36 protein-coding genes and 1 tRNA gene (1 of these 37 only partly in view) are annotated in these 50909 nt (G+C 59.3%); 17 read left to right on the top strand and 20 right to left on the bottom strand.

Translation table 11 applies throughout. The annotated features are described in order from the left end of the window. Positions 1-655: 655 nt before the first annotated feature. Together F4X41_05410 and F4X41_05405 are read right to left on the bottom strand one after the other, a co-directional pair. Complete coding sequence (locus tag F4X41_05410) at positions 656-1303, bottom strand: hypothetical protein (GenBank protein MYB16456.1); 648 nt, start codon at positions 1301-1303, stop codon at positions 656-658. 2059 nt (positions 1304-3362) lie between these two features. Next, complete coding sequence (locus F4X41_05405) at positions 3363-3656, bottom strand: hypothetical protein (protein MYB16455.1); 294 nt, start codon at positions 3654-3656, stop codon at positions 3363-3365. A 986-nt stretch (positions 3657-4642) separates the two neighbouring features. Here F4X41_05405 and F4X41_05400 point away from each other — a divergent pair. Further along, positions 4643-5500: an NAD(P)-dependent oxidoreductase gene (locus F4X41_05400; GenBank protein MYB16454.1), complete on the top strand. Its 858-nt coding sequence runs from the start codon at positions 4643-4645 to the stop codon at positions 5498-5500. Positions 5501-5643: 143 nt separating this feature from the next. On the opposite strand, the gene F4X41_05395 is transcribed toward F4X41_05400, so the two are convergent. The 5 genes from F4X41_05395 to F4X41_05375 form a co-directional block, all read right to left on the bottom strand. After that, positions 5644-6375: a PIG-L family deacetylase gene (locus tag F4X41_05395; GenBank protein ID MYB16453.1), complete on the bottom strand. Its 732-nt coding sequence runs from the start codon at positions 6373-6375 to the stop codon at positions 5644-5646. A gap of 12 nt (positions 6376-6387) precedes the next feature. Then, positions 6388-7638: a galactonate dehydratase gene (gene dgoD, locus F4X41_05390; protein MYB16452.1), complete on the bottom strand. Its 1251-nt coding sequence runs from the start codon at positions 7636-7638 to the stop codon at positions 6388-6390. Between the two features lie 432 nt (positions 7639-8070). After that, complete coding sequence (locus F4X41_05385; GenBank protein ID MYB16451.1) at positions 8071-11187, bottom strand: hypothetical protein; 3117 nt, start codon at positions 11185-11187, stop codon at positions 8071-8073. 14 nt (positions 11188-11201) lie between these two features. After that, positions 11202-13040, bottom strand: coding sequence for a hypothetical protein (locus F4X41_05380; GenBank protein MYB16450.1), 1839 nt, complete (start codon positions 13038-13040; stop codon positions 11202-11204). Next, positions 13033-13827, bottom strand: a complete 795-nt coding sequence (locus tag F4X41_05375; protein MYB16449.1) for a hypothetical protein — start codon at positions 13825-13827, stop codon at positions 13033-13035. The genes F4X41_05380 and F4X41_05375 overlap by 8 nt, the downstream gene beginning before the upstream one ends. An 891-nt stretch (positions 13828-14718) precedes the next feature. On the opposite strand from F4X41_05375, the gene F4X41_05370 reads away from it, so the two are divergent. Then, on the top strand, positions 14719-14976 hold the full coding sequence (locus F4X41_05370; protein MYB16448.1) for a hypothetical protein: 258 nt from the start codon (positions 14719-14721) through the stop codon (positions 14974-14976). A 267-nt stretch (positions 14977-15243) separates the two neighbouring features. Here the strand turns inward: F4X41_05370 and F4X41_05365 are convergent, their stop codons facing one another. Then, entirely contained in the window at positions 15244-16107 is an 864-nt protein-coding gene (locus F4X41_05365) for a hypothetical protein (GenBank protein MYB16447.1), read from the bottom strand. 145 nt (positions 16108-16252) lie between these two features. Beyond that, the gene (locus F4X41_05360) at positions 16253-17719 is read right to left on the bottom strand and encodes a hypothetical protein (protein ID MYB16446.1); all 1467 of its coding nucleotides are present in this window, start codon (positions 17717-17719) and stop codon (positions 16253-16255) included. A 1057-nt stretch (positions 17720-18776) separates the two neighbouring features. On the opposite strand from F4X41_05360, the gene F4X41_05355 reads away from it, so the two are divergent. From F4X41_05355 to F4X41_05340, 4 genes are all read left to right on the top strand, one after another. Then, positions 18777-18977, top strand: coding sequence for a hypothetical protein (locus F4X41_05355; protein MYB16445.1), 201 nt, complete (start codon positions 18777-18779; stop codon positions 18975-18977). 50 nt (positions 18978-19027) lie between these two features. After that, entirely contained in the window at positions 19028-20419 is a 1392-nt protein-coding gene (locus F4X41_05350) for a hypothetical protein (GenBank protein ID MYB16444.1), read from the top strand. A gap of 415 nt (positions 20420-20834) precedes the next feature. Further along, a complete protein-coding gene (locus F4X41_05345) occupies positions 20835-22523 on the top strand; it encodes a thiamine pyrophosphate-binding protein (GenBank protein ID MYB16443.1) in 1689 nt (562 codons plus the stop codon). A 189-nt stretch (positions 22524-22712) separates the two neighbouring features. Next, positions 22713-24710: a hypothetical protein gene (locus F4X41_05340; protein MYB16442.1), complete on the top strand. Its 1998-nt coding sequence runs from the start codon at positions 22713-22715 to the stop codon at positions 24708-24710. 542 nt (positions 24711-25252) lie between these two features. Here the strand turns inward: F4X41_05340 and F4X41_05335 are convergent. Continuing rightward, entirely contained in the window at positions 25253-25480 is a 228-nt protein-coding gene (locus tag F4X41_05335; protein MYB16441.1) for a hypothetical protein, read from the bottom strand. 302 nt (positions 25481-25782) lie between these two features. On the opposite strand from F4X41_05335, the gene F4X41_05330 reads away from it, so the two are divergent. Continuing rightward, the gene (locus F4X41_05330) at positions 25783-26475 is read left to right on the top strand and encodes a thioredoxin family protein (GenBank protein MYB16440.1); all 693 of its coding nucleotides are present in this window, start codon (positions 25783-25785) and stop codon (positions 26473-26475) included. Between the two features lie 277 nt (positions 26476-26752). Next, a complete protein-coding gene (locus F4X41_05325; protein ID MYB16439.1) occupies positions 26753-29182 on the top strand; it encodes a hypothetical protein in 2430 nt (809 codons plus the stop codon). Positions 29183-29387: 205 nt separating this feature from the next. Here the strand turns inward: F4X41_05325 and F4X41_05320 are convergent, their stop codons facing one another. From F4X41_05320 to F4X41_05280, 9 genes are all read right to left on the bottom strand, one after another. Then, a complete protein-coding gene (locus F4X41_05320) occupies positions 29388-30362 on the bottom strand; it encodes a hypothetical protein (GenBank protein MYB16438.1) in 975 nt (324 codons plus the stop codon). Positions 30363-30409: 47 nt separating this feature from the next. Continuing rightward, positions 30410-31429, bottom strand: a complete 1020-nt coding sequence (locus F4X41_05315) for a hypothetical protein (protein MYB16437.1) — start codon at positions 31427-31429, stop codon at positions 30410-30412. A 203-nt stretch (positions 31430-31632) separates the two neighbouring features. Next, the gene (locus F4X41_05310) at positions 31633-35493 is read right to left on the bottom strand and encodes an RNA-directed DNA polymerase (protein MYB16436.1); all 3861 of its coding nucleotides are present in this window, start codon (positions 35491-35493) and stop codon (positions 31633-31635) included. Positions 35494-35547: 54 nt separating this feature from the next. Next, the gene (gene glmU / locus F4X41_05305) at positions 35548-36939 is read right to left on the bottom strand and encodes a UDP-N-acetylglucosamine diphosphorylase/glucosamine-1-phosphate N-acetyltransferase (protein MYB16435.1); all 1392 of its coding nucleotides are present in this window, start codon (positions 36937-36939) and stop codon (positions 35548-35550) included. Between the two features lie 113 nt (positions 36940-37052). Further along, a complete protein-coding gene (ispE, locus tag F4X41_05300; protein MYB16434.1) occupies positions 37053-38042 on the bottom strand; it encodes a 4-(cytidine 5'-diphospho)-2-C-methyl-D-erythritol kinase in 990 nt (329 codons plus the stop codon). Then, positions 37913-38404: an rRNA maturation RNase YbeY gene (gene ybeY, locus F4X41_05295; GenBank protein MYB16433.1), complete on the bottom strand. Its 492-nt coding sequence runs from the start codon at positions 38402-38404 to the stop codon at positions 37913-37915. The genes ispE and ybeY overlap by 130 nt, the downstream gene beginning before the upstream one ends. Further along, a tRNA-Gln gene (locus tag F4X41_05290) sits at positions 38362-38436 on the bottom strand. The genes ybeY and F4X41_05290 overlap by 43 nt, the downstream gene beginning before the upstream one ends. Before the next feature lie 150 nt (positions 38437-38586). Further along, positions 38587-40299: a hypothetical protein gene (locus F4X41_05285; protein MYB16432.1), complete on the bottom strand. Its 1713-nt coding sequence runs from the start codon at positions 40297-40299 to the stop codon at positions 38587-38589. Positions 40300-40490: 191 nt separating this feature from the next. Further along, a complete protein-coding gene (locus tag F4X41_05280) occupies positions 40491-40712 on the bottom strand; it encodes a 30S ribosomal protein S21 (GenBank protein ID MYB16431.1) in 222 nt (73 codons plus the stop codon). A 362-nt stretch (positions 40713-41074) separates the two neighbouring features. On the opposite strand from F4X41_05280, the gene F4X41_05275 reads away from it, so the two are divergent. From F4X41_05275 to serS, 9 genes are all read left to right on the top strand, one after another. Next, positions 41075-41899 carry an undecaprenyl/decaprenyl-phosphate alpha-N-acetylglucosaminyl 1-phosphate transferase gene (locus tag F4X41_05275; protein ID MYB16430.1) on the top strand — a complete coding sequence of 275 codons (825 nt, stop codon included), beginning with the start codon at positions 41075-41077 and terminating at the stop codon, positions 41897-41899. Between the two features lie 264 nt (positions 41900-42163). Next, on the top strand, positions 42164-42445 hold the full coding sequence (gene rpmE, locus F4X41_05270) for a 50S ribosomal protein L31 (protein MYB16429.1): 282 nt from the start codon (positions 42164-42166) through the stop codon (positions 42443-42445). A gap of 103 nt (positions 42446-42548) precedes the next feature. Beyond that, complete coding sequence (locus F4X41_05265; GenBank protein MYB16428.1) at positions 42549-43505, top strand: DUF1385 domain-containing protein; 957 nt, start codon at positions 42549-42551, stop codon at positions 43503-43505. A gap of 11 nt (positions 43506-43516) precedes the next feature. Next, positions 43517-44578, top strand: a complete 1062-nt coding sequence (gene prfA / locus F4X41_05260) for a peptide chain release factor 1 (protein ID MYB16427.1) — start codon at positions 43517-43519, stop codon at positions 44576-44578. Continuing rightward, positions 44551-45444 (top strand): peptide chain release factor N(5)-glutamine methyltransferase, encoded by an 894-nt coding sequence (gene prmC, locus F4X41_05255; GenBank protein ID MYB16426.1) that lies wholly within the window; start codon positions 44551-44553, stop codon positions 45442-45444. The genes prfA and prmC overlap by 28 nt, the downstream gene beginning before the upstream one ends. A 175-nt stretch (positions 45445-45619) precedes the next feature. Continuing rightward, a complete protein-coding gene (gene guaB, locus F4X41_05250; GenBank protein ID MYB16425.1) occupies positions 45620-47107 on the top strand; it encodes an IMP dehydrogenase in 1488 nt (495 codons plus the stop codon). Between the two features lie 238 nt (positions 47108-47345). Then, positions 47346-47807, top strand: a complete 462-nt coding sequence (locus F4X41_05245; GenBank protein MYB16424.1) for a transcription elongation factor GreA — start codon at positions 47346-47348, stop codon at positions 47805-47807. A 34-nt stretch (positions 47808-47841) separates the two neighbouring features. Further along, positions 47842-49296: a lysine--tRNA ligase gene (gene lysS / locus F4X41_05240; GenBank protein MYB16423.1), complete on the top strand. Its 1455-nt coding sequence runs from the start codon at positions 47842-47844 to the stop codon at positions 49294-49296. 3 nt (positions 49297-49299) lie between these two features. After that, positions 49300-50577 carry a serine--tRNA ligase gene (serS, locus tag F4X41_05235; protein MYB16422.1) on the top strand — a complete coding sequence of 426 codons (1278 nt, stop codon included), beginning with the start codon at positions 49300-49302 and terminating at the stop codon, positions 50575-50577. Here the strand turns inward: serS and F4X41_05230 are convergent. Further along, positions 50574-50909, bottom strand: the 3' portion of a protein-coding gene (locus F4X41_05230) for a hypothetical protein (protein MYB16421.1). The gene runs 750 nt beyond the window's last position; the window shows 336 of its 1086 coding nt (coding positions 751-1086); its start codon lies off the right edge, out of view; the stop codon is at positions 50574-50576. The genes serS and F4X41_05230 overlap by 4 nt on opposite strands.

The raw sequence follows: 50909 nt of genomic DNA, 5'->3' as shown, positions 1-50909 counted from the left end.
ACATGGGTGGGCTAAAGGTGTTGGCGAAGTGGACTATAGGTGGTGATCATTGACAATCTGGAAATTCCCCAGAAGATTGCCTATTCAAGTCTTAGTGCATCCGAGAAGGTTGGATTGGAAACTACGACCTGCAACTTATCGGGGTCGAGGAGATTCACGTCGGCAGTCAGGGGAAGAATTGCAACTCGTCGCGATGATGAGGAATCCGCTGCCCGACCGCCAAATCCATTGTGATCGGCGCCATGGAACGCTTCGGCGAAATCGCGGTACGGGCAACTGTTCGCTTCGGCAGCCGCATCCCGCACTGATTCGTGGCCCACATCGTTGAGTCTGAATCAACGGTTCACGTCGACCAGCACCGCTCCTACGGTCGCATGCCGGGATTTCGGCCCCAGGCGGCGGACCAAAGTCGTCAAGTACTAGGAAGTCTTAGCACCAGTGAAAGGCCTGAAATCGTTCAGTATCCAGCGAAAACGCAGCTACTATGAGGGCCTTCGACTACATAGGCAAAAGGTACCAAAGTCGATACCCTACTGAATCCGCGGCTGGACGGCGAATTGGGCAAGGGATTCGGATGCGATTGCAGACCCGGAAGAATTGGACCCGAAAGTTGACTAAACGGAATCTGACCAGCAGAGGACAGATTCCGGAGGTCCTAGGCTGAGTCCATCAACCAGTCGTTAAAGCGGTTCAAAAAGGGGTTGCGCATATTTCGGAGCAAAGCTTGGAGCGCGATTGTTTCAATCCTTGCCCGAATCCAGATCAGAACGCCCACCACAACCAAGTAGGCAGTCAGTGACAAAAATGCCAGCGATGCAACATTGCTCCAGTGCAGCAGCGGAGTTTCTACTCCAGTAATGGCCAGCAGGACATTGATAAACAACATACAAGTAGCCGCCACTAGTGCGACTTCGTGGATGGGCAAAGCCCATGCAGTTATGTTTCCTGCCCATGATCTTGGAGGCTGGGTGGTGCTCAAAGGCCTTCCGCTGACTGACTCCAGCCGGCGCGAAATGCTGGAGACCATTTTCCACAGTGACCAAATGAATGGGGCGTGAGCAACGCGACCGACCGGGTAGCCAATCCAATACCCGATCGCAACTGAGATTCCAAACGCGATAGCTGCGCCCTCGGGGTGGTCCGATGTCAAGTAATACACCACCGCGCAAAAAACCCCGATTACTGTAGCCAAGCCCATGTGGCGCAATCCCAAGGGAGGGTTGGGCGTGATTCGCTGGGGTTCGTTCATTGATTCGGCCGCTCCCTGTCTCGAATTTTTTGATTTTCCCACCTGGTCAAACACATGTTGGTAAAGGATTCTTCGAAGATTGCCCACACCTCAGTCAATATGAGCATCAAGCTTACGGCAACTGCGGCCGTCAAGACGACGATTCCCAATAGGGGGTCAACATATTGCCAACCGTCAATGTCGCTCAACGCCCAATCTGCCAACTCTCGATAACCCCTGCCCATCACCATTGCCGACGCGGCGCTCAGGAAGCTAATGATCAACCTGGCAAGGCTTAGGCCGGATTCGGACCGCCTATTTATGCTGGTCCCGGATTCCCGATCAGGCAAGGCGGGGTTGTACTATTCCGACCAGACAAGCTGTTCGATTGCTGGGTTCAAGGCTCCAACCGCTGACTAGTCTGCTGGTATTCCCGGATTCGAGGTTTGTTCGGCCCCAGGGTACCGATTCCCAATTCGATGACGAATTGTGCAAGGGTTTCGTCCAGAGCCGTTTGGTAACTTGCTCCTCAGATCGACGCGAGGTCGATCAAATGCGAGTCGATTAACCCTCCCAAAAGCGTGCATGAGTATACGGATTAGTCTCCGCTCAACCAGTAGGTTCTGATAATTGTTGGACGCGAACATCCACCCGACGAGATTCGAAGGCGCGCTTGAGACTCGTAGCGACTCATCTGGATTTGGCAAGCCGTTGACTGTGCGCCAAAGTCAGAATCCTTGGGGCACCCGAAAACGTTCATACTCTGGGTTGGCGCGTCATACGCGACGGTCAGATCCTGGCGCTCATGGCACATCAAGATTTGCCGAATCATGCTGTACCTTTTCGGTGCAACGTTCTTGGCCGCAGTCTGTTAGATCTACTCGGTGAACGGAGTTGCAGAAGGCCGCTTACCGGTGCCAAATTGAATAGCGTCCGCAATCCAGACAACTCTGCCCGCCTTGTATTTGGGCTACGTGCGGAGCAGGACAGCTTGTTTCGGCGTCAAATCCAACCGGATGATTCCCGTGCAAGTGCGAACAACCCCCGCATTCGGTGTCGCGGCCGCGCCGCGGCATGTCCTACTAACGAGCCCGCATACGACGGTTGAATGGAGATGGTTTTTTGCGGGGCAAGGTCGAGGCCCGCGGTGCCACAAAACCAGATGGCTTGCTGCAAGTGATCGAATCCTGAATCAACGCCGCCAAAAGGGAGGAGTAAACGGGGTCGGAATCGTCAATTGCGGTCGCACGCAGCGGGGTCTGGGAGTCGGGCGCGGCGGTCCAAGCTTGATACCGGTACCTTGAAAAAAGGATCCAAAATAGTCCGGCCTGCCGTACCCAGACCCCACTCGCCAAGATTCAAGGAGGTGATGTACTGGCAATACCGTAAGCAATTAATGGACTGTTGAGCAACGACCCTCCGGATCAGACGGCCCGGCAGGGTTCGGATGCGATAAAGAATATTTGCTTTGGCGAGGTCCAATGGACATCGAGGTCGCATCTGTACGCGAGGTAAAAAACTCAAACGAATGAGACTCGCCGTGATTGGAATCGGCCAGCGTCTCGTAAGTCAGAGCGGGGCGCAGCACTGCGGCGCGTCCTAATCCGCATACGCGGGTTCGGTGACTGGCCTTTGCGAGACGGAATACCCCGCCATGGGCCCGCACTGCCGCAACCTCGACCGCAGGCAACTCCATCGGGATCTCCCGCCCCGTCCCCTCCCTATGCCGGTGCGCCGAGCGATCGCGTCGAAATCCTTGCTAGCACCAAGCGAGCTGCGGTCTGCCGGGACGCGACCTCCCTCCGTCCGGAATATTGCGCCAGCATGGCCGCCGGACACGTTGCGTTTCGACGTGGTTAGATTCGACCCGTGCTTTGGACATTCGCCGGAGTGCCGGCCAACGAGGTCGTCGGTGTGCCGAACCGCGCTCAATATACCGGCCGAGAGGTGGGCATTGGCGGCGCCAGCCTGGAGGCTTAGGCAACTTTGCGATCAACGCTCAGGACGTGTTTGCCAACGCGGTATTTGGCGAGCCGCAACAAGTCTTCAAGTAGCGGATCGAACGCGGGCATGGCCCTGCAGATAAAAACGGGCTGGACCTTTTAGCGGCAGGGCAAGTGATCCGAGCGAACGGTCAATCCTCTTGCCAGTAACCGCTCTCCCGCCCTACCCTAATCGATTCCATGTCCTTGCGTGCTTTGTCAGCCACATCCCTCAAAGCTGGCCAATCTGGATCACCGCTGACCAGTGCAATCAGCAGTTCGCAAACATCAGCCAAGCGGGCATCGCTCAGGATCGGTTCGCCCATTGCTTGTCCCACTGGCTCGCGGTAGCTCTCGGCCAGCGCCTTCAGATCGCGTTGTAGTCGCGGCCAGTTGCCGACGAAGTTGATTTCAACTTTTCGTTGCTGTGACATTGCAATTTCCATTTTCCGAATTCAGAATCTTGGTCGAATCAAGTACCTGCGATGTGAGTATCGCGGATTTCCGCGCCGCAGATTTACAACAGCAGATTCGATTGACGATGGCGACGGCTGAAGCTAGGCCCACACTTGACTTTGTTGCTCTATTGGCCCGGCGTTGGTTTTTGGCCAACGATCTTTCTGGAGTTGCCAGGGGCTGTAAACGTCGCGGTCTCGATAGTCAAGAGCCAAGTCTGTATGTTCGTGGCGATCGCCAGGATCTTTGAATGCGGCGATCAAGGCGTTCGCTTACTTGACGCGGATTAGGAACGGTACCGGCACTAGGTGATGCGCCCAGATTTGATAGGTAGCTAGTGGCCCGTCTGAAGCTCGTTTCCAGCCGGCACCGTACCGGGTCACCGAAACTGCCGAGTTCGAGCTCGTGGTTCTCAATTGCAACCCTGCAAATCTGGTCTACTCGGATGGATCGGCGTCGCCGACGCCTGGGCGCGCAACTCAATAAGGCCGGGGTGCAACGGTAATCACAAGTCCGGGAGGCGGGATCGAGGGGGAGCGAGCACATCAGATTGAACACTGACACCTGAGTTGCGCGGACCATAAAATCGCCGCTTGCCAAATCTCCTATCCTGTCGGCGACGATGAAATCATTGATTGGACGTAGTGCGTTGGGCTCCAGAGTACAGGCGAGATTCCGTCGCTTCACACTGATTGCGGAAACAGCGCAGTTGGGAAATGTCCGCGTGAATTCTCTTCGAGTCTGTACCCATTTATCGCGTCCAAACCCTCAAAATTGAAAATCCATCGATGACCCAAGATCATGGTGCTGCCCTTTTGGCCAACCTACCCGAGCACGGATTTGAAAGCCGCGACTTCATCCGCCGCAAGTAGATTGATCTCGACACTGTGGTCGCCGAGGACCTCAGTCTTGAGGAGGGCGTAAGAATTCCGATTCCTCGACTGGGCAGAGACCGGAAAGAACCGCTTCCAATCCGATCGTTGAGCACGCGATGAGACTCCTCATCACCGGCGGTGGCGGTCGCCTCGGACGCTGGGTCGTTGAGGAGTTGCGGAGCGACCACGAGGTCCTCGTCGCGGGCCTCGAAGAGACGCCGCCGGGTGCAGTGTGGCCGGGCGTGCGCTACGAGCAGGCCGACCTCGCGGACGTCAATGCGGTAGCGCGTGTGGCGGAGGGCGCCGAGGCGATCGTGCACCTCGCTGCGTTCCCCTCGCCAATCGGGCGCGAGCCGGAGGACATCTTCGCCAACAACATGGTCACCACTTTCAACATCGTGGAGGCGGCTATCCGCCAGGGTGCGCGGAAGGTTATCTACAGCAGCAGCGGATCGGCGCTCGGCTTCGCCTTCCGGTTCCGCGAAATGGTCCCGGACTACATGCCGATGGACGAGGAGCACCCGCTGCGCCCACAGGATGCCTACGGCCTTTCCAAGTGGCTCGGCGAAGAGATCCTCGAGGCGGCGACTCGTCGGACGGGCATTCGCACCATCGTGTTACGGCCGACAAACGTCGTTGTCCCCGAAGACTACGCCGAGCGCGTGCCGAGGATGCTCGAGAACGCCGGCAGCATGCCCACCTACGTCGACGCGCGCGACTTCGCGCGTGCCGTACGGGCCGCCCTCGACGATACGGAGATCGAGCACGACCGCTTCTTCATCACCGCCGACGACACGATGAGCCGGGAGCCGCTAGCCGTCGCTTTCCCGCGCCGATTCCCTGGCAGTGAAGCTGTTTGCGCCGGCCTGACGGGCACCGAAGGTCCGATCAGCAGCGCTAAAGCGAAGCGGTTCCTCGGCTACTGCCCACAACACAGCTGGCGTACCGAGCTGACGTAGGCGGTCCGGCTACCCGTACGTCCAAAGCTCTCAACCTGACGATCGAAAGCGTCCCAAACAAGGTCCTAATCGTGTTCAAGCTCGGCAAGGCCGGAGACGGCTGATCCGAGCTGCACCTTGAGGTGCGGCCGCAGTCAACTTTCTTAGACGAAGTAGTCGCCTGCGTATGGTTGGAAACGCCGGAAAGACTCGGCGTGTTTGCAGCCTGCTAGCCCCCCGATGCCGGAAGCTTCGACGCCGCGCGCCTCTGTGTGAGGCGGCCAACGATCGTGCAGGCCCGGCTGCGACACCTGGAAGCACCGCAACGCCTCGTGCTTTTGCTCGATCACCGAACTGATGTCGATGTAGGTGTCCGGCACGTAGCCGAGGACCGGCTGGCTAAGGATGTCAGGCTCGAAGTGGAAGATCTTCGCGCGCGGAAGCGCCTCGCGGGCCATCGTCGCCTGCGACCGGGCCAGTCCGGTAGCGTGGATCACAGTCTCGGCGACGGTCTGGTGATCGCGGTTAGTCGGCTCATTGGTCCAGTGCGTAAGGATGATCTCGGGCTGGAAGTCGCGGATCTGATCGACGTAAAGCTGCATCCGCTCCTGATCGATAACCAGCGGGTTGTCGTCAAGGTCGAGAAACTCGATCTCCACTCCCAGCGTGCGCGCGGCCGCTTCGGCCTCGGAGCGCCGGATCGCCTTTACGGACTCGACGGTCGCGCCCGGCTCTTTCCAGCGAGGCGCGGACTCGCCGCGCTCCCCGAAGGTGGCGCTCACAACCTTCACGCGAGCGCCGGCCTGGAGATAACGGATCGCCGTGCCGCCGGCGCGGAAGCAGTAGTCGGCGGCGTGCGCGCCGAAGATCAGCACGCTTGCATCGGGACCAAGCATGGAACTGCCCTCCTACCAGTCGCCGACGCTGCCGTCGGCGAGCACCGGGTGACTCGTGTCGCGGCCCCGGAACGGGAATCGTTCTGCGATCGACTCGTCGAACTGGATGCCGATGCCCGGCGCCTGCGGCAGATCGACGTAACCATCCTTGAGGACTAGCGGCTCAACCAACATCTCGTCCCACAGTTCATCGCCGCCGATTGGGATCATGCTCTCCTGGATGATGAAGTTTGGCGTGCAGGCGGCGATGTGCAGGCTTGCCAGCGTCACGCCCGGCCCTCGAGGGTTATGCGGGGCGATGCCCATGAAGTACGTTTCCGCCGCCGCCGCGATGCGGCGCGTCTCGGAAATGCCGCCCGCGTGGCCGACGTCCGGCTGTAGCACTGCGACGGCCTGCGACTCGATCGTTTTGCGGAAGTCCCAGCGGCTGTACAACCGCTCGCCCGTGGCGAGCGGCACATTCGTTGCCGCCGCAACCAGCAGCAACGCGTCGACATTACGAGGTGGCACCGGTTCCTCAAAGAAGAGCAAGTCCAGCTCTTCGAGGGCGTTAGCCATCGCGATCGCCACGGTAGGCGTCTGCTTGCCGTGCGCGTCGACCATGATCTTCATGTCGTCGCCCACGGCCTCACGGATGGCGGCAACGTTCTCGTAGGTTTCCCGCACCTTCTTGCGGTCGCTGATCCACTCCGCCGTCCCCGGAATCCCGGTCTTGAAGGCGCGGTAGCCTTCCTCGATTCGCTGGTGCGTGCGGTCGACAATCTCGTCGCGGCTGGCGCCGCCCGGGTGGGTGTAGAGCAGGATGCGATCGCGGACCGCGCCGCCCATGAGGCGCCAGACCGGCAATCCGAGCCGCTTCCCGGCGATGTCCCACAGCGCCTGGTCGATAGCGCTCTGGGCGGTCATCAGGATCACGCCGCCACGCTGGAAGCTGTTGCGGTAGAGCACCTGCCAATGGCGCTCGATCAGGGTGTCGTCCTGTCCGATCAGGTACTCGGCAAAGTCCTCGACGGCGCCGGCGACGGCCCGCGTCTTGTGCGGGAGGGAGCCTTCGCCGAACCCCTCGAGTCCGTCATCCGTGCGGATCCGCACGATCAGCATGTTGCCGACGCCGCCGGTACCCTGTTCGAAATTGACCATGAATGGCCGCACTTCGACTATTCGCGACATCGCCCCTCCCTGCTTCAATTCCCGACTGTGTCGAGCCCGGTGCTGTGTTCGATTTCGCGACAGTCTACGGGGCTGCCTGGCCCGCGAGACCATAGCGCACCGTCAAATCGGCGCTCATGAATCTGGATGTGCCGGCCGACCGCATTCACAGAGAAAGTTACGGCGGCGCCACCGAATCCGACGACAGCGCGCGGGGATTCGCAGCCGGATCTGCATAACTGTCAACGGGCGACGCGGGGAATTCACGTTACCTCCCGGAAAGCCTGTGCTGGAAGCGGCCCGAATCAATGAGCCGGACCCGCCCTATTCCTGCCTGTCCGGAGCGGGCCTTGCGTGGCTGATTTGACCGCCGGCACGGTGCATGTGAAGGCGCGCATGGCGCTGGAGGATTCCGGGATCGCCGCCGGCCAGATCCAAAGTATTGCGACGTCGGCGGAGCTAGGCGTGAGGTTCGGCTGAAACTGGTTGAGTCTTGCTCGGGGTTTGTCTTCTGGCAGGTCCCCGGTCGAAGGCTACATGTTCACGTCAATCAGGCGGACTCAAGTCAATGGCAAGTTCTTTAAGCAATCCCGATTGGTTTCGAATTGGGACTTCACGAAGAAAGAACTCTACCAGGTCCTGTTGCCGCGGCTGGCCAAACACCATCCGATAGATTGCCAGTGAACGGCGCAAATCCTCCATCCGGCTCTCGTCGCGCGACAGAGGGAGGACAGGTGCGTACCGCCTGATTCGGGCGCCACCGGCTTCAAATACCCAATGCGGCCTCAACCCCCCATCGGAGCCAAACTCCTCGTCGGCCAATCGATATGCAGATTCCCACGGGTTGCACGGCCGCCCGGCGAGGCACTTTGCAGATGCGTGGGCCAAAGCGCGTTCGCCGACGACGCTGGAGATGTTCTTTCTAATGGCGTGTCCGTGGTACCTATGCACCCTGCCTTCGCGCTGTTCAAGGTCGACCGGATTGGGCGGTAGATTCCAGTGCATGATCGAGTGGCAATACCAGTGGAAATCAAGACCTTCCTGGCCGATCGAAGTCGAGCTGAGAACAAATGGCCAGAAAGGCGAATTGAATGCCGCCCGAATCGAATCAGGGTGTTCGCTGGCATCTAGGAATTGCGCGTCGGCGCCGAACCTGCGGGCTATGTGCTGGCGCATGTTTCGTGATTCGTGCCGGACGCCACCGCGGTTTCTCGCCCAATGGTGAGTCGCGAGCCCGCGAACGGGAAGATGAGCAGTCTTGCCCAGCGCCTCGACCAATTGATCAGGCCCCAAGTCGAATCCGGCCCCTTCGCGAAGTACGAAAAAGTATTCGTCGAGAACATCGGTCAAACCGCCTTCGATGGCGTATGAAAGCGCTCTGCGCCAATATGGTCGACTTCCGCCCGCAATCTTGGGCTTGTACGCCGACTGCAGCAATCCTTCCGAGGTGGGCGTGCGGAACAGCGCTCTAAAGGCCCAGCCGGCGACCATCGCCGAGCGCTTGAGCGAATGATCGGAAAGGTGGCGGCCAGTAATGCGTGAAAGGGAACGCAGCGCGCAATTGGCCGGCGACCCGACCGCCATCGCCGCCAGCACGTCGAGCAAATCGGCGGGCGGTGGGCCCATGGCGCTGGGGTTCGCTACGCAATCCCGAATGCGAGCGACCAGCCGCGGCCAAGCCGACGACATCCGTTCACCGCTTCCGGCCGGAGGCCCCTCGATCCATTCCAAGTCCGAACCGCTCAAGGAGTCGAGCAGAAAGGGGGCAACCGCATACCAGAGGGTCGCTTGGCGGGTGCCATCGCCGGATACGCGGGCGGTGACGGCATCGACCTTTGACCGCAACCTTTTTGCAGTCGCGCGCAGCAGTTCCGGACCATTGCGGGCGCGATGCCTCAGTGAATCGCCAGCTTCGGCAAGGGTGTGTGACGGTGCCACTAGGGTCATTAGCGAATATGCGGTTGCCTTGATTGCCAAACGGTCGCTCTTGAATGCTTCGGCTTCTTTGGGGCTGCGGATATAGCGGCGTTCGGCATCGTAGCTGGTCAAAACGGAGATAGCCCGCGGCGCCATCTTCCAGGACGAAAAGACAAGCAACTTTGACGCCTTGCGGGCGCGCTCGAAATCTCGCCCGAGTCGATAGCTGCAAAGTGACGGGGGAAGCCAAAGGGCGCGCTGCAAGCCACTTTCTTGCATCAAATCAAATAGCGCGCGCATGCGGCCGTTGCCTGGTTGCAAATTTCGCCGGGACCTAATCCGACTGCGGGGGATCTGCAGGTCGGCGCCGGCTCGGACTAGGGCTGCAGTCGGACCGCTGGGATTACTGTCGACTCGAGCTCGAACTTTTTGTGCTAAGCGGTACTGATCCATGAATGTGAGCAGGTACGGCGAAGACTTCCAGTACTCCATGACCGCCGGGGCATTTACGGCCCGGGCCAGATCGCGCGCACTCAGAAACGATTTGATGTCGCCCGGGCTTAGAGTGGCCGCCGCCGGCACGACCTCCAACATCGGATCGCTCCCGCCACCGCCGCCGCGACGCTCAGTCCGCGTCATCACTTTCCGCAGGCGCGTTTCTATTCGACTGCGGAGATTCCGCAATTCACCGGTGGAGTTCTCGCCGTCGGGGCTGACCGCGCGCGGCAGCATCATCCGGAACTGCCGAAGCTGGTCTTCCAGCGGAATTTCTTCCCTCTTTGAACCTTCCAGAAACTTGACGGTTCCGAGGAAATCGTGGTAGTGGTTCTCGCCAGGCTCGCCGGTAATCGTGTACATCTTGTAAGGGGTTGCCGACAGCAACAGCGTTCGGGTACGCGTGTGCGGATCCTCGTACTCAAAGAGACGAGCAGCAAGTTCGCCGCTTGCGGTCCCCTCGTCGAGTAAATGGCGGAACCGCTGGAACTCGTCGAGGATCACCAAATCCGGCTCCAAAGCGTCCAAGCAGGCGTGAGCTAAGCGGAGTCGCAATTCGGCAATCAATGCACGGCGCGCCATAACTGCATCGGTGCCAGGATCCAGTGTCAACTGATTGCGGACATCGAGAAATCGGCGGTACAGTTTTCCTTCGCGGCCGCCAACTGATCCGGCGAAGCGGTCGAAAAGCCCGGGTTCGAAGTCCCGGCGTTCGATCCAGCGGTTGTACTCGTGAAATCGTTCGGCCGAGGCCAGGGAACCACGAAAGACGTCACCCGCTCCGGGCTCGATTCCGCCCCAGACTCGTTCCAGCATCCGGTAAAGGATCACTCGTTCCTCGACCACGCCCTCCGGACTTGCGCTACCGAATGAAGTAGCCGGCGTGAAGGCGATCAGATTCACGCGGGCGTCTAGCGATTTGAGGCTGTGTGGCAGCAGAGTGATGCGCCGTGCCAAAGCCCTGGTTTCAACGCCGAGGAGATTCTTGATTCGGTCGATATTTTGGCGTGCGATCGCCTGGTTGGCGCAGATGTAAATAACGTCAATGCGGGGAGTACCCTGCGCTTGAAGGTGGTCAATCGCCATCGCGGTCACGGCGCTGGCGACTAGGGTCTTTCCCAAACCGACCTCGTCCGCGATTAGGAAACGGTCGCTTCCGTCGCCGGACGAATAGAGTCGGTTGAAAGCGTGCTCGGCCGATCGCAACTGAAACGGCTTTAACCGGGCCAGTGCCGCCGATCGATACCCCATGGAATCGCTAATACTCAAGCGAGCTGCTTACGTACCGTCATTACCGATTCCCAGGCATCGGCAAAATCATCGCCCACGAGGCCGGCTCCGAATTCAGTGGAACGCAATTCGCGTAGCAGTCGATCCACGTGATCCAGGCGTTCGGGTCGATCGGCCAGCGTTTCCAGCGCCCCCTCCAACAAGCCCGAAAACGCCGTCCCCCACACCTGGGCCGGGTGTTCTGCCCCGCCCCTGATGCCGGTGAAATCACCGTAGTTGACCTCGCCATCCGGCGTTAGCAACAACCACAGTAGCTGCATGAGACGTTGACGGTTCTCGAGAGTGCCCGCTATCAGGCGCTGCAGTCGATCCGCGGGCATTCCGGCTACGGGGATCGGTCGCGCGAACCTGCGGAACTTGTCCCCGCCACCACAATCAGCGCTTACCTCGACCGAGAGGAATCCCGAGACATCTTCCAGCCGCAGGTCTTCAAATTTGACGCCGTCTTCAAGGTAATCGGCCCGATTCGGGTGCAGCGTCGCCGGACGACATTTGACCCACTTGATCCAGCGGTCGAATTTGAGCGGGCATTGGACTTGGATCCGCAACGTGAAAGCACCGTCTTCCGTTCCTTCGACGCTGGCACTCAGGTCGGCCCGGGCGACGATTTCGGCGGCTTCATCTAAGGCTCGTTCCAAGGAGTTATCGCCATCGGTTTCGGGAATTGGCCCGTCTGGCACAAAGGTGGTAATCAGATCGCGGAAATTGGCAAACCCGCTGTCTACTGGCCGCTTCGCGAGCAGGGCGTCCATCCCGAACCGCGCCTTCTTGCCCGAAAGCTCGACCATGAACTCGACGTTGCGCGGCGGGTTGCCGGTCGCGGCCCTGGTTGAATTTGCCGAACCTATGCACACACGCGCGTCCCACCCATCGTCGATCACGTAGACCTTGGCGTGCAGCCCTGTCAGCGGCGGAAGGGCAATGTCGAGGTCCTCAGGCTCCGGATCGAGGCTTGATCGGAACTCGTATACCTCGTCGATCCCCTGCAACAGATTTGGCTCAATCCGCAGCAACTCTTCGCGCCGGCTGATCAGCACGGTCCGCGGCCGCCGTCGGGCCAGGCGATTCAGGAACCAGCCGTCGACGAAAGGCGAAATAACGAGCAAAGGTCGATTTTCGAGGCCCGGGAAAATCGGATTTGCGGTACCCAAACCGAATGCGAGGAACCGGCACAGTTCCAGACCCGGCGGTGCCTGGAACGAGACCCGGGGCAATTCGGCGGCGAAGAGGTCGATCGATTGACGGTGGAAGTCGGGGACCGGCCCAACGGCCAGATCCGTTAGCGCGGCGGCGAATTCAGTCAGCGGCTGATTGAGGCGAACGCCGCCGTTTGCGGCCTTGGTGATTTCGCCGTCAAGGATTAGCGACGCGTCCCAGGATCGGTCAAACGTCAGATTGCGGGACGTGCAAACGAGACGATAACGAACCGGCCCGTCCTTGGCCACGTATCGCAACAACCAAACTTTGGGATGGAATGTGGCGCCGCTGCCATCGGCGGGCGGAAATGCGCTAATCACCGAATTCTCGAGAAACGCCAACGCGGTCTGGCCAGGCCGCGGCGTCGAGACGTAGCCGCCATGGCAGAAGACTGCGATTCTTTCGGCGTGGCGGCGGGCGCATTCCAGCAGCGCCAGAGGATCGGTTGCCATCAAGCCCTCTTGGTCCTCGGCGCGGTCAAACGTAAAGGCCAGCGGGACCGCCAACAGCGTGGTTAGGTCGAGCGTGAAAGTAGTCGCGACCGCGCGGTCGAATTCGTAGCTTTGAGGTGGGGCCAAGCTATCCATTAGCAGGCGGCGGTTGTCGGGTTCAAGCATGCCCGTTCGCGCTCGGTGAGAGGATGTCCACGATGATCCGCTTCGCCGAACCCCAACGAAAGTCCATCCGGCCCCAAGCCGAGTAGCCGCGCTTGCGGCGCCGCGCATCGGCGTAGGTGAGCCGGGCACGACCGCCCTTTAGCGACAGTTCGCGTTCTCGCAACAGGACGCGGGCCCGCCCACGGTCAAGTGATTCAAATCTCAGGGAGTCGGTGGCGACTTTTAGCCACTGTTCGACAAAGTCAAAGGTCCTGCGACGCAACCTCGGATTTGCGTTTCGTAATCGGAACCAAGTGCCATCACGATCCCAGGCGCAAATGTCTTCGCGGGCCCGCTCCATGGATTCGGACCAGTCGCCAAGCCGTTGCTCGAAGTCCGCGAGTTCTTTTTCATCATCATTAGCTTGGGCCAGCATCAAGTTGTAGAAGATCGCGGCGCCCTGGTGGGCGAGGCTTATGCGAGAGCCATCTTGGAGAAGTTGGCGAGTTGTTTCCGAAGCGGACAAAGCCGCCGGGCATTCCCACGCGAACCGGGCGTCATCGATCGACTGAACGTCGCCGAATTCGAGAACGTGCGCTAGAAGCGAGTCCCGATTTGATCGTCCAATCTGTTCCCGCAAAAAATCGCACTCCTCCGGCGGCATGACAAAGGTCGCTCGCTCTGGGAAATCTCGTGGCGGCAAGGGCAGTTCCGCCCAACGCCGCTGTGCCGGGCCAGCTTCAATCCCCTCTTCGGATTCAGCTAGCGATTCAAGATGCGAATCGATTGATCTTTGGCGGGTCGGCAACACCGGCTCAGTCCAGCCGGGATCGCGGCGTATTCCCCATTTGCCCAAGCCCCTCCAGTAAATCGATGCTGGCCAGCGCTTGAGCTCCGATCCGGCCACGCGCCCGATGACTCCGGTCCCGGGCCCTTCGGAAGCCAGCAATTCCCTGCAGAGTTGAAATTGCAGGTCGCGCTCGCGGCGTTGGCGATCTTTGGATCGCCCTCGCTCGGCCATTTGCAGAATCCAAGGAACGAACAAGAAGTACCGGGCGCGAGTCTGGAGCGTGGTGGTGCCGGGGAAAAATGCGTCGGCGAGGGCATCACGAATTGTGCCGATTCCAAGATCGTCTAGCGTTGAGGGCTGATCGAGCGCCGACGCAAGGGCAAGCGCCAATTCGCGCTCACGCGGACTGGAATCTATCCAGCTGATAGTCGAATTCAAGGCGTGCGATGTAACCCGATTAGCAAATTAAATCTGGACAAAGCGGCCGTTTGCCTGGCACGACCGTTACTTCGAATGCGGTTTGAGCGGTTGCCTGTCAATTACCGCGTCAATCAATTCGCGGTGTTCGTAACCGAGCGACCGCCTGAAAACAGGGGCCAAGAGCAATCGCTTGCCGGATCGATGGACTTTGCTTGCGCGGGTATTTCGCGTTTTCGACCGACCATTGCAGCGCGGTCGTTAATCCGGGTCCGAATTTCCGTCTTGTGCTTCGATTGGCGGGCGGAGAAGAATTGTGGCTGGGTTTGGCTGGCCGCAACCCCCCCCTGTCCTTTGACCGCTCGAACGCAACCCGGAGAGTGTCGCCGATTCAACGAGCCGGTTGAAGGAAGCCGACGCCACAAATCTCAGGTTGTCCATTGTGCGCCCTGAGTTGGTTTGCGAGGATGTTCAGCGTTCCGATTCGGCTTGATGGCCCGAACCGATCCGGTCGATGGCTGGGATTGCGACCGCGGCGATATCGAAAAGTTTGTCGATGAAGAATTCAGTAACCGGTCCGCCACCTTCCTTGATTTCCTCATGCAGATTTCGAACGAGCGGCGCCCAGTGCCTGTACCGCGGAATGTATTCGTACTGCGGCCAAATCCAAGGGGGATCCTTCACAATCCCCAGCCCGAGACCATTTTACTTAAGGTCTTGCCCGAACCGGTCACAAATCTCCTGTTCTGAAGCGGACATTTCTGGATATGGCTGCGGCGCGCGAACGCCCCAAATCCAATTGTTCGGCCCTTTATCCTGCGACTGAATTCCGATTTCGTACGGTGGCCGGTCCTTGAAGCTGACAAACAGGAAGTTTGAGCTTGGCTTTGTGCCCCCGTATTCGTACCTGACCTTTAAGCGATCGGCGCAATCTGAAAACTCATTACCCAAGAGAACTTTGACTTTCTCGCGCAGATGGCGCAAGAAACCCTCGCATGTCTCGTCCAGAATCGTCGGCTAGGCCTCATGCACTGCGTAGGCGGCCTGCAACAGATTCGGGTTCTCTAGCAGATACTGGCGTATTACGAGCGTTTCAGCGTCGGTATTCAAGTTCGGCGCTCCAAATTGCTGACGGCAGAATTCCTGGGCCTGTCGCAGAAACCACTTCAACCGCTGCGCGTTGGTGGCCCGGCGGCAGGATCGAAACCAGTCCTCTAGCGAATAGTCGCCGCCGAAGTATGGCACCACCCGGAATCTCCCCTCCCATTTGGCTCGCTTTTCTGTCGGGAAGCCCCATTCGGAAGGTTCTCTCGGCGTGGGCGGAACCCACACTAGCAGGAATCCGTCCTCGTAACCCTGCTGATTGAGAAAACTCAAATAGCTCGGGATCTGGCACGGTTGGTCGCCGGCGTATGGTTTGTTCTCGAATGCGAGGCAGAAGCGACCGGACGCGGTCGGGATTTCAACGCTCACGTCGATGCGCCGACCGTCCGAAGTTGGTCGTTCAGTCGTCACCCGGACCGGATTCGCGTCGGTAGCTGCGATGTTGCTGGCTAAATGGCGCGTTTCCGGCATGGCCTCGAGCATTTTCACCAGCAGGGTATGGCCTTGGCCGTGTTCAGCGGACGGGTCTAGAAGTTCGGCGATTATTTGCGAAAGGCCAAGTTCGTCGGTGCGCACATATTTGAACACGTTGAATCGGCGGGCCGATTCCCGGTCGAGGTGCCGCTCAACCCTTTTGGACTCTTCCAGTAGCGGCGTAAGCTCTGCGAAAAATCTGACCTGATCGCTGCGCCGTGCTTCCTCAAACGTCTGAACATGCTGCAGAAGGCCCGCAAATCCAAAATGTTCCTTTTCGCCTGATCGCATCGCCAAACTCATCAATTCGCCGCGTCCGCAGTGCTGGTTCTGTCTCCCGACCCAAGCTCCGCAAGAATCACCGATTCACCACCGTCGAGCGATACCGATATGAATGGCCGACTTGAATCAAAACACTGCTCAATCCTGGAATTGACTTTCCTGGACATCAATTCCCATCCGGAGAATCATCTCCAGCGCGATCGGTCTGGTCCCACCAGCCAGCAGCGTCGGCAGTCTCCCGAATGGCCGCAGCCACGACCGAACCGCCATCCTGAGCAGCAGCCCAGGTCGAATCGGTCAGATTTCGGACCACCTCGCGCGACACGTCCAATTGACCCAGAACGGCCGCTTGCTCCTCTTCGGAAAGCGAATCCCAGATTCGTTTACTCGTAGTCAGAACGTACACGGACCCTCCGACAGCCACGATCGGAATCAGGATCGGTGCGCTTAGCGAAAGGACTCCCGCGCTAGTTGCGCCGGTAGCCGCGGCTGTCAGCACACACCCGGCTAATCCGGTGGCGGCGACTGATTTGGCGGCGTCCAGGGCCGCTTCCTCAGTCGTTTTTGCGCCGTCCAAAACGTCGCGCCGTTGCTCGGCCGCCGCCGCCGGCAGTTCCATTACCGCGCCAATCACGCATCCTTGAGCAGTGTGGACCAAAATTCCCGGTCCGGCCACTTTTATCGCCGCGCCGGCGTTGTGGGCATTGGCCCGGAGCAATTCGACCGTGCTGATGTTTCTCGCGCCACGGGCAAGGTTCCATTTGGATTTTTCCCAAATCAGATTGCGCGAGGCAGCCGCAAGGGCTGGGTTGTTGCTGACCGATTTAATGTGACTGACGTGGCGGGATCTGGAGAATTTGATCATGGCGTCCTCGCCGGCGGCCCGAACACCATGCGGCATTTTCTCGGCCAACGCCAGCCCCGTCACCGCTCCTGACTGGGCTCGCTGATTCACGTACGCTGCGCGTAATCCTATTTCTGCGGGCACCGCGTTCAACTTGGCGACCGACTGCTGCACCAGCTGAATCAGCGGAGCCGGCAACGCCGACGTCACCTTTTCCCACCATCCGATATCTGCCGGTTGATCCTGGTGTAAACCTTCGAGTGCGAGTTGGTCGTCGAGGATCTGCGCTTCAATCTCGGCTTTTCTCTCGCGCACCGCTTCGGCGCGTCGGAGTTCGGCTTCAATCCGTTCGGCTTCAGCCCAGGATGCGGATTCCGCATCGGCGAGGGCCTCCCAATCTGATCGAGCTGCCGGCCAGATTGCCACCACCTGCTCCCACCGGTCGCCGGCGGAAGGAAGGTCGCACGCCGCCAGCAAGTTGCGGGTTGAGCCGCTTGGTCGCTCGCCGCGATAGTCGGCGGCGATTTCAGCTATTCGCGCTTGCTCGCAGGCGGCGTTGACGATTTCCCGGCGGGCGTCCTGCCTGTACTGCTCCTCGGCGATGGCGGCGCGGTTCTGGGCGGCTCGACGGGCGATTTCTCTTAGGATTCGTTCATGCCGCTCCTCCGCGGCCTGGTGACGGCGGATGTCGGCGGCCCGTTCGGCTTCTTCCGCGCGCAACTGCTCCTGATCGAAAAACTCAGCGCGTTGCCGCGCCGCCTCCTCGGCACCCTGTGACTGGGTCGGCACTTTTCGAGCAACTAAAACTGGTTCAGCAGGCGGGGAAGTCAAAACGCCGGATTGAGGAATAGGCGCCGAAACCGGATTCGGTACAGGATCGGCTTCTGCACATGCCCCCAATAGCAGACCGACCGCAACGATCGCGCAGAACTGCAACACGCGCCAACGCACATCGGGCGCGCTCGCCACACCGTTGAGAGTCAACAATTCGAACACCGCTTTCTGGTGGGTGATTGCTCAGCCGCCGGTAATTGAGGCCGGTACGAGCACCCACGCTGGTCCTGCCGCAAGCACTGCAAAAACGCAAGCTTGCTTGGCACCGGTGATGGATTTGAATTCCGTGACGACTGGATACAAACAGTCTGTTTGGATGTTTGAAATAGACATGGTCGGCCTAGGTACAAGGCTTGGGCGCGGGCCTCCACGCTTAAGGAAAGGGTGGACACGATCTGGTTCCAAATCCGGTTGCGCGGCCCGCTTACTCCGCAATCGATCGCGCGGACGAGTTATCGGGGTGGTAATCCGGACTCCGGTAGTACCGGCAAAGAGCCCCGCCATTATGGCAGCGGCCACATGCCCGTATAGCGCAGGTATTATTTTGATTGCGACCGTTTCCAAGGTGAACGTCGGCGGACCCAAATTGAACCGAGTCGCGCCATCGGCCGGCAGGACCGTCCACCTGTCAGTTGCCCTTTCGTGGAGCAGTGACCAAAGCTCAACCAAGCAGGTGGAGGCGAACGGTTTTGGCCAGTCCCTGCGCCTGCAAATCGAGGATCCGGGATCCCGCGGATTTAATTCGCGGCGTTTCCCGGAGCATTGCCATCGCAACTTGGACCGGCTGTATTGGGACCCATTCGATCCAGGCAGGTATTGAGCGGAAAGAAACCCGGTGACTGCGGATTTGACGGAGCTGATTCGGAACGCCCCCTGGAGAGAAGCGGTCACTTATCGAGACACGTGGCCCCACGAATACGTGTTAACCGAACAGGACGCCCAGCAGGAGCTTTTGTCGGCCGTTTGTGGGCGGTTTCGCGCAGGGGAAGGAGTAACGTGCCGCTTTTTCAGCATGCAGAACACGTACTTGTTCATCGGTGACCACAAGTACTGGTTGATGACTCACTGGGACAGGATCGAGGCGGGGACTAACTACGTGCTAAACCGCGCAAAGCTATATCGAGACCGCAGGGACTTCGTGATCCAATCAGGCGACTCCGGCCGGGCCGACGCTTATCCGTGCAAGCCGGCGATCATGGATTCAAACGAATGATTCGAACGTGCGGCAATCGATCAATTGATTCCCGCAGGGTGCGCGACTGAATCTTGGAATCTATCCAGGTTGGCGCGACCGGAGTCTATTCATTGTTGGATTTCGTTGGCGAATCAATTGAGGCTCGGCGACGCAATCGAGTTAACTTGCTCTCCGAATTGACTCCCCGCCTCCACGCTGCCCGCAGAGTCGAGCTTGAGCTGGACCGACACCTGGCACGCAGGTTCAATGTTTTCAAATACCTGCGCACCGATGAGCTGGGCCTGTCGAGGATCATCGCCGACCTCTTGGATCCGACTGCCGATCACGGGCAGGGAAAACTCTTTCTGCGGGCAATGCTAGATGCCATTCCAGAGACGCGCTATCTATCCGAAGCCATTCAGGAATCGCCCAACGATTCGATCAGTGTAGTTATCGAACGCCAAATCGAAAGGTCCCGACGAATCGACATCAGTGTGGACATCCCGACAGATGATGGGCCGTACTGCCTCGCATTCGAAAACAAACCGTATGCCGGGGACCAACGGAATCAGATCGCCGACTATTTGGAGTATTTATTCAAGACCTACAAAAACCGATTCCTGCTCGTCTACGTGCCGCCGGACTTCCGCGAGCCCGACGAATTCAGCATTCGGGCGGCAGATCTTGATCGTTGGCGCTGCAACTTTCGGGTGATGCCTTATGCAAACGGCGGCGTTTCGCTCGAATCCTGGCTGGCGTCCTGCCGAAAACTATGCGAACCTGATCGGCTGAATCTATTCCTGCAGCAATTCCAGACTTTGTGCCAAATGAAATTCGGAGAAGCAACCATGTCTAGTGATGCGGAAACTCGCGAGATACGCACTTACCTGCGGCAAAACCCCAACCAATTGCAATCCGCCCTCGCAATTCATGACGCCTGGCAAGTCATCCGGGCAGAAATTTGCGAACAGTTCTTGGAGCTCTTGCGCGACAAACTCCGAGCGTGCATGGAGCGGAAAGGCTCGAAATTCAATAGAGGCCTGCGGGTGCAATGCGTCTATGGCGGAGACAAGAGAGGGGCCAATTCCCTTTGGGTTGCACGAGATGATTGGCCGCCGTTTGAAGTGAAACTGCAGAGCGGGGGCTTTGGCCCGCGTTCCTGGTATTGGGGGGTTTGCTGCAAGCCGTCTGCGGGTCAAATGACCGAAGAACAGTTACAAATCCGCAAAGACTTAAAGGCTGCGCTCGTCGACACCGGAATCCCTACCACTAGGAGCGATGACGGTGAGTGGCCGAGTTACGAATGGCTAAGTAAGCATGCGAATTGGCTCCAACTGGCTCCGGAATTATTTGCCGAGATCGAGAGCGGGGGAGGCGAAGTGACGGATCACTTTGTGGAAGGCCTGCATGACATCGCTACCTGCGCAATTCCCGTGTTGGACCAGTTCGCAAGTGCCGCCATCGAACACTGGAACGAGTGAATTCGACACCGCTTAGCTTCCCATGGTCGGATTTGGCCAATTGAAACTCGCGTGAATGGCCCGCGAAACTGCAGCCGTCCCGGTCAATCACTGTCCGGAACTGGGCGTCTAGGCGATGGTGAGACTTAATCCACGGCAAATGCCAGCGATTCGATATCGGCGGTACTGATACAAGTTCCGAATGCCCGAATCTGCCGCAGACGCTCAATTACGGCGAGCGCCGGACGCTTGTCGACCTGATTGGAAAACGGACAATTCGACAATTGATCGACAATTCGCAGAAAACTACGCCCTCGCTTGGTTTGCAGTTCTGGGCGATCCGAAAAAACCGAGCCACTTACGCCAAATCAACTGGCCGAGTTCTCCACAATAAGTGCGAAATGGGTTCGAGTAGCTAATTCCATTTTTCAGAGCAATGGTCAATTTAAGCGGTGGTGAAGCCCTCGCCAAGTCCCTCTCCAGAGAGGGTGTTGAGGTCGTCTTCGGGATTCCGGGAATCCAGACGTACGGCATCGTTGCCGGCTTGCGCGACGAGCCCGGGATTCGGATGATTGCGCCTCGCCACGAGCAGGCCGCCACCTACATGGCCGACGGCTACGCCCGGGCCTCCGGCGATCCGGGTGTCGCGCTGGTGGTGCCCGGCGTAGGGCTGTTTAACGCCGCCCCCGGCCTGGCCACCGCGTACGCCCGCTCCTCACCCGTCCTGCTGATCGCTGGCCAGATACCCCGCGCGGCGATCGGCAAGGGGATTGGGGCGGTACACGAGGTCGTTGACCAGGCCGATACGGTGCGCACGGTGACCAAGTGGCGGGGATCAGCGATGCGGCCGCGCGATGTTCCTTCAACCGTCAATGAAGCCTTCAGGCAATTGCGCAGCGGCCGACCGCGCCCTGTGCTGATCGAGGTCCCTCCCGAGGCGGGAGTCGAGCGCGAGGATGTCGAGTTGTGCGACCCGACGCCGATCACCCCGCTCGTGCCAGGCTCTATGCAGCTGCGGTTAGCCGCCCGGATCATCGCCGAATCACGGCTGCCCGTTATTTACGCCGGTGGTGGGGTCGCCCGCTCAAATGCCGAGGATGCGCTCGTCAATTTGGCCGAGGCGACAAATATCCCGGTCATCACCTCGAGTGGCGGCAAGGGATGCATGCCGGACAGTCACCCGCTTTGCTATGGCTCCTGCTTTAGTCCGCGCGGCGAGCGGATGGAGATGAACCAGCTTCACGGGGTAATGGAATCCTCTGACGTCGTGATCGGCATAGGTGCGCGCTTCTCGCTGGGCAATCCTGCCGGCAACGAGTCCACGCTGATAAACATCAATGTCGACGAGAACGAATTGATGCGGATCCAGTCCAATACGATCCCGCTGCACGGCGACGCCGGGGCGACCATCGAAGCGATTCTGCCCCACCTTAAGGAAAACCGGGCGGGCGATAGGCCATCGCCGGCCGAAGCGGTTGCGGCGGCGCGCAATCTGATCGCCTACTACGACATCCGCTTGAAGGAACCGCAATACGCGGTCCTGGAGGCGATCCAGGACAGCATCCCGGATGATTCGTTCATCGTCTGGGACGTCACCCAGTTCGGTTACTACGCCCGCACCCACTACAAGACGGATTACCCCAAGACCTACATCGACTCCGGCTACCAGTTCAACGTCGGTTACTCGTACCCGACCGCCCTGGGCGTGAAGGTGGCAAAACCGGACCGCCCCGTGATCTGCATGGTCGGCGACGGCGGATTTCTGCACAACGCCTCTGAACTCGCCACCGCCGTCCAGCACGAGATCAACGTGATCGCCGTTGTCTTTCGGAACGACTCCTTCGGGAACGTGGCCCGCGACCTGGACACTGGATTTGGCGGTACCTACGCGACCGATCTGCACAATCCGGACTTCGTCAAGTTCGCCGAGTCGTTCGAGGCAATCGGCCTGCGGGCCAAGGATCCGATGGAACTTTCAACGCTGCTCCCTGAAGCCCTGGAACGCAATGCACCGGTGGTCATAGAAGTACCGATCGGGGACATGCCGATCCCTCCGGCACCACAGTTCGCGCCCTTCTACCATCTGCCCTGGACCCATCCGCAGGAGGGGCTAATCGGTTCCTGATTGGGCATCAGGCTCTGCTTAGTGGCGAACCGGCGTGGCTGATGCCCTTTGGATTGCCAAATACCCGGTCAAGTACGAGTCCGCCGGAAAACTCGCTAGACGCCGTGCTGGGCCGGCGCCGCGGAAGCGTCAGGGTCGCAGCCAGAACATTGCAGGAGCCGGTATTCGTACCGGATTGCCTGCAAACACATGCATGGTCGATGTTTCGCCGTGCAGAAATGCTCGATCGAGTTCGCCGCCGAACAGACTCGACTCTATAGTTATTCGACGCCGCACCTTAGAGGACAATTGATGGACTTCGCATTTGACGGACACCGAATCCCGCGGGCGGCCGCGCAAGGCATAAAGCGCTCGGTGGCCATTGCAGCCATCCTCCTGGTCACATTCGCAGTCGGAGTCGCCACGGTGGCTGCACAGCAGGCCCCGACGGCCCGAGCCGTGCCGCAGGTCGCACCGGGATCTGAGCCCGGTGAAGTCAACGTCAACTGGAGCCCGGTTAAGGATGCCGGTTACTACCGAATCGGCTGGGTCTCGAAGGCCGATTTCGAGTCCGCCGTCGCGGCCGACGAAGACTGGCTGGCCGCGTTCACGTCGGTTAGCTTGGCCAACAACGGGCAGACTTCGCACACCGTCACGGGTTTGGCGCCCGGCGAATCCTACTGGTTCGTCGTTGGCAGCAGCGCCCAGCGTTACGGCAATCCCCGATGGTCTCCCTGGTCCGTCCTCTTAACCCTCCCTGGGGGCCCGGCGGCCTGCGTCGGCGATCGCGAAGCGCTTACCGCGCTCTATGAATCGACCGATGGCCCCAACTGGCGCAACAGCGTCAATTGGCTCAGCGATGAAGCCCCTCTGGACGAGTGGTTCGGAGTCTCCACCGATGGCGACGGCTGCGTGCTGGTGCTTTACCTGAACAGCAACGACCTGGAAGGGACGATTCCCGCCCGGCTGGCCGCCCTACCCCGGTTGCGCGCCCTGCACCTGGGCAACAACGACCTGAACGGTCAGATCCCCCCGGAACTGGCCGGGCTTAGCGACTTGCGCGTTCTCTCGCTCGTGAACAACGAACTCAACGGCGGAATACCGGGCCAGCTGGGAGGCATGGCCAGGCTCAGCGTCCTCGACCTCGACGGCAATGAGCTGAGCGGTGAGATTCCGCTCGAGTTGACCGAACTTGACGAACTGCGCGTGCTGTCTTTGAACCGCAACGAGTTGAGCGGTGAAATACCCGCCGAGCTCGGGGTCATGACCAATCTCACCAACCTGGAACTGTGGCAGAACGAGTTCACCGGCACGATTCCGACCGGACTTGGCAGCCTCGTCAACCTCAGAACCCTCGACGTCGACGAAAACGAGCTGACCGGGACGATTCCGGCCGAGCTCGGCGATCTCACCCAACTGCGGTTCCTCTGGCTAAGGCAAAACCAGTTCACGGGCCAGATTCCGGAGGAACTCAACGACCTCTCAAACCTGGTCGTCCTGGGGCTGGACGGGAACCGCCTGAGTGGCGAAATCCCGGCGGCCTTCGGCAGTTTTGCCCGCCTGGAGCGGCTTTATCTCTACGACAACGACCTGACCGGTGAGATACCGGCGGAACTGGGAGACCTTTCCGAATTGGAGCTCCTCTACCTCCACGGCAACCGCCTGACCGGTGAGATACCGGCGGAACTGGGCAACCTGGGCAATCTGGAGAGGCTCTATCTCAACCGGAATCGCCTGACCGGCTCCATTCCGACGACTTTGGGGAACCTTGCCAACCTCGAATACCTGATCCTTGACCAGAACATGCTCAGCGGCACGATCCCCGCCGAGTTGGGCGACCTGACCGAGCTGATCTACCTGAGCGTGAACCGCAACCAGCTTTCTGGGGAGATTCCCTCGGTACTGGGCGGACTCGGCAAACTCGAGCAATTGCGCCTAGACAACAACGCCTTCAGCGGGCCGATCCCGTCCGCGCTGACCGATCTGACCCGGCTGGAGCAACTGCACCTGGACGGCAACCAGCTCAGCGGCTCGATCCCTGCCGGACTGGCCGAGCTGCCCGATCTGGCGGTGCTCTACCTCTCCGACAATGAGTTCACCGGATGCATTCCGGCCGCGCTGCTGGACGTGGCGGACCACGACTTGGACGAGCTGGACCTGGAGGCCTGTACGGAGGGTGACGGAAACGGCGGCGCACCCGCTCCGTAGATTCACGGGGCCCGGGGATGCTGTCCGCGTCACCACCAGCCCCCTGAAAGCCCTGCGCTGAGCGGTAGGCTTTCCGGGCCCGGTGAGGGCGGGGACACACACGCACGCCGGGCCAGTGCCAGAGGACTTGCAGCCTCTCGATCGCACCTACGGCAGGTAGGCGGGAGGCCTCGCTGCTGGCCGGATTCTGTGTGTATTGGTTCGACGTCTGCGCCGTTGACCAGTTCCTGCTCCCGACCGTGCGGGAGATCGCAATCATCGCTGCTGGCGACCGGTCTTTACTTGACTGCCCGATCAGTAACCCTGAACGGTTGCAGGTCGCAGTGGCGCCGCTTGTAATTCGGCCGCTGGTCGCCGGATCGGGAATAGTGTTCCTTGCGGCCGGGAGCGGGACCCTGCGCGGGTCATTCGGTCACCCGGCTTCAATCTCGCACCGCAGACGTGGCGCCGCAGGCGCGAACCGCGGCTCTAAAACACCAGGCGGGAATTCCCGGCAGCCATCGGTTTCTTGAGTCGAACGTTGGTTGCGGCCGAAGGGGGCATTACAGGTACAACCTTGCCCCTTGGCAGTCGAATCTGGAGCTTCGTTCCTGCCGGAGGATTACGGCGCAAGCAGGCAGTAGGTCGGCCGGATCGACCTGGCTGGCCTCGAAGCCGAAAACCTTGCTGATGTCAGCGGGGTCAAGTTCCGCCAGTGCTTTTTCGAAGTTCGCGTCGATCCAGCGTTCCCAGTGACCTCCGGCCGGCGCCGCGGCGGTTGATCCGGGCATTCCGGATCACTCTATTTGATAGCCTTGCCACAGCCTGCGGTGCGCCTTCGTGCCGCACCCCGACCCACACGTACTTGTGGACAAAACCCATGGTTCGCAGATTGCCACTGGTTCTTGCTTGCCTGGCTTGCGTTTTACTTTTTGCCTGCAACGGCACCGAATCGGATGTGGCGCCGCTGCAGTCAGCCTCGCCCGTAGCGGTGCTCCCCGCACCTGCGCCGCCCGAAGCACCCGCGTCGGAAGAGGCTCCCTCAACTCTGCCGACGCCTGTGCAGACCGCGCCGCCGCTAACTGCCACCCCGTTGGTTGCCGGCGCTGGACCCGCGGCAGATCCGGTCACGCCAACTCCTACCCCTACACCGACGCCGACTCCGTCACCGACTCCGATCGCCGAACCCACGCCCTCTCCCACGCCAACTCCTACCCCAACTCCCAATCCGACTCCTTCACCGACTCCTTCACCGACTCCAACCCCCGCACCCACGCCTCCGCCGACGCCTTCTCCTACTCCAACACCGACGCCGACTCCGTCACCGACCCCAACACCCACGCCTTCTCCCACGCCAACTCCTACCCCGACGCCCACGCCGGAAATCGTGCAGCCCGAGACGTTAGACGGGATTCCGGTCCCGGATCCCTACGATCCCAGGAATCGCGATAGCATCATTGCCCGGTACGAGGCCGATAAGGCCCGCTTTCAGGCAGTGCTGGCGACGAGCTCCCCGGTGGTCTGGGTATCCGACGCAATCTGGTGCCCGAAATGCGGTGCGGTGAGGCCGGTGGTGCGCGACCTGATGGCCGAATACGCCGGCAGGGTGCACTTCCTCGTCATGGATTACGACGACCGCGAGCTGGCGTCCTACCGCCGCGAATTCCGGGCCGCAACCCACCCTTCGCTGGCCGCGGTGCGCAACGGGGTGTCAATCCGTTCGCACCAGGGAATCGCCAACCGCTCCCAGATCGTGGCCTTGATCGAAGCCGCCATTGCAGCCTGATTAATCGGCGGCATTCTGGGCAAGGCTGGCAGATCGGGCCAGCAAAACGATCGGCAATGTCGACCCTGAGGATGCAGTCAGGGCTCGCCTGGCGCGGATTGACGATTCACGAATCTTCTAAAAAGCTAATCGCGATTTATTGCCCGCTTGCGGACCCAATTAGTCTTGGTCGCGCCGGGGTCTCCACCGGCAATACTTACGAAACTGACCAAAAAGTGTCCGAGGCCGGCCTGGCCGCTCGGAGTCGCCGACCGGCAGAATCCTGCGGCAGGAACAATTGCGAATCTACCCGGATATAACGCGCCGACCGCGCCAGGGCCTTTTAGCGCTCACGCTGGCGCTACTGCTGGCCGCCGCGGCGTGCGATGAACCCGAGCGGTTGCCGGACGGCGACGTTCGTCAAATCCCGGCCGATCCGGCCCCGACGATTGCGGTGGCCCCGGCTCCGGCTCCACCCAGGCCTTCGCCAACTGCCCGGGCGCCGGCGGCACCGCTGCAGCCCACCCCGGCGCCAGCAGATTTTCAGATCGGTCCCCTGATAGCAAGTTCGCTGGGCGGCAGCAGCAAGTTCGAGGAATTTAGCATCAGTGCCCGTATAACCAATGCGGGCGGCTCCGGCGGCGAATTTCCGGTCCGGGTTACCGCATCGCAGGACGGCGCCGAACCGGAAACGATCCTGACCATCGACCGGGCCGATCCCGGTCAGGAATTTGACGCCGAAGTCGGTTACCAGCTGGCTCCGCGAAATCACGTCGTGGAGTTTGCGGTCGGCGAGGCTCGGCGCTTCCTGGAAGTGGAAGTTGCCAGCGCGAACGTGGCGATAAAGCTACTGCCCTACCGGGTGGTCGGGGAAGAGGCGGTCGAAGTCCGCCTGGAGGCGACCAACAGTGGGCAGATCCCGGCTTCCGACATCCGGGTCTCCGGGTTCTGGGGCCCGGCCCCGCGCAGATACGATGGGATCAATTTTTTCTCCGCTTTCATTGCGGAGCTGGCCCCGGCGGAACGCAAGCTGGTCACCATCCCCATGCGCATGCCGGCCGGCAGGTTCCGCTTCGAGATCGCGGCCAGCCACCGCGGCCCCGAAGGCGATCCCGATGACAATTTGATCGACAGTTGGCAGCAGGTTCGCTTCGATTCAGTCCAGGTCCGGCTGCGGCACCTGCGGCCGCCGGAGGTTCTCGTCGCGGACACGAATCCGGCGGTCAATTTCACGTTCGTGGTGATAAACGACGGGAACGAACCGTTCGAAACGGTGCTCGTCGGACTGGTCCGAAAGGCCCTGCTAGACCGACTTGGCGGCGACGCCGAGGCGGTCCAGATCCTGCCGCAATGCGACGATGGTTCCACGAACGCATGCTGGTGGGATGTGGGTGCTTTGTCGCTGCCGGCCGGAGGGAGGCATGTCGCCGCAAAGCAGATTCAGTTCAACGATGAACCGGAACCGCTGGTGGGGTTCGTTGCGATACCCGACGAGATTGCCCCCACTTCAGTCGCCGATCTGCTGCAGATTGACCAGATCCCTCCCATGCAAACCGACACCGGTGCGGATGCGGAGTCTGGGGCCGGCGCTGGGCAAGGTTCGGATCCGACCGCGGGACCGCTGTCCCGCCCGCTGGAGCCGCTGGGTCTGGACGACTTCTACGCGAAGGTCCACGTGGACGGTGGAATCGTTGTGGCAAGTTCTGCCAACGTGCCTGATCGGGCCCTGATTAGAGCCGGATTGGTGGCCAACGAGATGCTGGCCTTTAACGCCGACGTCCGGCGCGCCCTTGGAGACTCCTTCATTGCTGTCATCGGCGATGAAGAGAACCTGACCGACGTGCCTGAATACCGGCACCTGCGCGACGACCCGAACCAGAACTGGGATCAGCGGGCGCGCGGTCTCGGTGGCAGCGATTTCTACAAGTTGACCAGCACGTCGGAAGAAAACGTGCTCTGCTATCCCGGCGACGGTTACGAGGGGCAGGACCTGCTGGTTCACGAGTTTGCCCACACCGTTTGGGGTCTCGGAATCCTGCGCCTGCCGGACGGACCAGTGTTCGCGGAGCGGCTCAGTTCCGCCTACCAGAACGCGATGAGCACCGGACTGTGGCGGCGCACCTACGCGGCCACCAACGAGGACGAGTACTGGGCGACGGGAGTGCAGGCCTGGTTCAACGTCCAACTGCCTCCCCGCGGCGACACCAACGAAATCAACACGCGCAGCGAACTTGTCCGCTACGACTCCCGGCTGGCCCGGTTGGTTGGAGACGTGTTTGGTCCCACGCGACTTGAATCTTCATGCGCCAAATTGGTTGGCGAAAACAACTATCACCTGATTGAAGGCGGTTTCTCGAGCGCCGCCGGGGAACGCATTCGGGGTCTTGGTGTGAATAGCTATTTGCCGGATGGGCGTCCGGTGGAGCTGGGTGGGGCGGTCACCAGCACCGCCGGCGAATACTGGGCCAGATTGCCAGAAGGCGAATACGTGTTTGCAATCAGGGATTACGAGGCGCCGGGTGCTTGCTGGATCGGCTTTCACGGGGCGAATGGTTGGTCGCAAAGCCTTGCAGAGACCGAACCGCTGAACATTCCGGTACGGGAGGGGCAGCTGATCGACATCGTCATTCCCGATACGCGGGACAACCTCTGCGGCCGCGTGAGCTTCCTAGGCACAAAGGGTCAACTTGCGCGATTGTCGATCCTGAACCGGACGCGCGCGTTCTGATCGGGCGATTGCCGAGCTGTCGATACTCCGGGCGGCGGCAAGTTCCCGTTTGACGCAGTCAAAATCGACAGACAGCCCCGATTGGCTCCTTGCCCGCCTGCCACTGGCGCGATGTGGGTGGCCATCCCAAACGCAACGACGCGAGGTGTGCCCGGCCTAGAGCGGTCTCTGCGAATCGAGGCTGGAATCCGCATCACACAGGGGTTCAGTCGTCAGGTTCTCGCCCTGGGACAATCTCAGCCATTGCCGCTTCTAATTCTGGTTGAAGGATGCTGTGGACCAACTTCAGATTGGAGAACATCCACTCCCGCGTAGCGTCCGGGCTCTTGATTAACTCCGCATATGCGGTCGATTCCTTCGATATGCCGAGCCAGTAAATGTCGACCGCCTCATTCAGTTCTGGCCAATCAAGCACATCTGCTTTACCAGCCGCGAGAAGACCCTCGCGGGCACGTTCCAGTTTGGAATGCAGAGCTTGACTATTCTCCCCTGCAATGCGCAGAGCGACCTTGTCGCGGCCGTTCGCATCTAGCGCGGTCGCGTACATGGCTCCATCGGAATCGTAACCGCTGCTGAATGACCGGTAACGACCCCGAAACCCGCCCCTCCCCATCGGTTCGATTCCGGCTGCTGAACGGAGCCGCGCAACGAGCGGGCGGTAGAAGTAAGCGTAACCGGTCGACTGATTTTGGAGTCGTTCACGCTCCCCTTCTCCGCCAGAGCCAGTCGGAACGACCACCGGTTGGAATCTGTAACCCTTGACGTTCTTGATCTGCCAACCCTGGATCTCAACGCCATAGAACTGAATGCCGTCGCCTCGGTTGAGCCACTCAAGGAGCTGGCGGTGCCTCCGCCCTATGCATCCCGCAATCCAAATCACGATGTCGGCTTCGCTGGCGGTGGAGTATCCGAGCATTCTGACTAGGTGATCATTGTCCGATTCTCCGTATTGGTTCTCGATGATCACCTTGGCGCCAGTCTCGGACTGCCTGGCGACGATGTCGGCTCGGCCCCATCCAGGAAAGGTCTTTTCCCTGCAACTGAATTCCAATTGCAGGCCAAGCTCGCCCGCCAGATCGCTCAGGTGACGCGCAAGCCAGGGGGTAAAGTCAAGTGCTTCGTGCTGCCACAGGTCGGATGCGTCAATGGCGCGCATCCTCGGCGGATCGATTTCAGTCATCTAGTGCCGTAAATCATCGACTGTGTAATCCACGCGGCCGGGATTCGTCAAACCGGCGCGCCAGTGAACCTGCCTTCGGGCCAGTCGAACTTCCTGGTTGCAAAATCAGTTTCGATAGCTGATTGGCCAAATAGAGCGCCGGCAACAGAGATCTGCCTGTAGGGTCGGGAGAGGAACTGCAGGAAGTGATGCACTGAATCATCGGTGTCCATTATGGGAACCAGTGCGCAGAAGAATCGATCATCGACCCTAACCACCACATTGATCGCCCAAGGCAGTCTCCCGAGCATGCACAGCCATCCGAAACCATCGTCCAACGTGCCATTGAAATCTCCGGCGATCTTGAAGGCGGGTCGCACCAATGTCGAGAATTCGGCGAAATGCTCCGCAGCCATGCTTTGGACCGATTGGCGATCACGGTCGCGTGCCCGGAGGAAAAACGAGCCCAAAACATGTTGACCCAGAAATTGCCCACCAACCGAGAGCGCGTATCCGTAACCGAGTCGATGAAACAGGGTCAAATGGGCCGCCTTGAGTACAGAGACCAATACAGATAAGCGGAGGTCTTTTTCCGCGCGGATTTCCCACGGTCCTGAGGTTTTCTTGATTACCTCCTCTGGAGATGATTTGATCACTAATGTGATTTGTTGATCAGAGTTCCCCAGCCGGACTTCCGTGTGATTCTTCGGGATCCCGGAAGGATTCGTGGTCACGTAGAAATCTTGGTCTTCACCGTCGGCGGAAATCTTCGGCTGGACAATTCGAGCCAAGTCCCTGTTTTTCAATGCCTCCAAACTCAATGAACGGCCAGCATCCGGAGCGAATTCGATCAGCTTGAAGTCTCGTTCGAAGTGAGTGCCATAAAAGTTGTCGACGTCTTTGCGCTGGACAGTTACGGCCCTGTTCGAGTTCGGGAAGCTCGCGTTTATTACGTGCGCCCTGCACAATTCAGCATCCTCATCCACCTGGAGGATTGGGCAATGGAAATGGTTCCATTTCCTTCCGCGTACTGCGTAGAAATCCTCCTTCAGACTCGGCAAAAGATCATCAATATTCGCTGGCGGCAATTGCGGTTCTCCGTTCTTTAATCAAACCTGATAAAGGTTGCCAGTGATTGGTGTTAACTCCGCGAACGGTGTTGTTGATCGGAATTGTCGAATCAATCCCGGTCCCGCCATGAGTTGCGTACACCCCAGCAGGTTAGGCGCAAATCCCCAATTCCTGAGGATCGGCGTGACGGAATCTGTCAGCCGGGATTACCGTAACCACCTCACTTTGATCCGGCCTGGCACTCACCGAATGTCGGTATGGGCCGAATTCCGATGGGTGGGTATTTCCAAGCGCCGGATTCGCGATTGGCATCATCGTGGCGCTCCAGGAAGCCGCCAATGTCTCCAATTTCAAAAAACGCAATTGATGACTGTGGTTGGCCATGGAAGTGAAATATTCGCCGACGATTTGAGTCCTTGTGCGGCCAGTAAGCGTTGCTCCCCCCGTATTTGCCATTGTTGGCGACAACGATTAATCCAAACATGTGGTAATGCAATGCCAACGCCATCTGATCAAACGTCCTGGTGTCCCTATTCAGCGCCGGAATCGCCAGCACGTCGGATAGATTCTTAAGATCAGCGGCTAATCCAATGTCCGTGGCGTCGTAACAGACTGCGGCAGTCAGCCTAAGCGGCCGCGCTTGTTTGCCGGTCCAGGGAAATTCAATCAGCCACTGGCAGGGCCGGAAACCCTGGACGACTGCTTCTCCACCACTATTGAAGCGTTGCTCTTCCTTTGCCAGGTGCGCTTTGCCTTGGCGGCGGATCCTGATTTGCAAGCCGTGCGAGTCGCCCGACCATTCGGGGATGATCCAGATGGCCGAATTGACGAGCGGACGGCCTTCCAGTGGACGGTCGTAAGTCAATCCGGCGAGAATCTGCGTTTTGTTTGCACGGGCGAACGGGACCAGGTGAGTATTAATGTCGTCGTGGTGGACGGCGAGTTCCGGCAATATCAACCAGTCGAGCCGCTCTTGATGATCCGTGTGCGTAACCCTGAGCCTGAGCGCGCTCTTGACTGCCTCGAGCGTTGCCGACAAATGGTTGCGGTGTCTTCGTCGGACTCCACGCCCGTTCAGTTCGAGATCAGAACCGCAGGCGCAGAAATCCTCGTCGTTGGGAATTACCGTCTGGACCACGCAGGCGCGCAGTGTTCTTTCTCGGGTCGATGAATCCGGGCTTTCCACAGCGAGCGGCAGGATCAACGCCTCGGTTGCGCGGCCTCGCAGCCGCTCCAGGTAGCGCACCCTCTTGCCGATACGGGTCCTGCATTCCTCCATTCCTTCTTCAATCCACCCGAATCCCTTAGGAGCGCGGGTTCCCGGCCAGCGCAGCAGCGCCAAAAGTAATCCCTCCAACCACTCGGTCATGGGGAGCCAATCATCCCCAAAGGCCGGTTGCCCGCTGTACATCCCGTGCAGGCTCAGTCGCCAGTGGCTGGCAGCCGGGCGGTAGTACGACAAGGGCTCTCGCCAGTTGTCCCGTGGATTGGCACGGGCAAAATCCGGGTGGCCGATCAGGATGAAGCGCAGCAAGTAACCAAGTTGAATGCGCCAGCGCTCGTCGGGCGCGCACCATGCCGGCGGTTCGTATATAGAGCCCGACGGGGCGGTGCCGCCAGGCCGCATTTGAAGTTCGTCAGGGTCGGCCACTCCGCGATCGTCATTCAGCTTCATCGTTATCTGTCCGGGCGTGATTGCGGTAAAGGACGATCCAGCCTCCACCAGCCGGCCAAGCAGAGCGTCTGCAAGACGTAGCACGGAGAGTTCGTTGCGCAGCGTACTGGTCGGGTGCTGATTCAGGATGGCCTCGGCCAGCGTCACCCGGTCCCGGTCCGTGCTTGCCAGTTCCAGGCACAGGTCTTCGCGGACGCGCGCAGGACATGCGGCGATGGCCTGGGCATCGTACTCGAGGAGCTCGGTTAATAGCGACGGATCCCGCCGGGCGATTTGTTCGACAACCGCGGGTCTCAGCCAGGGGTGGATTCGCCGGATTGCCCCATCACGATCCAGGAACGCGCGCCTGGCGAGTACTGCCAGGGCCGCCAATTCAGAATCACCGAGATTAGCGAGCAAAGTCTGATCGCCGCGCAGAAAAGCGATCAATTCCTGGTAGGGCCGGATTTCAACAGCGGTGCTCCTGCGCGAAAAAGGAGCGGCGGCCGGATCGTGCGCCGCCAGATAGAGCAATACCTGCTGCTTCAGGTACCAAGGGATCGAACTCCCACCAGGCGCCAATATACGGCACGCCTCGTTGCTCAATTCGCGGCGGTACTTGCTCAGATCGATTCCAGATGGAAGCGATTCCGAATCAAATACCAGGCCCGTTTCGGTAGCTCCGGCACGGAACAATTGCGAAAGGCAATACCAGGCGACCCTCCGCGGAACGCCTCGGCCGCGGCCTTTGTCGATGTGCAGACGCAGCTGGCCCAGGACTTCTCTTAGGAGTTCTGCATCGGGCCACAGATCAAGGCCAATCTGGAGCAGAAGCACGTTGGACGGGTCTTCAAGCCAACGCCGGACAAGTCGGTAGGCAAGCACCCTGGCGTCCTGGTCCAGATCCTCCCGTGTGCGCGGAATCTGGATGGCCCCTTCGGGAGTGTGCTGATCGGGCTCCCTATCAATCAGATCCGACTCGCTGCGGTCGAACGCCAGCGGCCGGATCGACCTGAAAGTTTTGCGGTATCTTCTGGCCCCGAACCTGGCCACCGTATCGTCGTGGACGTCGGCCACCGGCGCAAACCGCCACTTGTCTGGCTCATCGTCGCCGGGGGCTGGCTGCGCACGCACAAGGGCCTGGATCGAATCGAGAATCCCCTGACCGGCGTGGAAGTCGAATCCTCCGGAGATCGCCGTTTGAATGTGGTCCATCTCCGCGCGCTGGCGAACCAAGGGTGGTCCGTCATCGCCCAAAGATGCGATCTTGGTTTTTTCATCCGAAAGCGGTAGGCCCCCGGCGTGTTCGTCCAGCAACTCCTGCAGCCATCTGGAAACCTGGAATTTGATGTGTTGCGGCGAGGCGGCCGCGTCTGGGTAGGCTTCAACTACGATGCGGAAATCGTCCACGTAGCGGCAGGTGTCGACCAGCCGGAGTCCGCCGGGGATTTCTCCGCCGATATGTTCGCGGACCGCCTCGTCCAATGCCAGGAGGACGACGTTTGCGAAAAAACCCGAGGCGACCAGGCCCTGGGGTAACGCGACTTGATTGAAGTGATCAATCCCCGCCTGGGCGGCGTAGTAATCCACTTCGTACTGATCACGATGATGCCAGCTCCAACAAAAGAGCGACTCAACTAGATCGAAGAACCCCGGATCATCACCATCTCTGCGGATGTGATCGACGGCGCTGAATAGCTGGGAAGGCCGGACGCGGTCGTAGAACTGCTCGAGATCGGCATGGACGAGGAATAGATTTCTTTTCCCATCGCTGGGAATCGCCTTGGCCGCGAATTCTGGACGGTCGAGGAATCGCTTGTAATCCTCGAAATATGCGCGGTATAGCGTGGCCGATCCCCAGCGGTGACGCAGGCCGGATCCGTTACCGTCGCAGAAAAGTCGATGGCCGTAGGAGATTACCTGCCGGCGCGATTCCGGTTCATTGATCGATAGGGCTGGGCTGCCTTGCCGGGCTTCCACCCGATCGGCGATGCAGAGCATGAGCGCAGTTGCCAACACCTGGTCCGGCAGACTCACATGAGCGAGCGGCCGCAGGGGCACTGCGGGACGCTGTCTGGCCGGCTTCCACTTGCCTTCTTGAATCTCCCAGCGCTGCTTCTTAGGTGCCGGGATGATTCGAAGCGGATCGTTTTGCCAGCCTTCAGGAGATTTGAGGCGTTCTTGGATTCGTGAGAGAAACTCCGGGAGGTTCACCGCAGCATGATCGAGGGCGAGCGTGTCGCAGAACCAATTGTGGTTGCGGATGTAGCGGGCGGTCTTCTTGAACGCCTGAATGAGTACGTACTCCTCGCAGAGTAGATCCAACCGCGGCTCCAGGCAGTCAGGGGCCATGGATTCGACTTCCGGGGTCTGGGTGAAGATCCTGAGCGTTCCGTCCAAAAAGTAGTTGCAGTATCTGTCGCTCAACAGGATCCGATCCGGCGACGGGTCGTCTGCCCTCCGCCAGGGAATTGACTCGATTCAATCGAGCTCCCGGGTATCGGGTACCAAGGTTTTTAGTCGCGCCGGGTTCCCGTAGACGGTTTCCCCGTCCGGGACATCGCGGGTGACCACCGAACCTGCTCCAACGACCGCTTTTTCTCCTACCCTGATCGGCGCAATCAGCGAGACGTTTGAACCTATGAACGCTCCGCAACCGATTACGGTGCGGTGTTTGTCGACCCCGTCGAAATTGCAGGTGATTGCTCCGGCGCCGATTACGGAGTTTTCACCCACGTCGGCATCGCCCACGTAGCAGAGGTGACCGATTAGGGCACCGGCACCAATGCGGGAGTTCTTTACTTCGACGCAGTTGCCGGCCTGGGCGCCCTCGCCGACAAATGCCCCGTCGCGGATCAGGGCGTTGGGACCGATTGATGCCGAGGGTCCGCATCCAGATTTGATGATCCGAGAGGAGGTCACCTGGCAACCGTCGGCCAGCTGCGAGTCCCGAATGACCGAATCCTGGCCGATTCGGCAGTTCGATCCGATCCTTGTCCGCCCCTCGATCGACACGTTTCTTTCGATCTGGGTGCCGGCACCGATCTCAGAATCGGCCGATATCGCAACCGAATCCGGATCGCGGAAGCGGACTCCCTTTTTCATGAGCTCTGCAGCCCGGCGACGAAAGTAGTGTTTTTCGGCGGCGGCGAGAGACACTAAGTCGTCGCAACCGAGCGCTTCGGCGGGATCTGTGATCGAGACCGTTGTTACCTTCTTGCCTTCATTGGCGGCCAACTCGACCAAATCGGTCATATAAAGCTCACCGGTCATAGGGTCCGGTTTGAGTTTTCTTAATGCGGCTCGTGCCCAGCTAATGTCCAGTGCCATCGCACCGCAATTGAATTCCTGGATCTGAAGATCGTCGGCGTCGCAGGCGGCCGATTCGCGGATGGCTATCGGTTCGCCGGCGCGACGGATGATCCGGCCGCGTTTTCCCGGATCAGGGTCCACGGCGGTGGTTAACCCGATCGCGGCAGAAATTTCTTCGACCGCTGCCAGGGCGCTTTCGATACTGTGCCCTGAAAGCAATGGGTTGTCCGCGAATACCACGACAACGACTTCTATCTCTGATTGAAGGTGCTCTGTGGCCGCGATTAGCGCGGCGGCCGTGCCGCGGCTTCCGGGGTCCTGGACTGCAATCTCAAAGTCATGCCCAGGGAATTCAAGGACATCCTGTTCAGGGCCCCGGACGATCACGAGTTGGCGTCTTGGGATCTGGGCGCAGTTCTGCAGTACGTGCTCGAGCATCGGTATGCCCGCCATGTCGACGAGGGCCTTGTCGATGTCCTCGCCCATGCGGGTGCCTTGCCCGGCGGCCAGTATCACTATTGCTCTGCGCTTTTCGCCGTCAGATGGATCTTGCTTAGGCATGCTCACGTGCGGTGCTGGCCAGGATTGACGTTGATAGGGGATTTAAACCTTGAATCTGGATCGAAGCTTGAGACTCGAATCCAATCAGAGTTCACATTATCCGGGCGGGGATTTCAGATTCGCAGGTCGGCAATCGTCCAGCGGTCCATTGGCCGGCCTGCCCAGGTCCAATAACCCGCCATTGCCAAGTCTTTCTCAGCCGCGAGAGCTGCTTCCTCGATTTCGAAGATGCCGAAGCACGTGGCACCGCTCCCTGATAGCAGCGTCCAGGGCGTATGTGTCCTTAACGCGGCGAGTGTTTCCCGGATCTGCGGGCAAAGACGCTCGGCCGCTCCCTGCAGGCCGTTGTGCATCAGGTTCCAGCGCGGTTGCCCGGCCGCCAAGGAGGCGGCCAGCACGCTCGTTCGCGCGCCGGAGGTGAATTCTGAGCTGTCGAGTTCCCTGAACACATCCGGAGTGGAGAGCTCGACTCCGGGATTTGCCAATACGATCCAGACTTTCGGGATGGGCAGGACGCGCTTGCGGATTTCCCCTCGCCCTGCGACCAGCGCGCAGCCGCCTGACAGGAAAAAGGGCACGTCGGATCCGACGTGACTCGCGACGTCTGCCAGCTCCGAATCGGAAAGCGCCCGCCCGCTCAGATGGTTTGCGGCCGAGAGGACCACAGCCGCATTGCCGCTCCCTCCGCCCAATCCCGCCGCGATAGGAATCGTTTTTTTGACGCTTGCATTTGGTTTGGTTTTGACACTGACAGAATTGCAGTAAGCATTTAGGGCTTGTTCGGTCAGACCGGAGCGGGAAAACCCCTCACGTTGTTCAGCAATATCCGCGCCATCGTCGTAGCGCACTCTCACTTCATCACACAGATCAATCGCCAGCATGATCGAACTGAGGTCATGAAACGAGTCCGTGCGTTTCTTTAGGACCTCTAGGCCAAGGTTGATTTTGGCTGGAGACTTTAACTGCAAGCTGTCTATGGGTCCAACGCGCTCTTCTCTAGGCCCATCGTGGCGAGAATCTGGCGCTCGAGGCGTTCCATCTCCGTTGCGCCCGCGCGGTCCACGTGATCGAATCCGAGGGCGTGCAGACAGCCATGGATACACAGGTAAATGAGTTCACTGTTGAGGTCCCAGCCACGTACCTTTGCGTCTTCCTCCGCCACCTGCGGGCAAATTGCAATGTCTGCACCGGATTTGTGCACAAATGTGAGTACGTTGGTGGGGCCTTCGCCGTCCTTGAACCGGTGCAGATGGGCCATCTCCTTAGCCGGTACGAATCGGATTGATGCCCTCAACCTCTCGCCATTCGAAATTGCCGTCGTTTCGATTGCCTTTGCAATCCTGTTCGTCTCAAGGTCAGGCGGGGAGCCGTTGAAAGTCAATTGAATCCGGGGCACGCGTTGGTTTTCGAAAGGTAGTTGACTGGCTGGGGCGGTTGGATTCGAACCAACGAATGGCGGCTCCAAAGGCCGCTGCCTTACCGCTTGGCGACGCCCCAATAGAAGCGATTATCCGCGCTGTTCAGTCACCGCGCTGCGGCGGCCAAAATCCGCGATGCGTTTGGATGTGGTCGGATATATGAAAAGCGCCCCCTCGTGTGTAGAGGGGGCGCTTTAATCCGTTTGCTGGTTAAGCGAGCACGCAGCGCTTAATCGTCATCAATCACTGTTACCAGTGCTATGTCAACAAGACTGCCTGTGTCTGCGGGAGTTGCGGCATTGAAGAGGAACAGCACCATGGATTCATCATTGGCGTTGTCGTCGTCAAGGGCATCCTTCGTCGCAGGTACCGCGTACCGCGCCACTTTCGGGCTGTTCGCGTCCCCACGGCGGGCTGTGTCTATGTCCGGCGTGGATGCGGCGGATCCAAGAACTGCCGATTTGCCCAGCACGTAATACGTCTGCAACGCAGGGGTCAAGACAAAGAACTGGCTACCTTCCATTACTGAGTAGGTGGTGGCGTCCAGTCCGCTTGTCACACCCTTTTTCTCATCGTTCAGATCGTCGTCAAGGATGATGATCTGATTAACTTCCTGGTCATCGAAGATGTGCTGTGGAATGGTGCGGGGAGTGTATTTTCCAACCTCCACGACATCTTCATCAGTGGTGTTGTTCTTGGCGAAGGTGATCTCGACGCCGCCCGTGGCATCTTTACCCACGCCAGCGAAGATCCCGGACGGCAATGCGCCAGCCCCTGTGATGGACAGCGTCGCTGCTTTCGCAAGGCCTTCAAAGTCTCCGGCGATCAAGTCCGCAATTGGCTCATCGGTGTCGTCGGAGTTGAGCACGTTGAGGCCTGGTATTTCGCCCAAGTCTCGCAGGGTCAGATCATCACACTTGGTGTGGCTACCGTACAAGTTTGCGGGACTAGGTGACTCGGTAAGGGCGAGGATGGCCGCTTCCACGTGTTCGCTGCGGTCGCACACGGACAACGACGGTGCATCGGCGTCGAGCACGGTGATTTCGGCTTCATCATTGGCCAACTCGAATGCATTGGCCTCGGCGGTGTCGGCGCCGGGAACTGGATCGGTGATCGTGATCTTGAAGTCCCAATCTTCACGGTTGTCGTTGTCTTTGTTCGCTTGGAGCGGCAGGTAGAAGATCCTGTTGTCGCTGACCGCGTTGACTTGAGCAGTCCGAGCTGCCACGTCAGTAGCTTCCTGATCACCGAAGTCGATCAATTGGAGGTGCGATCCCGTCAGGAATGCATTGGTTCCAAATGCCGCGACCGCGTCCCGACCGGTAATGGTGAACGCCGGTTGCAGAGTTCCGGTAGGGGTGGATCCAGAGGCGACGGTAGCACCTGGAAACGCCACTGCGACGTAACTCGGCGATCCTTCAGTCACCGTGTACTCGGATGCTTGGAACCCATTTACGTTGGAATCCGCGCTCAAGATCACTGCAACAGTCGCCGGAATATTGGCGAAATTGACATCTTCGATAGTCAGTGGGTTGCCGGTCAAGTCAATGTATTTGACCGCAGTCGGGAAACCTGAAGTGTTTTCGTGAATCTCTTTTAGTACATCCGAGTCATCTTTAGAGATGGCAAATTCCGTCAGTTCTCTGCCATCAAACTGCCACACCGCCGGATCGAAGTCATCGTCATCCAAGGCAGTGTCTGCTACCGGATTCAGAGTGTCACACTCTTGAGACTTCTTGCCGTAACGGTCGAGCAGAACGTCCAAGAGCACCGGGTCCAAACCACAAGTCTTTGTGGAAATTGCGGCTGACGCCGGCCTTGATGGCGCCAAAACTATGGCAGCGATCAATGCCGACAATGCGATCGCCACCAGTAGAGGTAGGGCGCCCGCCAAAGTTATCCGATTGGAAAGAGTCAAAATGACCTCCATCTTTTGCGGCACGCCAACCCGGGCGGGCCATTCGGTGCAAATTACAAGAGCAACAGGTCGCAAGCGCCACCATGACGCTTTTTTGCAATACCCGGTGTCGTATATGTTAACCCTGCTAGTGTAGTGGACGTTATGAGACCCGGAAATCGGGCCTCGGCGACTCAACTAGAGTTGATCCGAGAAATCGGAAAACCATGTCGCGACTAGAACGCGTACTCCGAATTCGCTACACGTGCGGCCTTGATTGCGGCGCGTCTTGCCTTGCGCGCGCGCGCAGCTTGTTTCTTTTTGCGCCGGACGCTCGGTTTCTCGAAGTATTTGCGGCGGCGAGATTCGGTCAAGATTCCGTGTTGCTGGACTCGCTTATTGAAGCGGCGCAACCCGGCCTCAAATGATTCTTTGCTTTCGAGGGTTACGTGGGACATTAATTTCCTTCTGGTTTGTTTCAGGGCAGTTTTGAGCCGCGTTGTATTGCGTTTCGAGAATTGCAGCGACAATCTCGACTTACGCCACTTCCTAGATTGTCAATCGAACCTATGAGTTGGCAATTGTATTGGAATGAGTTTCGTGGTTTGATCACCAGGTGATTGAAGAGTTGTTCGCAACCGCGCCGTTCTTCATCCCGGCGTCGATAGCGTTGCTAGTCGCCGGGATCGTGTCGTCGGGGTTTTCGTATGGAGCCATCAAATTGGCTTGGCGGCTCAATCTGTTGCACCACCCGGGCCCGGGCAGATTTCACACCGCTCCGGTAGTGCGATTCGGTGGAATTGCGATTCTGCCGGCGGCGTTGATCGCATTGTTTTTGACCAGTATGGAACCCCAATCCCTGCTGGGAATTGCAATTTGCGCGATTGCGATCGTATCGATCGGGTCAATTGACGACCTATTTGATATCCATGCCATGGCCAAGCTGGCCGGTCAACTGGTGGTCGCCATTGCGGCAGTTTTGTTTGGTGTCCAAATAACCGTGATTAGCAACCCATTCGGAGGAGTGATTGAGCTCAATTCGTTGTTGGGGGCGATCATCACGATCGCCTGGTTGATCGGCATGATGAACGCAATAAACCTATTGGATGGCTTGGATGGCCTGGCCCCCGGGGTGGTGCTGGTTGCGGCGCTGATAATGGCGGTTCTGTCAGCCGAACTGGGCAATATGCCGCTCGTTTTATTCGGTTTGGCCCTGGCGGGGTCCGTGGCTGGATTCCTCCCGTTTAATGCCTACAAAGCCAGCCTGATATTGGGTGATTCCGGTTCGAATCTTCTCGGGTTCCTAATCGGAACTCTCGCCATTCTTGGTCAGGCCAAAATCGGCACCGCCCTCTTGGTGCTTGGGATCCCGATCCTTGATGTGGCATGGACGATAGTTCGTCGCCACCGAAGCGGGCAGGGAATCACCAGCCGCGATACGCAGCATCTCCACCACCGTCTGGTAGACGCCGGATTGACTCGTCCCCAGGTGACGATGGTCTATGTGTTGCTTTGCGCCGCGTTCGGGGCATCGGCATTGCTATTGGAACGAGCGGAGAAATTATTCGCACTTGCCGCGCTCGCTGTACTAACGGCCGGCCTCTTGCTGGTCAGTTCAAGGAACTCGTCCAAGAAACAACGATGATCGGACCCGAGGACCCGTCATTCTGAACATCCGAGGCGTAGCACTGCGACAGAGTGCAAAGGTGCGGTTGCGTCTATTTGCGCAATCCACGGATTCTGGTTCGGAAAAAGCGGTGGGGGCTTCACGGATTCGATTGTCTTTAATTGAATGCCAATTGAATCTGATCCCGCAGCCTTCCAATTGGCGGTACGATCGCAGATTGCGAACGCTTGAAATAGAATCGCGCTCCCTGCAACACCCAATCCCAGCTTCGACCACTTTCCCATGAAAACCGGCCTACATCCGCAACTTTTCGACACGCACGTGACATGCACATGTGGCAACTCTTTTACGACCAGGGCTACAGTTGAGCGATTGCAGTTGGACATTTGCTCCAATTGCCACCCGTTTTTCACGGGAACCCAAAAGCTGGTCGACACTCAAGGCCAAGTCGAGCGATTCCAGCAGAGGCTGAAGAAAGCGGGCCGTCGAGTCCCGGTTCAGGACCAACCCGCTCCCGCAGAAGCTGTACAGACCTCAGAAGAGCCGACTGAAACGGCAGAGTGATTCCGAGCGCGTTGTAATCGTCTGGCCCTGGGACTTGCCAACGCGATCGACTGGCAATTGGATCGCGGAAACTCGATTTTCGATTCTGACAAGGTAGTTGCCTGTGCCTTTGTACGGCGGTCAAGCTGTCATCGAAGGCGTGATGATGCGTACGCGGAGCAACGTGGCAACGGCAGTTCGGACGCCGACCGGATCGGTCAGGGTAAAGGAAATGCCGATTCGGGAAAGAGGGACTGTCCGCGCTTTCCGCCGAATCCCAGTCGCTCGCGGCATCGTGGTTCTCTGGGACGTGTTCGCTCTCGGGGCTAGGGCGTTGGCATATTCAGCCCATGTGGCATCAACGGACCCAGAAGCCGACGAAGCCGAGAGTGATGGTCACGATTTCTGGACCAGCGCGATGATGGTTTTAGGGTTGTTGCTCGGTATTGCCCTGTTTTTCATGGCCCCCCTTGGAATCACCGTGCTGATTGATCGGTGGGTCGAATCGAGCACCTTGAGCAATCTGATTGAAGGGGTTATTCGGATCGCGATCGTGATTGGCTACCTTGCCGCGATAAGCTTCCTTCCCGACATCTACCGCACTCTCCAATACCACGGCGCCGAACACAAGACGGTGAACGCGGTGGAGTCACGTGTCCAACTAACTCCGGCTAACGTGATTGCCCAAAGCCGTTTTCATCCGCGCTGTGGCACGAGCTTTATCCTCACGGTCGTGTTGATCTCAATAGTTGGATTCGCCCTCCTGGGCAGACCTGATCCAATGTTGCGGGTAGGTTCAAGAATCGCGATGATCCCAATAGCTGCAGGAATCGCATTCGAGGTCATTACCTTCCTCGCCGCTCGCCGCGATAGGAATTGGGCGGCGGCCCTGGCCGCGCCCGGAATCTGGCTGCAGAGGTTAACTACCAGGCAACCGGATCTTGACCAGTGTGAAGTCGCGATTGCGGCGATCGCCCCAATTCTGGAACAATCCGACCGGAACCTGCTTGCGCCGTCATCTACCGAATCGGACGAATCGGTTTCGAATCCGGTATCAAAGCCAAATCCGGCGGGCCCGTGAAATCTGAACGGTTGAGGCAGATCCGAGATCGCCACGCCGAAGTGGAAATTGAGCTTGCGGATCCCGGATTGGCGAGCGATCCTGGCCGATTGGCTGGATTGGGCCGCGAATACGCCAATCTCACTCGGAAGGTGGAGTTGATTGATCAAATTGCTGCCGCCGAGTCGGATCTGAAATCAAACCGGGAGTTGGCAGGTGACGACGACCCCGAAATTCGGGAGTTGGCCCGGGCCGAATGCGTCGCGGTGGAATCCAGACTGGACAAGTTGAACCGCCAGTTGAATTTGGCCCTTGCGCCGAGCGACCCAATGGACTCCCGTGACGCAATCATCGAAATCCGGGCCGGCACTGGCGGCGAGGAAGCAGCCCTCTTCGCCGGCGACTTGCTCCGAATGTACCAGCGTTATTGCGAGCGTCGCCGACTCAAATTTGAGTTGTTGGAATTGAACCTATCGCAAACAGGAGGGGTTAAGGAGGCGATCGCCGCCGTGCGCGGCGAGAACCCGTTTCGCCAGCTCAAATTTGAACGAGGCGTTCATCGGGTTCAGCGCGTTCCGGTGACGGAATCCTCCGGGCGGATACACACGTCCGCGGCTTCGGTCGCGGTGCTACCCGAAGCTGGCGAGGTCGAGGTTTCTATCGACCAAGAGGATCTTCGGATTGACGTTTTCCGATCCTCGGGGCATGGAGGGCAGTCTGTTAATACCACCGATTCCGCAGTGCGGATCACTCATCGACCTACTGGAATCACGGTCTCGATGCAGGACGAAAAATCCCAGCACAAGAACCGCGCAAAAGGGATGCGGATTTTGCGGTCGCGATTGCTCGAACGTGAACGGGAGCGCCAGATGGCCGAGCGTGGTGCAGACCGGCGCGATCAGATTGGTTCCGGAGACCGCAGCGCCAAGATGCGGACCTACAACTTTCCGCAGGATCGGCTGACCGATCATCGAATCGGCCTCACCGTTCACGGCTTGGAGTCAATCTTCGATGGACGCCTCGAAGACTTGGTAGCGAGGCTCGAGGACGCGGACCTAGCCGAACGATTGGCCGACCAGGGATCTGCGAGTTGACGGTTGCCGATTGTCTTGCTTGGGGACGCAGCGTGCTGGAACGAAATGGAATTGCCGAACACCGCAAAGAAGTCGAGTTCCTATTGGCAGACTCGGTCGGCAGGAGTCCCAAGTGGATAGTCCTGAATCGCCACCATCAGCTTCCGAAGTGCACTCTGGAGGAATTCAGGCAACTAGTGATCCTTCGCGCCTCCGGCACGCCTATTCAGTATTTGATCGGTATGACCGAATTCTTCGGATTGGAGATAAAGGTCGGCAGAGGGGTCTACATCCCAAAGCAAGAGACTGAACTCTTAGTAGAAGAAGCATTGAAATACCTTGGAACTCCCCAGCATTCAGACCTGACGTGGGGAATGAGTCCGAATAGGGCGAACGTTCACGAGGTTGGAACCGGATCGGGCGCAATTGCAATCTCGATCGCCAGACATGCGCCGATCGTTGACATCATGGCAAGTGACATCTCTGCTTTCGCGCTATCCCTGGCTCGGGAGAATTCCCATCGCAACGGCGTCGCTGGGCAAGTTAGCTTTTGCCTAGGCGATCTTCAAGATCCGCTTCCAGGCGTCCCCGATCTCGTAGTGGCCAACCTCCCTTATATAAGAGGAAGCGAGGACGCAAATCTGCCCAGGGTCGTCCGCGCCCAACCGCGTTCGTCACTTTTTTCCAACAGCTCCGGATTAGGGCATATACGACGGCTCTTGAAAGATTTGAAACTCAGGCCGGCCGGCCGGGCCTTGCTGGAAATCGGGTTTGACCAGGCCCAACGTGTGGAATCCCTCTGTGCCGGCAATCCGCGCCTGCGATACGTCCGCACCGTAAAAGATCTGGCGGGGCTTGACCGCATCGCAGTGATCTCCGCGAGCTGAACCCGCACGCGTATACACTGATTAGCAACTGCAGGGTCCAAGCTCAGACGGTGCGGATGGCGATCGACCCAGATACCAACATCCAATTCGCCAAAGCCGCGATGCAGCGGCGAATTCGCCGTGAACTCGGGTCGACAATCTTTGAACTAATTTCGCAGAGCGGGATCGATTGCTGATGGCTTCCGGTCGTTCGATTGAACCAGGTTTCACCTTCGACGACGTCTTGCTGGTGCCGGCTCGCTCGGATGTGATGCCTGCCGAAACCGACGTCGGCACCGTACTGGCCGAAGGGCTGGAACTAAATGTCCCGTTAATCTCTTCGCCAATGGATACGGTCACCGAAGCGGAAATGGCAATCGCCATGGCGCGCGAAGGCGGTTTAGGGGTAATCCACCGCAACCTCTCCATCGAGGAGCAGGTGGCCGAGGTTGACCGCGTCAAACGCTCTCAGTCGGGAATGATCTCCGACCCGGTAACGCTCGGCGAGGAGGCGCTGCTCGAAGACGCCCTCCAATTGATGCAAAGGTACCGAATCTCCGGGGTTCCAATAACCGGCGCGGACGGCAAGCTGCGCGGCATTCTGACGAATCGCGACATCAGGTTTTGCAACGACCGCACCACCCCGGTCTGCGACCTGATGACATCCGAAAACCTAGTAACCGTTCCAGTGGGAACCCAGTTGGAAGACGCCGAGGCGATCCTTCACCAGCACCGTGTCGAAAAACTGCTCGTGGTCGACGGGCAGAACAACTTGCGCGGACTTATTACGGTCAAAGACCTCTCCAAGCGTCGCCAGTACCCGAGCGCCGTTTTCGACGACCACGGGCGTTTGGTGGTCGCAGCCGCCGTGGGCGTGGGTGAGCAGGCCAGAGACAGGGCGATAGCCCTGGCGGAACGCGGAGTAGACGTAATAGTCTGCGATACGGCTCACGGGCACAGCCGCCGCGTACTGGAAATGACCGAATGGCTCAAATCTAATGTCGAAACGACAATTATCGCCGGGAACGTAGCCACATCAGGAGGGGCCGCCGATCTGGTGGCGGCCGGCGCGGACTGCATCCGTGTCGGGGTCGGCCCGTCCGCGATCTGCACGACGCGGGTAGTGGCCGGAGTGGGTGTGCCGCAGGTTACGGCGATAAGCGATGCCGCCCAGGTCTGCTCGGAGCATGGAGTCGGACTGATTGCCGACGGCGGCATCCGTTACTCAGGAGACCTGGCCAAGGCGATTGCCGCCGGTGCTGATGCGGTGATGATCGGCGGATTGTTTGCCGGCACCGATGAAAGTCCTGGCGAGATCGTTCTCACCCACGGCGAGCGTTACAAGGATTACCGGGGCATGGGCTCGATCGGCGCCATGCGCGCCCGCGGATTCAGCAAAGACCGGTACGCCCAGGACGACGGACGCAGCGATCAGAAACTAGTTGCTGAAGGAATCGAAGCCCAGATCCCTTACCGCGGAGCGCTGGCGATTACGGTAGCCCAACTGACCGGCGGATTGCGACAGGCAATGGGTTACTGTGGCGCCGCCTCGGTCTCCGAATTAAAGACCACCGCCAAATTCCTGACCATGTCATCGGCCGGCCTCGAAGAGAGCCATCCACACGATGTGCTCATTACCAAGGAAGCGCCCAACTACCAGGTCCGTCGTCCATCAATCCCTTAGCCGCGGGCCGATATTGCCGGTCAGTTGAATTGGCCGATCTATTGGACTAGTTGCTGGGAACCTTCTCTGTCAAAGCCTCGGGCCACGCACGCCAAGGGGTTCGCAATGTGATTACTAACCCGGCCAACCATGTAACGTCGGCACATATCCGGGGATTTTCTAAAATCTCTTTCTGATTGGCCGGCCGAGCGATGCCTAGCCGCCGCTCGCCCGCATCACCCCCTTCCAGGAATTCCCAATGCCGCCGTCGGTCATCCTCACGCCCACCGGAAAACAATCTCTCGAGGCTGAACTCGAAGAGCTGGTCACGGTTCGCCGCCCCTTGATTTCGAAGAGGATCGAGGAACACCAGCAATCAGGCGAGCACGAGGGCGGCGGCGAGCACGACATAGCCAAGGACGAATTGGCTTCGTGCGAAGGCCGAATCGAGGAAATCCGAGAAATCCTCAACTCGGCCACGATCATCGACAGCCACGACGCGACCCAGGTTTCTATTGGGGGATCGGTGCAGGTCCGCGACGATCGCGGACGTGAGCGCACCTTCACGATTGTTGGTTCGGCGGAAATCGACCCCCCAAACGGCAGGATTTCCAACGACTCTCCGGCTGCCCGCGCGCTGCTTGGCGCCAAGGCCGGCGAGAGCGTGAGTTTCAAGGCGCCGGGGCGCAAAGTCGAATACGAAGTGATAAGGGTCTGGTAAGCCGCGCCAGAGCGGTGGTTACCACCAGTCCGGCATGAACGGCACCGAAGACCGCCTGATCGCCCAGCGCCGGGCCAAGCTCGCCGACGTCGGCGACCCCTACCCAGACGGTTTCAAGCCGACGCACCAATTGGCGGAAGCGGTCGCCGAGTGGGACGAACAAGGCGAACTCGGGCACTGCCGAGTCGCGGGACGATTAACGCGAATTTCCTCGTTCGGCGGCGGCGCGTTCGCCGATATCGACTCCGAAGGAACGCGCCTGCAATTGCTGCTTTCGCGCAAAGTGCTCGGCCCCGATGCCTACGCCGCGACCCTTGGCTGGGCCGATGTTGGCGACGTCGTTGGAGTCGATGGGGAAATGTTCCTCACCCGTACCGGACAGGCGACCCTGCGAGTGGCGAGCATTCAGTTACTCGCCAAAGCGCTGCGCCCGTTGCCGGAGAAATACCACGGATTGCGCGACGTTGAAACGCGCTACCGGCGTCGGCACCTGGACCTGATTGCCAACGAGGATTCGCGTCGGATCTTCAAAACCAGGACAAGGGTCATTTCCCAAGTGCGCGCGTTTCTCGATGGCCGCGGCTTCCTGGAGGTTGAGACACCCACGCTGCAACCGGTTTACGGAGGTGCGGCAGCCCAGCCATTCACCACCCGCTACAACGCACTGGACCGCGAATACTATCTTCGAATTTCAGACGAGTTGTATCTGAAACGATTGATCGTCGGCGGATTCGAGCGCGTCTACGAGATCTGCAAGGACTTTCGCAACGAGGGGATCGACCGCACCCACGGGCCGGAATTTACGATGCTCGAGTGCTATCAGGCGTTTGCCGACTACAACGACGTGATGGAGTTGACCGAATTGATGGTCGCCGAAGCCGCACGTGCGGTCAATGGGTCGGCGGTCATCCACGGCGGCGAAAACTCCGATTCAATCGATCTTTCGCCTCCTTGGCCGCGCATCAAATTCCGGGAAGCCGTGCTCGATGCAACCGGACTGGATATCGAGGAATTTGATGATCCCCATTCACTCGCCGCGGCGGTTCGCACCAGCCGGGTCGATGCTGATCCCGAGCAGGGCATCGGCAAGGTCTACGACAAGATCCTCGACCAGGCAATCGTCCCCGAAATCACCAATCCCGTTTTCATCTACGACTACCCGCTCGAATTTGCACCGCTCGCCAAGCGAGCCCCTGGATCGGATCGGTACGTTGCCAAGGTCGAGGCATTTGTGCGCGGCATGGAAATTGCCAACGGCTACAGTGAGTTGACCGATCCGATCGAACAGCGACGCAGGTTCGAAGATCAGTACGGTGGAGATCCCGACGCCCATCCGGTGGACGAAGAGTTCATCACGGCGCTCGAGCAGGGCATGCCACCGACCGGGGGCCTCGGCGTGGGCATTGACCGGCTGGTGATGCTGGTCACCGGGGCGCGACATTTTCGCGAGGTTGTGCTTTTCCCGCAACTTCGCTCAGACCCGCAGTAGAACTTGTACTCGCTACGCTTCCTGCGCGAGAACGCCGAGTCAGTTAGGGCCGGGGTGATAGCAAAAGGCCACCCGGCAGCAAGCTTGGATCTGGTGCTTGAACTTGACAGCAGGCGCCGCAGCATCCTGGTCGAGCTTGAGCAGAAGCGTCACGAGGTCCGATCCACTTCGCGTTCGATCGGAACGGTCAAGGACAAATCCGAACGTGATGCGCTCATCGCCCGGACCCGGGCGGCATCCGAAGCCCTAAAGCCGCTTAAAGATTCGATCGCAACCGTGAGCGACGAATTAGACGCGGCCTTGCTGGAACTGCCGAATACGCCGCACGATACGACCCCGATTGGAAGCGACGCCTCCGGGAATGTCCCTGTCACCGACGGCGGCAACATTCCTGAACTTGAATTCGAACCCCGAAATCATGTCGATCTGGCCGAGGACCTGGGACTGATTGACTTTGCCCGGTCGGCCAAGCTTTCGGGTTCCGGGTTCTGGCTTCACTTTGGTGCATCAGCACGGCTACAACGCGCGCTCTCGAACTGGATGCTCGACCTTCAGACCCGGGAGCACGGTTACACCGAGGTCTATCCACCAGCGCTGGTGCGAGGCTCGGCACTGGTCGGAACCGGTCAATTGCCGAAATTCGCCGACGACCAGTACCGGATCGCATCCGAGGACCTCTGGCTCATACCTACCGCCGAGGTCCCGCTGACAAACATATATGCCGACGAGATCATTGCAGAAGAATCCCTCCCGCTGAAGTTCGCAGCACTGACCCCCTGTTTTCGGCGCGAGGCCGGTGCTGCCGGGACCGAAACGAGGGGCCTGTTGCGCGTTCACCAGTTCGACAAGGTAGAGCTCGTCCGGATCACTTCGCCGGAGACCGGTTACTCGGAACTCGAGGAAACCTTGGAGCACGCGCTGGCGCCGGTCAAGCTGCTCGGCCTTCCCTATCGGGTGATTGAGCTTTGTTCCGGCGATCTTTCGCTGGCCAGCGCGAAAACGTACGATATCGAGCTTTGGGCGCCCGGAACCGGGCGATGGCTTGAAGTCTCGTCGGTTTCCTGCTTCGGCGAGTTCCAGGCCCGGCGAATGAACCTGCGCTGCCGCGGTGGCGGAACGGGCCGGGTGCGCCACCCCTACACGATCAATGGTTCGGGATTGGCGCTGCCGCGCCTGACCGTGGCGATCATCGAGAACTTTCAGCGGGCCGACGGTTCAATTCGATTGCCCGAATTGCTGGCGGAACGACTGGGCCAGGCCGAGATTACCGCCGCGGGTTAAACCGGGCCACCGGTAACGTCCGGTCCGAATTCAAGCTCGAGGACTTTGAAAGACCCCATTTGCCGCGGGTCGAGCAACCGGCTGATCGCATCGCGCTCTGCCTCGTAGCGCGATCTGCCTGGCGCGGTACCTTCTGCGAGCGCGGGAAGGTAGGAACCGATACCAAGTTCTATAAGGTTCTGGGCCTGAGTAGTGATCCGGCGCGTTCTGAACCCGAATCGGCCGGCGCTCTCGGACACCGCGTCGAAATTCACGTGGGCGGTCAGGTCCTGAAGTCCAGGGTCGGCGAGCAGGTCTTCGGAGACCCGCATGCCCCGGTAGGCAAGCGCGGT

Source organism: Chloroflexota bacterium (assembly GCA_009840625.1).
GTDB lineage: Bacteria > Chloroflexota > UBA11872 > UBA11872 > VXNJ01 > VXNJ01.
Note: the sequence above shows the minus strand (reverse complement) of the source record. Positions and strands in the feature narration are given on the sequence as shown.

Bases quoted from the DNA above. Each gene is read 5' to 3' on its own strand.
- guaB (MYB16425.1), top strand. From the start codon at position 45,620: ATGGCTTCCGGTCGTTCGATTGAACCAGGTTTCACCTTCGACGACGTC.
- F4X41_05245 (MYB16424.1), top strand. From the start codon at position 47,346: ATGCCGCCGTCGGTCATCCTCACGCCCACCGGAAAACAATCTCTCGAG.
- F4X41_05385 (MYB16451.1), bottom strand. From the start codon at position 11,187: ATGGGGTATCGATCGGCGGCACTGGCCCGGTTAAAGCCGTTTCAGTTG.
- F4X41_05345 (MYB16443.1), top strand. From the start codon at position 20,835: ATGGTCAATTTAAGCGGTGGTGAAGCCCTCGCCAAGTCCCTCTCCAGA.
- F4X41_05340 (MYB16442.1), top strand. From the start codon at position 22,713: ATGCATGGTCGATGTTTCGCCGTGCAGAAATGCTCGATCGAGTTCGCC.
- lysS (MYB16423.1), top strand. From the start codon at position 47,842: ATGAACGGCACCGAAGACCGCCTGATCGCCCAGCGCCGGGCCAAGCTC.
- F4X41_05335 (MYB16441.1), bottom strand. From the start codon at position 25,480: ATGCCCGGATCAACCGCCGCGGCGCCGGCCGGAGGTCACTGGGAACGC.
- F4X41_05320 (MYB16438.1), bottom strand. From the start codon at position 30,362: ATGACTGAAATCGATCCGCCGAGGATGCGCGCCATTGACGCATCCGAC.
- glmU (MYB16435.1), bottom strand. From the start codon at position 36,939: ATGCCTAAGCAAGATCCATCTGACGGCGAAAAGCGCAGAGCAATAGTG.
- F4X41_05355 (MYB16445.1), top strand. From the start codon at position 18,777: ATGCAGAACACGTACTTGTTCATCGGTGACCACAAGTACTGGTTGATG.
- rpmE (MYB16429.1), top strand. From the start codon at position 42,164: ATGAAAACCGGCCTACATCCGCAACTTTTCGACACGCACGTGACATGC.
- F4X41_05280 (MYB16431.1), bottom strand. From the start codon at position 40,712: ATGTCCCACGTAACCCTCGAAAGCAAAGAATCATTTGAGGCCGGGTTG.
- F4X41_05370 (MYB16448.1), top strand. From the start codon at position 14,719: ATGGCCCGAACCGATCCGGTCGATGGCTGGGATTGCGACCGCGGCGAT.
- F4X41_05380 (MYB16450.1), bottom strand. From the start codon at position 13,040: ATGCTTGAACCCGACAACCGCCGCCTGCTAATGGATAGCTTGGCCCCA.
- dgoD (MYB16452.1), bottom strand. From the start codon at position 7,638: ATGGTCTCGCGGGCCAGGCAGCCCCGTAGACTGTCGCGAAATCGAACA.
- F4X41_05405 (MYB16455.1), bottom strand. From the start codon at position 3,656: ATGGAAATTGCAATGTCACAGCAACGAAAAGTTGAAATCAACTTCGTC.
- F4X41_05395 (MYB16453.1), bottom strand. From the start codon at position 6,375: ATGCTTGGTCCCGATGCAAGCGTGCTGATCTTCGGCGCGCACGCCGCC.
- F4X41_05365 (MYB16447.1), bottom strand. From the start codon at position 16,107: ATGAGTTTGGCGATGCGATCAGGCGAAAAGGAACATTTTGGATTTGCG.